Source organism: Pantoea cypripedii (genome assembly GCF_011395035.1).
In the GTDB taxonomy this organism is placed as follows: domain Bacteria; phylum Pseudomonadota; class Gammaproteobacteria; order Enterobacterales; family Enterobacteriaceae; genus Pantoea; species Pantoea cypripedii_A.
Window position 1 is genome coordinate 1,173,216 of record NZ_CP024770.1, and the last position, 57,671, is coordinate 1,230,886.

Below are 57,671 nucleotides of genomic sequence, written 5' to 3' on the forward strand. Positions count from 1 at the left end.
CATGTTTTTTATCCATGTTTTTTATCCGCCCAGTCCAGACCAACATGAGCAGCAAACTGATCTTTCGCAGTCATCACCAACTCCTTTTATCGGGGATTGGTATGCATTCCACGCTCTTCGAAAGAAATATAGTCAGCAGTTTTTCTGCATGCCCTGAGTATTCGTTAGCGAACGTGGAGCACTTACTGGCTCGAAAGCAAAGCGGCAATCATCAAATCACATGATTCTGGCACAATATTCGTAACCAATAAGCGCATACCCTGAATCACTTAAAAGTGTAACTCTCAGGGTGTGAATGACTATATCTGGCACTTAACTGCCTCACTGACGGCCCATTAGAGGGCCGTCATGAGTGAAATATAGACTTTCATACCCTGAAAATTACGCTATCAGGTGATCCAGGGTATGCGCTTGCTGGTTACGAGTATTGAGTTTTTCGGCAGCGCTCTACCATTGCATGGTTCGAATTACCGGAACACTTAAATTTCAAGTGCAGCAAGGATTGCGGCTTCCATTTTCTCCGGGGTGGTGATCGGCGCAAAACGCTTGAGCGGTTTGCCGTCGCGGCCGATCAGGAACTTAGTGAAGTTCCACTTGATCCGCCCACCCAGCACGCCCGGCAATTCGTTTTTCAGATAACGAAACACCGGGTGCGCTGCGGTTCCGTTGACCTCGATTTTCTCAAACATCGGGAAGCTCACACCGTAGTTAATGTGACAGGTCTGGGCGATTTCGTCGGCACCGCCGGGTTCCTGTTTCCCGAACTGGTTGCAGGGGAAACCAAGTACCACCAAACCCTGAGCGGCGTATTTCCTGTAAAGCGCTTCAAGGCCGCCGTATTGTGGCGTGAAACCACAATGGCTGGCGGTATTGACGACCAGAACCACCTTACCAGCGTAGTCGACCATAGAAATAAGCTGGCCGCTCAGACTGGTGGCTGTAAGTTGATGAAAGGTGGTCATATCGAAATCCTCAAAGCAGAACCTGTTCGTAAAGTATTTACGCGCTTACATCAGGTTGTTTTACTGCAAGTAGTACAGAAGACGCTTTAATCAGGGCAATAACTCTTTTGCCCTCGTTGAGATCCATCTCCACCATACTTTCGTTTGTAATAACGGCTGTCAAATTCGTACCTTCATCTGTCAGAAGGTGAATGGTTGCGTTTACTGCGCCTTTTTCAAGCGAAGTAATCTTGCCAGGAAATTGATTACGCGCTGAAAACAACATTCCGTTATCCTCGGAAGCAAGGATAATCCAGGGTGCTTTGATAAGTGCTACGACCTCTTTGCCTTGCTCCAGCCCAAGCCTGATTCTGCTGTTACTGGTCACCACCGAGACCAGTGTTCCGCCATTATTAAGGGAAATTTCAATTTCATCATTCACGGAGCCGTGATGAACCGCAGAAACTTTGCCGTGCAATTGATTACGTGCAGAAACCGACATGTCATTCTCCTGGTTGTGGGAAGGTGAGGATTGTCAGAAGTGTAGATGAAAACCGGACCAACTATATCGTCTCAGACGTCCGCTTCTGGCCCTGAGACATCCGACAACCTCTCTATGACTTCACTGGGCGGCATTAATGTCGCCCTCAGGGAGATTATTTTTTCGACAAGCTGAGGATCGTGCGGATGTTCTGTGCCGTGGTGGCAATGATATCAATGGCACCGGTACGCAGCGCACCGAGAATCGCCATCGCTTTGGTGTTCTCTGAGGCCACAGCAATCACGCAGGGGATCTTGCGCAATTCATCAATGCTCAGTCCAATCACGCGATCGTTCATGACGGTATCGACATGCTCCCCGTGTGCATTGAAGAAATCATACCCGGCGATGTCTCCGGTCACGCCCTGATTCACACTGGCGTCGATAATTTCGTGCGGAGTGAACCAGCCCAGTTTCACCATATAGCTGTTTTCATTCATATCACCGATGCCCACCAGGGCGATATCGGCTTTGCGTGCGCGATCCAGCGTTTCTTTAATGGTACCGTTCTGCATAAACGCGTCTTTTAACGCACGGTTTTCCACATAGGCCGGGGCATACAGGGATTCACTGGTGCCACCAAACTTCTTCGCCAGGCGACGGCTGATATGGTCAGCATTGATGGCATCACCGGGGCGGTGCGTTCCGCCGATACCGCAGATAAAGTGGCAATTACGCATCGGCACCTGACCGGGATGATCGGCGACCGCCGCTACGTTGCTTCCCTGGCCGACTGCGACCACGGTGTTGTCTTTCAGCGATTGTGCCAGATGAGCGGAAACCAGTGCTGCAACCTGGCGGCGTTGTTCTTCTGCATCCTGGAGATCCAGCGCAATCAGCGCCCGCTGCAACTGCGGAAAACGCTCCAGCAGTTGTTGCTCCAGGCGGGTACTGAACACCGGATGGTAGCGTACGTTAATCTCGACAATGCCTTCTTCGCGTGCCCGTTTCAGAAGACGACCGACTTTAATGCGGGAAATACCAAACTTACGCGCAATCTCTTCCTGGGTAATTTCATCCTGATAATAGGCAACGGCAATTTCCGTCAGCAGCTCGGCATCCTGAGATAGCGTGTTTTTATTCATTGGTTAACCTGCCTGGCAGCGAGATGTCTGGGTGAGTCGATATGCAATAGGGAGGAGTTATATCACTGATACGGCTCGCTTTGCCAGACAGCGGCATCGCAAGCCGTAATCATCATCACGGTTAACGGCGGATTGCGTCAATTTTCAGCATGCGGGCGATAACGATATCCAGTTCTTTCTGGTCAAAGATTTGTTTCCAGTCTGGTTTCACGATTTTCTCACGACCATATTCCATGGCGATCATGCAGGCATCGGAGAAGGGGTTGGTGGCACGGAACGCCACCGCCAGTGCGATCTGAATATGACCATACAGCATCGCTTTCGCCGCTTCTTCTGGGACGCCGCTGTGTTTGACTGTTTCGTCCAGCGCTTCTTTCATAAAGGCACCGACCATACAGGCGACGGTTTCCACCAGCGTTGGTTCCAGATAGGCCAGCTGGGTCACGGTAACCCAGTGGACCTGCTCAACCGGGCCGTACATCACGCTGATGACTTTACTCAGCTCGGCTTTCTGCTCATCGCTGCCGGTTTCATAGGACGCAGCAACGTGCTGAACGGCGGCCACGCCACCAAAGGCATCGGCATGTTCTTCTTTGGTATAACGCGCCAGAAACACCGAAGGGTGGCAGGGGTGCGCCACGGCATATTCGATGCCCTCACGCTGAGCAATCAGGTTGGCATAGGCTGCGGCCGGATCGAGGGTCAGCAGCACAGCGCCTTTCTTCATCTGCGGCACCACGCCTTCAGACACTTTACCCAGTACGATATCCGGCACCGCCAGAATCACCACGTCACTCAGCGGCACCACCGAGGCTGCATCCGACAGCTCACGACCCTGGGCAGTGACCTGTTCCTGGGCTTTTGGCGAATTCTCGCAATAAAACACCTGATAATCGCTTTTCTGGAAATTGGCAGAAATGCGCATGCCCATTTTGCCGCCTGCGCCAATCACGGTGATAGTTTTCAGTGTATTGCTCATGGTTATTACTCCTGATCTTGTTTACTACGTAAGAATTCCACAGTGCGGCGCGTCCATTCGGCTTCGCGCTCGCAGGTCAGGCTGGCGTCGTCCTGCCACGGCAGCCAGTGTTCAACGATCTGATTGATACCCTTTTCCGCCGGGCGCACGCTGGCGATCATCCGGTCATAATCGAGCAAACCTTCCCCCATCGGACAACCGGCAAAGGTAAACCCGACCCAGCCATCACTGCGGGTAAAAGCAAAATCCTTGATATGCAGATTGCCGACGCGGGCGGCGGTATTGGCAATCACCTGCTCAGGGAGTTCCAGCCCGGCTACGCAGTTGGCGGGATCGAGGCACACCCCCAGCCACGGTGAGAGGAATTTGTTGATCACCGACATCATGGCGGCGCTGTTGACCTGCTCATAAGTCTCCAGACACAGCCGCACCTGCTGGTGGGCAAAGTCAGGCAGCACTGCGGCGATCAACTCAGCGGCTTCTTCCAGCGAGGGGCGATGATCGGCGGTGTAGAACATGGAGCGCACCACACGGGCATCGAGGATCGCGGCCATGTGCAGATAACGACGCAGATGGGCGGTGCCCAGCCCACGGGTGCCGAGTTCCAGGGTAATACCCAGCGCATCGGCCTGCTGGCGCAGCGCCTGCAACTGTTCGTCTGACCAGCTTTCAATCGACGGGTAATCGCAAATCTGAAATACGGAAACATCCAGTTCCGCAGTCTGCTCAAGCATCTGGCTGAGCGTCAGCGGGTGCGGGACTTTGGCTGACATGCGCCAGAAAAACGCATAGGTACTGAGTCCGATACGGCTCATTAACGGATCTCCTGTAAAAGCACACTGGCTTCATCAACAATCTGCGCCAGCGCATTCGGGTCATGGGCGAAGCGTCCGAGGAACAGCCCATCGACGCTGCCACCCAGACGCTGGATCAGCCCCGGCCCGGCGCTGCCGCCGTAAATCACCTGTAAGGTCATACCAGGTGGGGTGGGTAACTGACGCAGGCCATCACACACCGCCCGGATGTAGTCATCCGGCGCGGGCTGCGGTGCACCAATTGCCCACTGTGGTTCATAAGCAAACAACAGGCTGCCGCGCAGGCCCTGTTGTTCCGCTTCTGTCAGCGCTTCCGCCAGCTGCTGCGCGCAGAGTGCAATGGCTTGATCGGGGCGACCCTCGTGTTCTTCACCAATGCACAACACCGGCGTCAGGCCATGACGTAACGACATCGCTACCTTGGCGGCGATCTGGGTTTTATCTTCATGAAAATGGCGGCGACGTTCGGCGTGACCAATTTCTGCCAGCGAGCAGTGCAGCTCTTGCAACATGCTGGCACTCACTTCGCCGGTCCAGGCGCCATTCTCCGCCTGACAGACGTCCTGACCACCGAAGCGCACGGGCGTATCGGCAAAGATCTCCGCGACTGCCGGGATAGCCGGGTAAGCGGGTAACACAAATAACACGATATCACCGTTCCGGATTGCCGGATGACGCTGCGCCAGACCGGCGACATCACGACACCATGCCAGCGTCTGCTGATAGCCAAAGTACATTTTCAGGCTGACACCGAGCCAGACTTTCGGTTGTGGCATGCTTCAGGCTCCCTGCTCGGTCGTCGTGGCGGGCTCTTTCAGCAGACCGCCCACGATATTGACCACCATCGCCAGCGAAACGGCTCCGGCATCCGGGGTACCCAGGCTCTTTTCCGCCAGCGGGCGCGCACGGCCCATTTTAGGTAACAGTTGCGCGGTGGCCTGTGCGGCCTGGTCGGCAACCTGCGCCGCCTCCAGCCAGGCATCAGTCAGTGGCTTGCCTTTGGCGACCGCAGCACTCAGGCTGTCGCTGAACGGCACCAGGACATCCACCATGGTTTTGTCGCCCGGACGAGCTTTGCCAAAATGCATAATGCCTTCTTTGGCGTGCAACACCCCGTTGGCTACACGCTGTGCATCGGGTGCCTGCTGATCGCCAAGCGCAGTACCGAGCGCCGTCAACGCCACGCCCCACAAGGCCCCGGAGGTTCCACCGGCTTTATCTGCCCAGGCATCCGCAGCACGACACAACAGGCTGCCAGCACCGGCACCGCGTGCCGCGACGTCACGGGCTTTTGCCACCGCACCGAGCGAGCCACGCTCCATCCCGATACCGTGATCGCCATCGCCCGCAACGGCATCAATATCGCCCAGCTGCTGCGCATTGCGTTGCAGCATGGCGGCGACCGCCTCCAGCATGTGCAGCACACGCTGCGCACTTTCCTGTGATTCCGCACTTGCCTGGGGCAGGGGTTCTTCCGCGCTTTCCTGACATTCGGTGGCGCTGAGTGGCTCGGCGGCGATCACGCTGCCTTTGCGGTAGGCGGGGGTATTGGCCGGTGCGCGCCAGAAGGTTTCCAGCTCATCATCCAGCCACATCAGGGTGAGGGAAGCACCGGCCATATTGAAGCTGGTGACAAACTCGCCGACATCCGGCTCCACCACCTGCAATTGTGCTTCTGCCAGCAGTTGCGCGACGCGGCGATACACCACAAACAGTTCTTCATATTTTACCGAGCCGAGACCATTGAGGATCACCGCGACACGTTGTCCGGCCGGGCTTCCGATGTCTGGCGGCAGTTCACCCAGCAACCGATCGACAAAGATTTCCGCCAGCACATCAGCACGCGGAACATCGTCTTCTTTGATGCCAGGTTCGCCGTGGATCCCCATACCCAGCGCCATGCGCCCTTTTTCCACTTCAAACAGCGGATGCGTGGCTCCCGGCAGGCTACAGCCGGAAAACGCCACGCCAAATGATCGGGTACGTTCGTTAGCGTGTTGCGCCAGTTTCAGCACCGCCGCAAGGTCATAGCCCGCTTCAGCTGCCGCGCAGGCTGCTTTAAACACCGTGAGATCACCGGCCACACCGCGACGCTTCTCGCGTTCGCTGACGCTGGCACTGGAAATATCATCGGTCACCGCCAGCAACTCGCAGGCAATGCCTTCAGCACGCAGACGTTCACAGGCCTGACCGAAATGCAGTACATCCCCGGCATAGTTACCGAACATCAGCAACACGCCAGCGCCATTGTGGGCGGCACGGGCCACGTTATAGATTTGCTGCGCAGAAGGGGAGGCGAACAGATTTCCCATCGCGGCACCGTGTGCCAGGCCCTGCCCAACCAGACCGGCGAAGGCCGGATAATGTCCGGAGCCGCCTCCTACCACGACGGCTACGGTATCCGGCTGGCTGCGTGTGCTGCGCACCACACCGCCAGGCACCTGACGAACTTTGTCGGCGTTAGCAGCGACAAATCCTTCAATCAGTTCAGCGGCAAAGGCTGAAGGTTGGTTAAACAGGTACGTCATTATTATTGCTCCTGTGCGAGAGAAGTTGGCTGATGCAGGGGTTGCGAGCGGCGGCGGTTAAGCAGCAGCATCAAAACGGCGGACAGCAGCATGAATCCACCCACCACAAACATTGGCAGGGCATAGCTGTTGGTGGCGTCATGCAACGCGCCGGTGATATAGCCCGCTGAGAAGCCTGCGACATTGCCCAGGGTGTTGATCAGAGCGATGGCTGCCGCAGCAGAGGCACCAGTCAGGAACTGCGTTGGCAGCGTCCAGAAATTGGGCAAGGCAGCAAAGATTGAGCTGGCTGTGATGGCTATCACCAGAATGGTGGCCAGTGGTGAATCCATATACAGCGCCATCGGAACGCTGATCCCACCCGCAAGCGCCGGGATCGCGATGTGCCAGGTTTTGCAGCCACGTCGGGAGGCATCTTTCGACCAGAAGAACATCACCACAGCGGCGATCAGATAAGGCACGCCAGTGATCAACCCTTTCTGCATCACGTTAAAGGTGGTGCCAAACTGCTGCTGGAAGCCCGAGATGATGGTGGGCAGGAAGAACGCCAGCGCGTACAGACCATAAATAAAACCGAAGTAAATCAGGCACAGCATCCAGACGCGGCCATTGCCCATCACCGAACGCACGCTGTGATGCGCCTGGTGTTGTTTCGTCTGATGCTCTTTTTCCAGTTCGCGGGTGAGCCAGTTTTTTTCTTCTTCGTTCAACCAGTTGGCCTGGCGCGGGGCATCCACCAGCCAGAACAGGGCAGCGATACCGATCAGAATGGCCGGGATCGACACGCCCATAAACATCACGCGCCAGCCTTCCAGGCCGAACAGACCGTGCTGCTCAATCAGCCCGGCGGCCAGCGGTGCGCCAAAGACCACGGTGAGAGGTTGTGCCAGATAAAACAGCGACAGGATTTTGCTGCGATGGCGGGCGGGTACCCACATGCTGAGATACAGAATCGCCCCCGGGAAGAAGCCCGCTTCGGCAATTCCCAACAGCAGGCGCAGGGTATAGAGGCCTTGCACGCTACTCACCCAGGTGAACAGCAACGACACGATCCCCCAGCTGATCATAATACGTGCCAGCCAGCGACGCGCGCCGAAACGATGCAGCGCCAGGTTGCTCGGCACTTCCAGCACGATGTAGCCGATAAAGAACACCCCGGAAGCGAGACCAAATTGCAGGGCGGTGATGCCCAGATCCTGGGTCATACCATTGGGGCCGGCAAAGGAGATGGCGGTGCGATCGAGGAAGTTAATAAAGAACATCAGGGCAACGAAGGGAACCAGTCGCCAGGATATTTTGCGGATAGCGGATTGCTCCACCGCCGCCAGATTCTGCTGACTCATAACGCACCTCCATGACGTGCGTGGTTGATCTTGATAAGCGGTGTTGGCCAGACGCAAACGGCGTGGTGGCTGCAAGTGAACGGCGAAATACAGGGCTGATTACACATGTTCGAGTCCTTCAGGGGTCTTCTTGTGCTTTGGTATCTGTAGCGAACAAATGAACATTACACGTATAAATGAGCGCCTCTCAAGCGCCATTTCCGAAAAATGTGAGGCGGCTCATATGTTAGGGAATTGATCAATATTTCGGAATTCAGGCCTTACTCCGGCTGGATTTGCGGCTTTAAGGGCTTTGCTATCAGCGGCGGTTAAAAAATCCCGCTAAAAACAAAAGAACTAATATTGAACATATGAACGTTGTTGTGGCAGGCTGTATGAGAATAGTGGATCGCCTGTGTAGATCGCAGGCCTGAGCGCATAACCTGCTGGAGAAGATGTATGAAAACCATTGCCATTGGTGCCGATGATGCGGCTATCGATCTGAAAAACCTGATTAAACGCTATCTGGAAGAGAAGCAATACGATGTGCAGGATTACAGCAATGACGCGCAGAACGATCGTCCGATGTACCCGGATGTGGCGTTTGCGCTGGCTACGGCTATCCAGCAGGGTGAGCATGACCGTGGCATTCTGCTGTGCGGGACCGGTATTGGCGTGGCGATAGTGGCGAATAAGGTTGCAGGCGTGCGTGCGGCGCAATGCCATGACACTTTCTCCGCAGAGCGTGCGCGTAAAAGTAATAATGCGCAGATTATGACGATGGGATCGCGTGTCATTGGACCGGAGCTGGCAAAGAATATCGTCAACGCCTGGCTGGCATCAGAGTTTGAAGGGGGCGGCTCGACGGCGAAAGTCGAAAAGATCGGTTATTACGAACAGGTCTGTCAGGCGAAGTAACTTAATGGAGCATCGTGATGATGCTCCATTATTATTCAGTTAACGACAGCGCCGTTATCAGAAGTCGTAGAATAACGTAATCCAGGTTGCGTCTGCTTCATTATCTGAAGTGCTGGCAATGGTGCGTTCTACATACAGGGATAAGCCGTGGCCGAAGTTATTGCCCACACCTAAATACGTGTGGTTAGCGTGATACTCTTCATCACCTTTGAGGCGCAGTGAGTCAGCGGCAATATAAGGCTGCACCGATTTGAACCACGGCGCATCGATATTGAAGGTATAACCGACGAAACTTTCCAGACCGTATCCGCTACCGGCGAAATAATGGTCGACGGTTGAATAACGCGTGCTCGGCACAAAGTCTTTGTAGTAACTTGCGGTTCCCACAATATACCAGTTGCCTGGCTGCCACGTCAGCGCAGTACCAGACAGCTGCTGATGATATTTCTTCTCGTTATAATCATTATCACGCATGGTGGCATTCGTGATGCTGTAAGCTGCACTCAGGGTCAGCGATTTAGTCAGATTATAATCGAAGCCTAAACCCTGGCCGCTATTACGACGATAGAAAAGGCCGTCCCCGGCATTCAGGTTATCTTCGGGCAACAGGTAATTGGCATAAACCGTCAGATCACCAAAAGTATTTTTATACTTGATGCTATTCCTGGCTCGGTTTGCGCCGTCGTAGTTGCCGTTGATACCAATACCGGTACCACCCGCGTGACCATCGTTGTCCCAGACGTCACTTTTCATACCCACAACTTCGTAATAAATGCCGTACTGATGGCCGTAAGTCAGGGTACCGTAACGGTCATCTTTGATACCCGCGTACAGTTTCCTCTGCGTATCACGCTGTTTACCTTCAGGATAATGGCTATCCCATCCGGCAGCTTTGGCCAGATCGACACCCAATTCATACATGGCAATGACCGATGTATGCTGGCTGAGTGCGTAATCGCCACTAAAGCGGAAACGGGTGCCACCGTCATGACCATTCTTATAATAGCCCGGCTCCGGACCATTATTAAAAATGAATTCAGGGCGAATACTGCCGCCAAATTGCAGACTCAGCGGCGCTAACAGCGCATTGCTGTCCTTGTTCTTTTCAAGGATGGTTATTTCAGCGTGCGCTGAATTGGCTACGGCCAGCAGCGTGGCTGTGGTGAGACATAGTGATGTGGTGAGTTTTTTCATAGTATCCATTTTTTATTATGATAACGCTTAGAAAAAGCGGGCTGAAATTTTTACCATGATTGAAATGTATTGAATATATAAAATTCTTATATCACTTAGCATTGATAAGAATAGCTCTCAGTAACAGGACTAATCTGAAGAGAATATATGCGGAAAATGATGAGCTATCGAACTTTATCAGGATGAATTATAGTCAGTGCGGTTATTTATTAATCTAAATTACCAATTTATGCGGAAAGAAGCTTTAGGCTCGATATCATAAGACTTCCTGAGTCTGGCTGTCATCTTTCTATGTTATGCGGGTAATTTTCTGAATAAAATCTGGTCAAAGATTGGTTGATAGAATGTTAACTAAATAGAATGAAGATTGTTTGAATTTTACTTAAGCCAAATAAAGAAAGTATCACAATGGACAGGCATCTCATAACGTCATCAATCATCATCGGGAGTCATTGAGATAACCCGTACCCGGTAAATAAAAATCATTAAAAACAATAATTAATAGTACCTGTCGCCATTTCATGTGAATTTAGATATTGATAAATCTCAATATGGCGATTAGCATGCTTCCACACCAGATACATGAATGCACTTGAGCAGCGGATGAGCACCCCGGTATGTCATTCGATCTGCTCTGATTTTTATCACCCATTAATATTCAATAATATAGATATATAGGTATCATGATGGATAACAACGATCTGTTCACCGCCACCAATCTGGGTCCGTACACCCTGAAAAACCGCATTGTATTGCCGCCGCTTACCCGTTCACGCAGTTCGCAGCCGGGTAATGTCCCCAATGAGTTAATGGCGGAATACTACAGCCAGCGCAGCAGTGCGGGTTTTATGGTCACTGAAGGTACGCAGATAGAGCCGCGTGGGCAAGGGTATGCGTGGACTCCGGGAATCCACAGTGCAGAGCAGGTTGCAGGCTGGCGCAACGTCACCCGCGCGGTTCATGAACGTGGCGGCATCATTTTTGCCCAGCTGTGGCATGTTGGTCGGGTTTCGCATACGTCATTGCAGCCGGGGGAAGCCGCGCCCGTGGCTCCCTCCGCCATTCCTGCGGGTGATAACGTTAAAGTCTTTATCGAGACAGGTCCGGGGACTGGCACGCTGGCACCGGCTTCTGTACCTCGCGCGCTGGAAACCAGCGAAGTGAAGGACATTGTGAAGATGTACGCCAAAGCTGCGCAGAATGCGTTGGATGCCGGTTTTGACGGTGTCGAGATTCATTGTGCTAACGGTTATCTGGTGAATCAGTTTATGTCCATCCACAGTAATCAGCGTGAAGACGAATATGGCGGCTCGCTGCAAAATCGTCTGCGTTTCCTGCGTGAAGTGGTGCAGGCTGTCGCTGATGTCGCCGGAAAAGACCGCGTCGGTGTGCGCTTTTCACCGCTGTTTAACGACACCAAAGAAGAGCGTGTCTATCTGGGGCTGGTCGAGGACAACCCGCACGAAACCTATACAGAAGCGGTTAAAATCCTGCAGGAAATTGGCATCGCTTATCTTTCCCTTGCAGAAGCCGACTGGGATAACGCACCGGAGTTGCCAGTCGCGTTTTACCAGCAAGTTCGCAATATCTTTGGTGGCACCATCATGTATGCGGGTCGTTATACCAAAGAGCGCGCTGAGCGCATCCTCAACGCTGGCTGGGGCGATATCTTTGGCTTTGGTCGCCCCTTCATTGCCAACCCTGATTTACCGGCGCGTTTCGCCAATGGCTGGCCGCTGAATGCTGTCGATGCTGCCAGCATGTACGGTGGTACGGCGAAGGGTTATACCGATTATCCGCAGTACGAGTGATCTGCTGCTGATTCTGCCCCGCCATACTCCGGATGGCGGGGTTTTCAGGCGAACTGAAAGACTGATTAGATGCAGCATAAAGGCTCGCTAAATGGATTATTTTCAGGATAAAAAATAAATTAAATGAAAAATGGCGATTATCCATGCCAGTGAGTAGTGGCGTACCAGGTCAATTATTATCCTTCCCAACCTAAGGGGGTGGTGATAATGTGTACAGCACCGGATTTAACTAAAGGGAATTTTCTTCATGATGAATGGATTAACTGTACGGGACGAACCGGGGCACTATTATTCTTTCAGGTCGCCACTTCCCCACGGTGAGTTCTTTGAAATTCGCCCGCGATTTATGCCTGATGGTGCAAAGCCCATCGTTGATGACGAAACAGGTATGTGCATTGGCTACTCGGTATCGCAGGCTCCGGGGTTGTGGCAGGTTTACGACTCCGATGGGCATTTTGTTGCACTCGAAGAATCTCCGCTTGAATCACCACTCCTGGATCCAACAGACTTAATACTTCTGGCAGCGGGCGCATTCAGAATCTTTCTTGCCGGACGGGCAGTTCTCCAGAGCGGAGCCAGGAAAGGCATAACTGTAAATCTGAGCCATTCAATATTAGGACTTCTGCGTGGCAGGCTAAAAATCGGATTGTCACCCCGTTCTCTGAAAATGACAGACACAGTTGCCAGGCATATGAAAGATCCGTCCAGGTTCGTACCCATACAAATACAGGAGAAAGCCATCCGCTATGGTCGTCGGATGACTGACCCTATGAATGAACCGGGACTCTTTCGTTATGAAACAAAAATGTACAGGCTCGTAGAAGACAAACAGAATAAAGGTTCCTTCTTTCACAAGCCCTACAGGCTTGAGGTTTTGGTCAGAGAAAAAGACTGGACTATCATGCATTTCCAGTACATGCCTTAAGGTTGGAAAGATGATTGAAATACAGAGCGGCACACGAATATTTAACTTGTCACCCTACCAGCGTATACCCGAACCAGAAGCCCCTTCCTATGATCGGATAATGGTTTGGGTAGAGTTTTCTGTACCTGTTCTCACTACAGCATTTGAAGCTGAGTTTGCTGCTGGTCAGCTGACGCAGTTCAGAAGCGATTTACTCAGCCTGCACCAATCGCTCAAAACACAAACAAAACATACTGATGTAGTTTTCAGCGATCTTTTTAATCAGATATCAATTAAGTTACATCAGTCTTCAGTAGGTAACGCAGTTGGTGTTGATCTGGTCTTAAGACCTGAAGGCCATGCTGATAGCGTCACACTGTCAGATTTCTTCGGTCTTGATGAAAGCTATTTTCCAGCAATAATATCTGGCCTTAATGAGATGATTAACTGGCCTGTATAACAGCGTTGTTTCAAGATTAAGCATGATGGATTGTAATGCCGGCATGTATTCCAGTGCGCCGTAAATTTCCTGATGGATACTGGCGTGACTTAGGTGGAAAATCCTACCAGTTCAAAGGGGTAATCCTTCTGGTAGTAGGACAAAGATAAGGTAGTCATCGCCATTGAAGAGGCTTAATTATGTTTTATCCCATTGCGATCGAGACTGGCGACGACAAACACGCATATGGCGTGACAGTGCCCGATTTACCGGGTTGCTTTTCCGCAGGCGATACACTGGATGAAGCGATAGCGAATGCGAAAGAAGCGATAACCGGGCATATCGAATTATTGGTTGAGTTGGGGAAGGACATCCCCTCCGTGTCAACGGTTGGGGCACTTGCTGGTGATCCTGATTATGCGGGCTATACATGGGCCGTGGTTGACGTCGATGTCACCCGTTTACTGGGTGGCTCTGAGAAAATCAATGTTACCTTGCCCAAATCACTGATTGACCGGATTGATCGTTGTGTTGCTACGCACCCGGAGTTTAAAAGTCGTTCGGGCTTTCTGGCTCAGGCGGCGTTGGAGCGTATCACCTCGTCACGCTAATGATAAAAATGTTCCCCTCAAAGAAGGGAGCATTTTACGGTATGTGGGACCTTTTCTGCTTCAAGGCAGGGAGGGTGCATCCCTCATCGGGATATTGTAATATCGTGATATATCGACGTGTTAAGAGAATGAGTGCCGGGTAATGTCTGAAATCAAATTAAATGATGTGCTAAAAGCGCTGAGCAATCCGGTGCGGATGGAAATCCTGCAGTGGCTTAAAGAACCCAAAAAGCATTTTGATCAGCCTTATGCGGATGCCGATGAGGTTGGCGTGTGTGTCAGCATCATCCAGGAGAAAGTGGGATTGTCGCAGTCCACGGTGTCACTCTATCTTGCAGCCCTGCAACGTGCACAGCTGGTCACCTCCCGCCGCATCGGCCCATGGACCTATTACAAACGTGATGAAGAGAAGATCGCCGAGTTTTTCCGTTTACTGGAAAAGCAGGTCTGACCGCGTGATTTGACGTATCTCTCATAACCTCCACCTTTTTTCTTCAGGAAGTTTTTCTAACTTGCTCCTGCCGACAACAGGATTTGTTCTTTCATCCAGCTATGGCTGGCGGTATTTACTCTGGATGGACTGAAGTACAACTTCAGGGTATAGCCGGGGATGCTGAAGGGCGGCGGAAATATCTTCATTTTTGTCGTATCGAACAATTTCTCCACGCCACGACGCGGCAGGGTAATTGCCAAATCGGTACTGTAAACGATAAAAGGGGCAGACATCACACTGGGCAGTTCGGCGACGATTTTCCGGCTGACACCCTGTTGCTGAAGGTAGCTGTCAATGGTGCGCTGCGGCTCATTCCAGGGTTTCACCACCACATGGCCCAGCGCCAGGTAGTGCTGCGCTTCCAGGGTGTTGCCCACCAGAGGATTTTCCTGGCGCACTGCCACCACATAGTCATCCCGGAACAGCTCCAGCGCCTCCAGGCCCTGACGGGGTAGCATATCCTCCTCCTCAAACCCGACAGCAAAATCCGCTTTGCCGGTAAGAAGATCGTCCACGGCGTCATATTGTTTTGAATACAGAATACGAACCCTCATTGCCGGGGCAGATTGCTGCAGACGGGCGATCAGCGACGGAAACAGCACTGCCGCGGTGTAATCCGTGGCGGCAAATGTGAACTGCCGGGAGCTGGAGGCAGGGGCAAATACTTCGTGACCACTCAGGCCGGAAGTGAGCTGGCCGAGTGCACTGCTGATAACTGCTGCAACTTCTTCTGCCCGTGAGGTGGGTTGCATCCGGCTACCCTGACGCAGAAACAGGTCGTCGCTGAAGGATACCCTGAGCCGGGCGAGGGCATGGCTCAGAGCCGATGGGCTGATGGCAAGCTCATTAGCGGCTGAGACCACGCTGCGATGACGGTAAATGGCATCGAAAACAGGTAGCAGGTTAAGGTCGAGATTGCGAAGTAAGTGATGCACAGCGTTCATCTCCAGGCTGCAAACAATGCAGTACGTTCATTATTTTTCCGCTGTAGAATAGCCGCCGAATTGTTTCTGTTCAAACCCGGAGGAGTTATGTCACGGTGGGAATTCCGCCAGGCCACGCTGGCCGACCTTGACCGTTGCCACGAAATCGAAGTTGCTGCGTATCCCGCAGATGAAGCTGCCACACGCGAAAAGATTGCCATCCGTATCCGTGATTACCCGGAGGGGTTTCGCTGTCTGGTCGCAGATGGCTCCCTGATCGGGTTTATCAATTGCGGTTGTGCCTGGGAGGTTGCAATGTCAGCAGAGGAGTTCAAACAGCTGATTGGCCACGATCCACTGGCCCCGAACGTGGTCATCATGTCAGTGGTGATTCATCCTGATTATCAGGGACAAGGCTGGTCGTCAGTGATGATGAAGGAGTTTGTTTCTCTGATGACTGCGATGGGGAAAAAAACCATCCACCTGATGTGCAAGCAGGGTTATCTCGGTCTGTATGAAAAAGCCGGATATCGCTTTACCCGCCTGTCTGCATCTAGGCATGGCGGAGAGGAATGGTACGAGATGATGATGGACCTCTGATCATCAGAGCCACCGCGAGGCAACAAGCCTCGCGGTGGCAAACAGGGTCTTAATGCTTATCCGGCGCTTTCACCCCCAGCCAGTCCATCATCCCTTGTGCTGCATGGCGGCCTTCCGCCATTGCCGTTACCACCAGATCGGCACCGCGCACCGCATCACCCCCGGCGAAGATTTGCGGATTGGTGGTCTGATAACGATAGGTGCTGTTCACGCTGGCGGCGATACGTCCCCGACCATCCAGACGCACGTTCTGGCCTGCCAGCCACGGCATGGCATGCGGATTGAAACCAAACGCCATAATCACGATGTCGGCAGGCATCACAAACTCGCTACCTTCAATTGGCACCGGCCGGCGGCGTCCTGTCGCATCCGGCTCACCGGGTTGTGTGCGCAGCAGACGAATGCCACAAACCTTGCCGCTGTCGTCCAGTTCCAGCTGTACGGGTTGCACGTTAAATTCAAACGCAGCGCCCTCATCATGGGCGTTTTTTACCTCTTTCCGTGAGCCAGGCATATTGGCCTCATCTCGGCGATAGGCGCAGGTGACTTTGCTGGCACCAAAGCGCAGAGCCGTGCGCACGCAGTCCATCGCGGTATCGCCACCTCCCAGCACCACGACATTCAGACCTGCGGTATTGATAAACGGCTGCTCTGCGCTTTCCGGCAGCCCCATCAGCTGTCGGGTATTGGCGATCAGAAAGGGCAGCGCATCACAGACTCCGGGCGCATCCTCGTTGGGCAGATCCGCCTTCATCGAACGATACGTACCGACACCGATAAACACCGCATCATAGTCATTCAGCAATGTCTCTAGCGTGACATCTTTGCCAATCTCGCAGTTCAGCGCAAAACGCACGCCCATCGCACTGAAGATCTCGCGACGCCGTGCCAGCAGCGATTTATCCAGCTTGAAGGAAGGGATGCCAAAGGTCAGTAAGCCGCCGATTTCCGGGTGGCGATCATAAACCGTTGCGCCGACGCCATGGCGTGCCAGCACATCGGCGCAGGCCAGCCCGGCAGGTCCGGCACCGATAATCGCAACACGCTTATCCACCGGTTGCACCGCGCTGAGATCGGGCCGCCAGCCCTGCGCCAGCGCCTGGTCTGAAATATAACGTTCGATATTGCCAATGGTCACGGAGCCGTATTCGTCGCGCACCGTGCAGGCACCTTCACATAGCCGATCCTGCGGGCAAACGCGGCCGGTGATCTCCGGCAGGCAGTTAGTCTGATGGGAAAGCTCTACGGCGGCGGCAATATTGCCTTCCTGCACCCGCGCTACCCATTGCGGAATGTGGTTATGCAGCGGGCAGGTCCATTCACAGATGCTGTGTTCACCGCAGGTCAGGCAGCGTTGCGCTTCGCGCAGCGCCTGGTCGGCACGAAAGGGCTGATAGATTTCGTCAAAACCCGTTTTGCGTGCGGCCAGCGGCAGTTTATCCGGTTCGCCACGCGGTGGGGTTTTGCGCATTTGCCGCACTTTATGATCGTCAGGCACCGGCGTTGCTGCTGCAACTTTATGCCACGGCTGCGCTTCCTGGCAGGCAGTGCGCAGGCGACGCGCTTTCACCAGCTCTGCCAGTGTCGCATCATTCACCAGGCGCAGCGCATCTGCCGGACAATTCTGGGCACAAGCCGGGCCTGCCGGACGATCAAGACAGAGATCGCATTTGTGGGCGCTGGCTTTCACCTGTCCCTGACCCTGCGGTGTCACCAGCACTTGCATGGTGCCGAAGGGACAGGCAATGGCACAGGATTTACAGCCAATGCACCTTTGCTGATCAACCTGAACCGAATCACCGATACGGCTGATGGCCCCCGTCGGGCAACTGCGGGCACAAGGTGCATCTTCACAGTGATGGCAGGTGATGGCACTGCGCTGCTGCTGATGTTTAATCACCGTAATGCGCGGATGAAACTGCTCAGGGCTTAACACATGCTGCTCATCGTTATGCGCCATGACGCAGGCGACCTCGCAGGCATGGCATCCTATGCATTGCTGGCTGTTCGCCACCATAAACCGGTTCATGACAACCTCCTTTTTAACGCCAAAGTCCTTTCTGTTTGTATGGTTATCAAATTTACCGGGTGTTGGTCACTCAGACAATGTTCATTTGCCCAAACTTACCGCAGCGATGTACGGGGACTCTCAACCCCGCCAGCGTGACTGACGGATCACGTTGCAGAAGTTCATCGGCGTAAATTGCGCATCTTTATCCTTTAATACATCCGCCTTAACATTGCCGAAGGTGGTTGCGGGCTTGTGTTTGATGCCATCGTAGAAGGCCTGGATAATCTCTTCCTTAAAATCAGCTGTGCGGGGATGCTGCGTGACCACGGCTTCCCGGTCGGAATCGCTGAAATTTTCATAGCCTATTCCCAGCACATCCATCTCTACACCTGCGGTAACAAGGGCGATTTCTGGTGCCATAAACTCGGGGATCCCCGGCGTGGTGTGCAGGGCGATGGCGGTCCACACTTTGTCGATATCTTCCTGTTTCACGCCGTAACTGTGCATAAATTCACGCGCTGCATTGGCTCCATCAACTTCAAAGCGCTTATCGCAGCTGCAATGTTCATGCGTCAGCCCGATGTCGTGGAACATACACCCCACATACAGCAATTCATGATCGACTTTGATGTCCCGTTGCCTGCCCGCCAGTGCTGCCCAGTAATACACCCGGCTGGAGTGGTTAAACAGCAGGTCCGATTCTGTGTCACGAATAAAGGCGGTGGTATCACGGGCCATTTGCGTATCGGGGATGCGGATCCCCTGAAGAGTGAAGCTCATGTTATTTCTCCGGTTGAATGTCTGTCGCTCATTCTAAAAGAGAAAGGGAATGTCTATAATGGTATTAATTGGGCAATATCGGACATACAGACATAAACCGTCATGAGGAAAGAGGATGCTGCATCACGTCGTAATCCTGGCAGTGCCTGGCGTGCAATTGCTCGATGTTGCCGGGCCGCTGGATGTTTTTGCGGAAGCCAATCGTATCCTGCGCCGTCAGGTGTATATAACCAGCGTCATGTCGCTGGCCGGGGGGAGTGTGCAGTCTTCTTCCGGCGTCAGGATTGCAACGGATAGCGCGCTGGCAACGTTTGCAGCGCCAGCAGGATTAACCTTTCTGGTGGCAGGTGCCCCCGATATTCACCATCAGGTATTGGATGAGGGACAGATAGCCGACATCACCCAGCTGTGTCGTCAGAGTCACCGTTTTGGCTCGGTTTGCACCGGTGCGCTGATGCTGGCGCAAACCGGGTTGCTGGATGCTCGGCAAGTCACCACGCACTGGTCGGTGGCGAAAGAGCTGGCACTGCGTTATCCCGCGACCCGGGTTGATGCCGATGCCCTCTATATCGCCGACGGCCCGGTGCGCACGGCGGCCGGGGTGACATCGGGCATGGATCTGGCGCTGCGTTTTGTTGAGGAGGATGTCGGGCGGGAAACGGCCCAGGATGTGGCGGCCAACCTGGTGATGTTTTTTCGTCGACCGGCAGGTCAGGGCCATTTTATCCGTAAACAGCAGACTTCACTCGGCGGACGTTCTGCGTTACAGGATTTACAGCGCTGGGCGTTGACCCATCTTGATGAAGTCAAAAATGCGGCGCATCTGGCGCAGCACCTCAATCTGAGTCCCCGCCATGTGAATCGCCTGTTTAATCAGGAGATGGGCCAGGGAACGGCAGAATGGCTGGAGGGAGCGAGGATTGCCCGCGCCCAGCAACTTCTCTGTACTGAGGTAGCGATGAAATCCATCGCTTCCTTGTGTGGCTACAGCAGCAGTGATGTGATGCGCAGAGCCTTTATCAAGGTGACCGGGCTGACACCCACGGTTTATCGGAAGATCTACGGTGCGAAAAAATAAGGTCAGGCCCCTCTGCGGCCCCGCAACATCATCATCACCAGATAGATCCCGCCAGCCAGGGACGCAATCGCCCCGGTGGCAATTTCCTTTGGAAACAGCATCCATCGACCAATCCAGTCAGCGGCCAGCATCAGCAACGCGCCAAAAGAGGCGGATGTGAGGAGAAAGGGCAGCGGTTTATCAGCACCCTGCATTCTGGCCATATGCGGCGCAACCAGACCGATAAACGATAAAGGCCCGACGATCATTGTCGCCATGGCCGTGGCTGACGCGCTGAGCAGCCATAACACCAGGCGGGCAAAGCGAATGTTGATGCCCAGCCCGTTAGCAACCTGAGCGCCCAACGGCAATATCACCAGCCAGCGTTGAATCAGCGGGAGGATGGCAACCAGCGCGATAGCCGAGAGGAGCACAATTTCAGCCTGATGCGGTCTGACGCTATAAGTGGAACCGATCAACAGACTAAACAACTGCATGACGCGCAGGTCACCACTCGCCATCACCACGGTAGATACCGCTTGCAGGATCAGCGTCAGTGATACGCCTGCCAGCAGCAGCGTCTCCGGGGCATAGTGGGAGCGGCGGCCGAGCAGCAGCAACAGCAGCAACACTGCGCCGCAACCCAGGGCACAGCCCATCACGATATTGCCCGTATTCGCTGGCGAGAGAAAAAGGGTGGCAGTGATCCCCAGCGCGCCACCGGCGGTGATCCCCAGCAGGTCCGGGCTGGCCATGGTGTTTCCTGACAGGTTCTGGATGATGCCACCGGCAATTGCCAGCAATACGCCGACGGAAATGGCGGCAGTAAGCTGTATCAGGCGCAGCGACACCCGTGGGGCGGAATGCCAGGGAAATTCAATTTGCCAGCCATGTAACCCCTTCCCCAGCACCAGGAAGACCAGGCTCAGCACCAGCAGGCACACCAGATTAAACGTCAGCAGCGCCCAGGGGGACTTTTTCTGCTCTGCGGGCACCGTCATGGCGGTGAGCGCACGGGTTTCGCGCGGCATCACAGACGTTTTAGCGCGTGACAGATAACCGAGTATCACAGGCGCGCCAAGCAAAGTCGTGACCGCACCCACCGGGATCATCAGCCCCCACAGCCCGGACAGGCGACGTGCCAGCTCATCGGCCAGACACAGCAGGACCATGCCAAGTACGGATGCCCACAACAGGCGATCGCGTAATCGACGGGCACCGGCAAGACGCGCCAGATGCGGTGCGCCGAGACCGACAAAACCGATGATGCCGACAGAGCTGACAATCAGCGCAGTGATCAGCAACACCGCACCCATTGTCGCCGTCAGCAGCCATGGGACAGAAATGCCGAGGTTCTTTGCCTGGACGTCTCCGGTGCCATAGATGCCCATTGGCCGGGCAAACAACAGGCAAAACCCAATACAGGGTAACAAGTGCAGGAACAGTTGCGTGGTACTGCGCCAGTCATACTGTGCCAGAGAGCCGCCGCCCCATAGCGCCATAAAACTTAATTGCCGGAAGTACAGAATCGCCAGTATGACCCCGATCGCGCTGCAACACAGGTTCAGTATCATTCCCGCCAGAATCAGGGAGACCCCCGAGGTACGCTGACGCAAAGCAATCAGCATGACTAAACACAACGCCAGCCCGCCTCCGGCAAAAGCAACCCATTCTCTTCCGGCGATGAAGAGGACCGGGAAGAACACCGTCACCAGCGACAGAACCAGATAAGCACCCGAGGCGATGCCCAGTGTCATGGGTTCCGCGAGCGGATTACGCAACATCTGCTGGCTTACCACGCCGGAAAAAGCCAGCCCGGCCCCGCAGATACCGGCCATCGCCAGGCGCGGCAGATCGTTATAAAGAAAAATAAGCCCCCCGATGCTCTCGGGCTGGGGGGTAACAAGGGCGGCGTACCATAACGATAACGGCAGATAGTGGGACACTCGGTGCCAGAAAAGCACAGCGGCCAGCGCGCAGACCATAAAAATGATGAAAATAGCGACAGGGCGTTTCATGAATTTACCCAGGAGCAGGGTGGCCCGGCAGGGTTACTGGTGGCCGAGGTAATGGCGCAGGCCAGCGCGTCAGTGAACGCGATCGCCGAAACAACACCGCCATTGGCCGGTGCGGGTGGAATGAACCGGTGGTGGCCGGGCTGCTGAAAAGGTAGCGCCTGCCATACCGGGTTGTGCTGCAACATCAGCCTGACGGTGATGGGTATAGGTGAAAAGGTGATCAGCAAAGCTTCAGGCTCCGCGTAAAGCGCATCATAGCCGGTGGTGGCGAAACCAGAGACGGAAGTGGGGGCATGGCAGGCGTTTGTCACCCCAAGCCTCGCAAGCAAATCACCGTACAGACTTCCGGCCCCTGCCAGGCGGACGAAGGCTTCATCAATAAACTGCACAATGAACACTTTTCGCTGTGCCGCCCCCGGCAGCATCGCGAGGCGTTCGCGCGCGGTGGCGAACAGATGCTGCGCCCTGAAAATCAACGTCTGTGCAATTGCCGCCCGGTTGAAAAAATGGCCCAGCGTCATTAATGCCGCACAGGCCTGATCAAAGGAATATCGTCCATAGGAATCGGCTTCACCCACGGTAAGAATGGGCGCGATGCGCTGCAACAGCGGGGCAATGACGGCATGAGCAGGTGTGATAATGATCAGATCCGGACGTAACAACGTCAGCAGCTCCAGATTGGGTTGATATATCAACCCAACGTCTGCCACCGCAGCAGGTAAGGTCACGGCGGGAAAAGTCTGGCGGAATCCATCGGGATTGGCCACCGCAACAGGGGTAATCCCTAACAGCAACATGGATTCTGTCAGCATCCAGTCGAGAACGACAATTCGCTGCCCGCTGGGTGGCCTGGCCGCGGCAGCACTTCCCTGTGCCAGGGTGAATTGCAGCCCGAGCAAGGCGGACAGCCGCAGAAAATCACGTCGGCTGACTGATGCGCATCCGGAACTTACCATTGGTATTTGATACCCACCAGCACCATGCGGCCCGCACCCCAGTAGCAATAAGACTGACCAATACAGCTGGCAATATAGTGCCGGTCAAACAGATTGCTGGCGTTGAGTGACGCCATCCATCCTTCCATTGAAGGACTGAGCTGACCCAAATCATAACGCAGTGCGGTGTCCACTAAGGTTGCAGAGGAGGTTTTGAAGGTGTTGTTAGTATCTCCGTAAGAACCCCCGATATAACGTACACCCGCCCCGAACTGCCAGCCCGCCAGTGCTCCGGAATATTCGGTGTAATCCGCCCACAGCGAGCCGGTATTATGCGGAATTCCCACCGGGGCTTTACCCTGTGCGGTGTTGCTTTTGGTATTGGTAATGTCGGTGTAGGTATAACTGCCTATCAACTGTAAGTGGTCGGTCAGGCTGGCGTGTGCCTCGGCTTCTACTCCCCGGGATCTGACTTCACCGGTCAATACGCTAAAACCTGAGTGTGCGGGATCGGTGGTCTGGACATCGGTTTTATTTATCTGGAACAGAGAAAGCGTGATGAAGCTGTTGCTGTGTTTCGGCTGGAACTTGATGCCAGCTTCATATTGTTCACCTTTCGACGGCGTAAACGCCTTGCCTTCATAGTCCGTGCCCAGCTGAGGCTGGAAGGACTGTGAGTAGCTGACGTAAGGGGCGATACCATTAGCAAACTGATAAACCGCGCCGGTACGCCAGGTAAACGCACGGGCCGACTGATATTGCGTCTCCTGCGTTTTAAAGGAATGCGTACTGTTGTTGGTCCAGTCTTCCCTCATGCCTAATAAAAATGACCAGTTACCGACATCAATCTGGTCCTGTCCGTAAGCGCCGAGCTGTTCCAGCGTCGCCTCTGTGGAGGTGGCGTACATGAAATTGGGGGTGGGGATCGTCTGCCCGTATTGCGGGTTACTGATGCTGAGCGACGGTGCGGCTGCACTGTAAAACCAGTGACTGAAGCGGATGTGCTGATAATCTACGCCAAACGTTGCCTTGTGAGACACTGCACCGGTGGTGAATGTCGCCAGTGCCTGATTATCGAGCGTATGTGCGTCAACATCGCCATAGTTGAGATAAGCGGTGCGATTCAGGGTTTTCCCATCAGCATTAAATCCGTCATTCCCGACATACTGTAATTTCTGGCTGTTGCGCAGGAAACGATAGCTTTGTTTCACTGACCAGACATCATTAAATCGGTGCGTTAACTCTTCGCCAATCGCGCCTTGCGTCTTGCGGAAGCTATCGAAGCTGGGATCGCCAGGGTTCAGGTGGCGTGGCACCTTGATGTTTCCGTTAATGGGGACAGAATTATAATATCCGGCGTCCGGGTCGGTCTGATAATTCCCGTACAGCGTGAAATGCGTGTCGTCGTTGATTTGCCAGGCGAGGCTGGGGGCGATGGAAAAGCGGCGTTCCTTAACAAAATCAGTCTGGCTGCTGGTATTAAAACCGTCCGCTGCGATGCGGTAGAGCACAGTCTGGTCATTATTCAGCGCGCCACCCACATCAACAAAGCCCTGAGCACGGCCATAACTGCCCGTTTGTACGCCGGCCTCATTCAGCTGATTTTTCTGCGGCAACTTGCTGACCATATTCACCACGCCGCCCGGCGATCCCTGGCCATAAAGGACGGAAGCGGGACCGTGTAATACTTCGATACGCTCAAACATATAGGGATCGAAGCTGGTCACGTTATAGCCGAAGCCACCGGACGGGCCGGGGGTATACAGGCCATTCCACAGTTCGTCGATTAAAAAACCTCTGGCATAGAGATATTCCAGGGAATCCGTATTTGCCCCGCGCTGTTCCGACGCGATACCGGAGGTATAACGCAGCGCCTGGGCAACACTCTGGACATTCTGAATCGACATCTGATCGCGTGTGACGACGGAGATGGCCTGGGGTGTTTTAATCAATGGCGTGTCAGTTTTCGTTCCGGCCGTGCTTTGATGAGCAACATAACCGTATACCGGTCCGTTACCGGTTTCTTTATAGTCCTGTGCAGTGACCTCCATGACGTTTTGATCCGCCTTGGGGGTTTGTTGCGGCGTAGCCTGAGCCACCACCGGAAGTAATAAAGTGATTAACAGTGGATATTTCCCTGATGCAGGTGAAATGACGCAGGTAGCCCCATAAATTTCCGAAGATTTCATTTCATCAATTCCGATTCAAATGAAGATGTCGTTATGTTTTTTGCGCATGCAAACAAGAATGAAAATCATTTTTATTTTCATATTGAATCATATCAGATGGGCTGCTAGGGTGTATTGCCAATAAGTTTTGCAAAACAGACATGTTTTGGCGGAATTTGCCGTCAATAAGCGGAGATAGTGTGGAAGAGACATGGCATTACTTTTCGCAGGGACAATATCAGCAGCAGTCTCGTCCGGTGATCGCCAATACCTATGAATACCGGAATGGAGATCGGCAGGCGTGGCATTCTCACGAGCAATTACAGTTTATTTTCACCACCCGTGGCGTACTCAGCGTGATCACCAGCCAGGGTTCCTGGACGCTGGGACCGAATCGCGGATTATTATTGTTACCCCGCACCGGTCATGAACTGTATGCATCCGGTGAAGCCCTGATGCACAGTATTTATATTGAACCCGATGTGTGGCGTCATGAAAGAAAAGAATGCTGTGTTTTGCTGGTTTCTTCCCTGCTGCGTGAACTGGTGCTGGAAATGGTGAAAGAGCGCCGACAGGAAACGTATATTCTCTCCGAAATGATTGTGCCGTTGTTACTCAGGGGTTTACACGAAGCACAGGAACTGCAGCAGGGTTGTTTGCCTCTGCCCGAAGATCGACGACTCCAGAAAATCTGCAAGGCGCTGATGCTGGCACCGTCAAATAATGAGTCGCTGGAAATATGGGGTGATCGCATCGGCACCAGCGACAGAACGCTGAGTCGGCTGTTTATCAAACAGACCGGTTATACCTTTGGCCAATGGCGGCAACAGTTACGGCTGGTGGAATCCATGACCCGGCTGGCGCAGGGGATGGCGGTTGCCACTATAGCGACGGAACTCGGCTATCGAAGTTCCAGCTCTTTCATCACCATGTTCAGAAAGGCGATGGGAGAAACACCGCAAAATTATTTCAAAAAGGGATGATCAGGGAAAATACGGGCGAGGAGATCCTCGCCCGGTAACAATCAGAACTGGTAAACCATGCCGACTGCCACAACATCACTGGTGCTGATGCCAGCAGATTGAGAGAACTCACTGCTATCCATCAGGTTGATCTGGTAGTCGACATACGCATTCATGTTTTTATTGAAGTTGTAGGTCGCACCGATATCAACAAATTTCACCAGATCCTGGTTGCCATAGGTATTGCCATCAGCGGAGGCACCCAGATGTTTGGCGCGAGTCTGGTTATAACCAATGAACGGCACTAAGCCAAAGTCAAAGGTATAGCCAGCATAGGCTTCAAACAGATCGGATTGGTTCGCGTAACCATAGGCGCTGTCGTCTGAAGACGCAGAACCAAAGCGAGAAGCGTTATAAGCGCGTGCATACATCACGGCCAGATAAACATTATTGGCATCGTATTTAATCGCCGCAGTATAGGCTTCGGCTTTTGAACCATGGCCCATGATGCCGCTTGTCAGGCTATTCTGCTCATTGGTACGGTCGCCGCTCATAAATGCGCCAGCAACGCTGAAGCCTGCACCGATGTCATAGGCCGCTGACATACCGAAGGTATCGCCGTTCTGGCGCAGCACATCACGCACACCCGGCTCACCGCCGCCATCATTTTTGCCCTGATACTGCAGAGCAAAATGCAGGCCATCAACCAGGCCAAAGAAATTATCGTTACGGTAAGTCGCCAGACCATTACCACGATGGAACAGGAACTGGTCAGAGTTATAGGTCAGGCCATCAAACTCAGGCTGCATATCGGTATAACTGAAGGCGTCATACATGATGCCGGAATTACGACCGTAATCGAACGAGCCATAGTTACCGTATTTAAGACCGGCATAACCAATACGGGTATACATCTGATTAGACTGGTTTTCCGTCTGATTCAGATTCCATTGTGCCTGCCATTGGCCGTAGCCGGTGAGCTGGTCGTTAATCTGCGTTTCGCCACGGAACCCGAAACGCATATAGGACTGGTCACCATTTACGCTTTTATCATTACTGATATAGTTCTCACCAACCACCATGCCGTTGATGTCTAATTTGTTACCATCTTTGTTATATACTTCAGCAGAATGTGCTGCGCTTGCAACAATAAACCCTGCGATAGCTAAAGAAAGCTTTCTAATAGGCGTTTTCATTTTATTCCTCGTATAAACCACTGCTTGTTTTTGTATGAGCGCGGGAAAAGTTCCCCGGCGATAAATTTTCTAACATTGAAAGCATTTTTAGTAAATCTGCTAATACAAATAAGGCACAATCGGGTAAATGATAAAATTAATACTGAGAAATGCCTAAAAGAGCACAATTTCATAAATAGCCAGCCTGTTAACTTATGGTATTTGATAACGCAGGCTTACAAAACGCTATTCAAAACTTTACAAAAGTTAAATATAGAAAAAACTTATGAACTGGATCGTAACCGGTGTTGAAGCCGGAACTGGAAAAGAGGTTGCCAGGCAGTTGCTCCGTAAAGGGCATCATGTTACGGCTATTGTCAAAAATTATTTAAATGTTACAGACTTAACCTCTTTATACCCTGATAGTTTCACTGCTGAGGAAATGAGCAGCTACGAAAATTCGAATATAATCAGTTGCCTAAAGGTTGTTTTCGGACGCGAATCTGAAGTGGATGGGGTGATATTATGTGATGCTCATAATTTGATTCAGGCCACCGAAGAGATGACTTCTCTGGATGTTAATTATGCACTTATTTCAGGAATCAATGAGCCAATCCTGTTGGTTCGTGCATTAATCCCATTTTTCAGAAAACGAAAAAAGGGACAAATCATTTTGATTTCAGCACCAAATGATAAAAAAGTGCCGGGTGGTGTTGCGATTAGTTATGCGATCAAAAAAGGATTAAGGGCATTTGTTGAGTCAATAACGGATGAAATTTCCGCTTATGGTATCAGGACTCAGGTTATTAACGTCAGATCTGATGATGAATTATCCAGTTTTGAACTTATTCGTCCGACGAATACAATACCTTTGAGTGACAATTGCAAGCCGGACGCCCTTATGAGTAAAACATTGGCTGATGATGATGCACATAGATTACTCACTCAGAAAATTAGCGATGGAATTAAAAAGAAATATATGGCTGAAAGATGTTCATTGCGCTGATGCTGTGCCGGTAATGGAATAAAATAAAGTCTATTCCCCGTCAGTCGTTGGTTAACCCTCCACTCCGTCAGATATCTCACTTTCCTTGCTTGTTGTATCCATCCTAACCCATCGCTCACCCTGGGGATAAAAAAAACCAGCCGGTAAAAACCGGCTGGTTTGATGACGTTAGCGGGTGAGAGACTGGCTAGTGGGCGATGTTTTCTTCTTCATCATCGTCCTCATCATGTGCCTTACCACCAAAGCGGTTACGTACCACGACAAAGAACACCGGTACGAAGTAAATCGCCAGCAGCGTTGCCGCCACCATGCCACCGATCACCCCGGTACCGACGGCGTTCTGCGCGCCGGAACCGGCACCGGAACTGAGCGCCAGTGGCAGGACACCGAGGATAAACGCCAGCGATGTCATCAGGATCGGACGCAGACGCATACGGGCGGCCTCAAGGGTGGCTTCCACCACGCCTTTACCTTCTATCTCGATCTGGTCTTTGGCGAATTCCACAATCAGGATGGCGTTCTTCGCTGACAGGCCAATGGTCGTCAGCAGGCCAACCACAAAGTAGACGTCGTTATTCAGGCCACGCAGCATGGTGGCAACCAGCGCACCAAATACGCCGAGCGGCACCACCAGCATCACCGAGAACGGGATCGACCAGCTTTCATACAGTGCAGCCAGACACAGGAACACCACGATCAGCGAGATAGCATACAGGGCTGGTGCCTGCTGGCCGCTCATCCGTTCCTGGTACGACATCCCGGTCCAGTCATAGCCAATGCCGGGTGGCAGTTGCTTCGCCAGCTGTTCCATCAGCGCCATCGCTTCACCGGAGCTTTTACCCGGTGACGGCTGGCCGAGAATTTCCAGCGACGACAGGCCGTTGTAGCGTTCCAGACGCGGTGAACCGAACACCCATTCCGCGCTGGCGAAGCTGGCGAAAGGCACCATTTTGCCGTTGCTGGCGCGGACGTACCAGTTGTTGAGATCATTCGGCATCATGCGGTAAGGCGCGTCACTCATCACGTAAACGCGCTTCACCCTGCCCTGGTCAATGAAGTCATTGACATAGCTGCCGCCCCAGGCGCTGCTCAGGGTGGTGTTGATGTCGGTGAGATCCACGCCCAGTGCCGTGGCCTTTTCCTGATCGATATTGACCTTATACTGCGGGCTGTCTTCCATGCCGTTCGGACGCACCGCCGTCAGAACGTCGGGATGCTGACGTGCCAGTTCCAGCAGCGTATTACGCGCGGCTGTCAGCTGCTCATGGCCGAGGCCGCCCTGATCGATCAGCTCAAAGTCGAAGCCGGTGGCGTTACCCAGCGCAATGATCGGCGGCAGGTTAAAGGCCACCACGTTACCGTCCATGATTTTACTGAACGATTTCATCGCACGGCTGACGATGCCATCGACCGAGTTCGCGTTACCGTCACGTTCTGACCAGTCTTTCAGGCCGACAAAGGTGATGCCCACGTTCTGGCCGCGTCCGGCAAAGCCGAAGCCGTTGATCGACAGCACGTTCTCAACGTTCTTTTTCTCATTGGTCAGATAGTAATTGCTCACCTGGTCCAGCACCGCCTGGGTGCGTTCCTGGGTTGCGCCAGCCGGCAGAATCGCCTGGGTGGCCAGCACGCCCTGGTCTTCCGACGGCAGGAACGAGGTGGGCAGACGCATAAACAGCACCGCCATACCCGCCACCAGCACGCCGTAAATCAGCAGATAGCGACCGCTGCGATTCAGCATGCGTGCGACGGAATGGGTGTAGTGATGGGCGCTCTGATCGAACTTGCGGTTAAACCAGCCGAACAGGCCACGATGCTGGCCGTGGGTGCCCGGTTTAACCGGTTTAAGGATGGTGACACACAAGGCTGGCGTCAGGATCAGCGCCACCAGCACCGACAACGCCATTGCCGACACGATGGTAATGGAGAACTGACGATAAATTACGCCGGTACTGCCACCGAAGAAGGCCATCGGCACAAACACCGCCGACAGCACCAGTGCGATACCGACCAGCGCCCCCTGGATCTGTCCCATCGATTTTCGCGTAGCGGCTTTGGGTTTCAGCCCTTCTTCGGCCATCACACGTTCGACGTTCTCCACCACCACGATGGCATCATCCACCAATAGCCCTATCGCCAGCACCATGCCGAACATGGTCAGGGTGTTGATCGAGTAACCAAAGGCGCTAAGGATGCCAAAGGTGCCGAGCAGCACCACCGGTACCGCGATGGTTGGGATCAGCGTGGCGCGGAAGCTCTGCAGGAACATGTACATCACCAGGAACACCAGCACGATGGCTTCAAACAGCGTTTTCACCACCTCGTGAATCGAGATGCTGATAAACGGTGTGGTGTCATAGGGATAAACCACCTTCAGGCCCGGCGGGAAAAAAGGCTTCAGATCATTGATTCTGGCGCGGATGGCATTGGCAGTATCCAGCGCGTTAGCGCCCGCAGCCAGCTGAATGCCGAGTGCGGAAGCCGGTTTGCCGTTAATTTTCACCACAAAGTTGTAGTTCTCACCACCACGCTGGATGCGCGCCACGTCATGCAGGCGTACCTGCGAACCATCGCTGTTCACCTTGAGCAGAATGTTGCCGAACTGTTCCGGTGAGGTGAGGCGCGTCTGAGCAATGATCGAGGCGTTAAGCTGCTGCCCCTTCACCGGTGGTGCACCGCCGATCTGGCCAGCGGCGATCTGCGCATTCTGGGATCGGATCATGCTCATCACATCGACCGGCGTCAGCTGGTAGTTATCCAGCTTGTTGGGGTCGAGCCAGATGCGCATCGCGTACTGGGAACCGAACAGGGTGGTGTCGCCGACACCGTTGATACGGCTGAGGGGGTCCTGCAGATGGGAGGCCACATAGTCCGCGATATCTTCCATGCTCATGCGGCCGGATTCATCGACGAAGCCCGGCACCAGGAAGAACACGCTGGAGGATTTACGCACCGAGATGCCCTGCTGCTGAACTTCCTGTGGCAGACGCGGGGTGGCGAGCTGCAGCTTGTTTTGCACCTGCACCTGGGCGATATCCGGGTCCGTGCCGTTCTCAAACGACAGCGTCAGCTGAAGCGTGCCGGAGGAGTCGCTGTTGGAAGACATGTACATCAGGCCGTCCAGGCCGCTCATGTTCTGTTCGATCACCTGCGCCACGGTATTCTGCAGCGTGGTCGCGTCAGCGCCGGGATAGGTGGCGCGGATCTGCACCGAGGTGGGGGCGACATCAGGGTACTGCGCCACCGGTAGTTTGAGGATCGAAATCCCCCCGGCCAGCATGACGATAATCGCCAGCACCCAGGCAAAAATGGGCCGGTCAATAAAGAATCTGGACATCAGTCAGCGGTTCCTGTGGACGAAGAGGAGGAAGCGTTTGCAGTAACAGGTTTAACGGTCATGCCTGGCTGAGCACGCTGGATACCGGACACAATCACGCGCTCCCCGGCCTGCAGGCCGCCATTCACACGCCATTTATCGCCTTCGGCCTGCGAGACGCTGATGGTGCGGACTTCCACTTTGTTATCACTGCCGACCACCAGCGTGGTGGCGTCACCGCGCGGAGTACGCGTAACGGCCTGCTGCGGGATCAGCAATGCCTGCGGATCGGTGCCTTCATCCAGACGTGCGCGGACGAACATGCCGGGCAACAGGGCATGATCCGGGTTAGGCACAATGGCGCGCAGGGTGATAGAGCCGGTGGTCTGATCGACCGTGACATCAGAAAATGCCAGCGTACCGGTGCGGGGGTAGACGGCACCGTTGCCGAGGATCACGCTGACGACCGCTTTGCCCGCGTTCTGACGCAGTTTGCCGGAGGCCAGTTCCTGTTGCAGACGCAGGAAATCCTCGCTCGACTGCGTCACGTCGACGTACATCGGATCAAGCTGCTGAACCGTTGCCAGTGCATCGGTTTGTGCATTCTGCACCAGCGCACCTTCGGTTACTGACGAGCGCCCGATACGTCCGCTGATCGGCGAGGTGATGGTGCTCCACGCCAGATTGATGCGGGCGGTTTCCTGTGCGGCACTGGCGGCTTCCACCGCCGCGCGCGTCTGGGCAGCGGTCGCTTCAGCCTGATCATAATCCTGACGGCTGATGTAATGGGTTCCGCTCAGTGAGCGGTAGCGGTTGAGCGTGACCTGAGCGATACGTGCATTGGCTTCGGCCTGCGATACCGCGGCTTTGGCATTATCAAAGCTGGCACGAAACGGGGCGGGATCGATTTGATACAGCGTCTGGCCCGCCACCACATCGCTGCCTTCGGTAAAGGCGCGCTTTAAAATGATGCCCGACACCTGCGGACGGACTTCAGCCACGCGGAAGGCGGACGTTCTCCCCGGTAATTCAGTCGACACCGCTAAAGACTGGGTATGGAGTGTGAGGACCTGGACTTCTGGCGCTTCCTGCGCCTGAGCGTTTTTCCCTGAGGAGTTATCACATCCTGTTAAACTTAAAATGGTGAAAGCGCATAGCAAAGCCAGAGGCTTAAGTGCCACGTTATTGGGCATTGTTATAGTCTCCCGGAAACCGGCAATGACGTTGAATTAAACCTGGAAATTAAAATTATGTGTTTTCATGCGGCGATACGTCGCAGGGGGCACATTATATTTCCGGGCGAAAGAGCGGGTGAAAGACTGCTGAGAGTCGTAACCATACTTAACGGAAATTTCGATGACGGCTTCATTGCTATCAATAAGATCATGTGCGGCAAGCTCCAGTTTCTTGTCACGAATATAATTCCCAAGGCTGATATTCATGATGCGATGGAACATGCGCTGAAGATGCCACTTTGAATAACCAGAACGTTGTGCAACATCCTCAATTTTGAGTGGGCTGCGAATGTTTTCATCTATCCATGTTAACAACTCACAGATAATGGTTTCATGTCGGTCCATTCTTACACCTGTACAATCGAATAATGATGAGAGATGAAGAAAGACGAAATAAAAACAAGCATTTATACAGCGGAACACACAAAACTATGCGCAGAAACGGTAAGGACTTCTGGAAGTGGGCTTGCCAATGTCTATTTCGTCTTCGCGGGGTTATTTATAAATCTCAGCCACGCCATACAATTTGTTGACTCCACCTGCTGAAATAACTTTCATCGCGGTTGCCCCTTTGGCCTGGGCCTTGTCGGACAACATGTTGGTTAATCCATCCAGCGAATAAGCACCTTCGGCAGAAACCACACCAAATTTCTGTTTGCCGGAAATATCGCTGGAAATTTCAGCAGCGAGAGCGCTGGTGACGGTAAATAAGCTCGCAAGAGCAATGACAGAGACCGTTAAAATCTTCATTGGAACCTCGATTCAAATCCGTTAATAAAGGGAAAGCCTGACGACAAGGTAATAGTATCATTGCGAGATACATTTAATTAGAGGGGATTACCGATAAGCGTTATGAGTCTTACTCATTAATTTTGACCCGAATCGTTAACAATTCGCAAAGGTACCGTTTACTATTTGACCGGCATCACACAAATTGCGTGTAATCGGATAAGACATGTGAGTATTTCACATATATCTTAATCCAGGTGAACAGGAAAGGGGTACCACCGGGAAAAGTATTGCGGGGAGGCGACAGAACACTTCCCCGGTATGATCGCGACTACGCTTTCAGCGAGGCAATATCGATGACGAAACGATATTTCACATCGCTTTTCAGCATGCGCTTCCATGCATCATTGATGTCCTGCATGTTGATCATTTCAACATCGGAAGTGATGCCATGCTCACCGCAGAAATCCATCATTTCCTGGGTTTCAGCAATGCCACCGATCACGGAACCCGCGACAGATTTACGGCCCAGCACCAGCGGCGCGCTGTTCAGCACCGGGTCCAGATCACCGAGATAACCGACCAGCACCAGCGTACCGTTCAGCGCCAGGGTCGGGATATACGGCTTCAGGTCATGGACGTAGGGAACGGTGTCGATAATCAGATCGAACTGGTTATAGACCGCTTTCATCTGTGCTTCGTCGGTGGAAATGACGATATGTTCGGCGCCGAGGCGACGGGCGTCGTCCGATTTATTCGGCGAGCGACTGAACAAGGTGACATCCGCGCCGAGCGCTTTAGCCAGCTTCAGCGCCATATGGCCGAGACCGCCAAGACCCACAACCGCAACTTTGCTGCCCTGACCGACATTCCAGTGACGCAGCGGAGACCAGGTGGTGATACCGGCACACAACAGCGGGGCGGCGCTTTTTAAGTCGAGGCCATCTGGCACTTTGACCACGAATTTCTCGGTGACGACGATTTTGTCAGAGTAGCCGCCATAGGTCGGCATCTGGTCATGGCGATCAACGTCGTTGTAGGTGAGGGTGTTACCCTCTTCGCAATACTGCTCCAGACCCTGCTCACACGCGCTGCAATGCTGACAGGAATCCACCATGCAACCGACGCCCACATGATCGCCAACGCTGAATTTGGTAACGGCTTTGCCAACGTGAGTGACACGGCCAATAATTTCGTGTCCCGGTACCATCGGATACTGTGCACCGCCCCAGTCGTTGTAGGCGTTGTGGATATCGGAGTGGCATACACCGCTGTAAAGGATCTCGATCACCACATCATTGTCACGCGGATCGCGACGCACGAAATGATGCGGGACTAAATCTTCTTTGGCGGCAAAGGCTGCATAGCCTTTTACATTTAAGGTCATTCTGAGTCTCCTGGGATAAAACCCTGCGGTAAAGAACCATAAGGTAAATAGCAGATTAAGCCAGATAAAATCACCTATATGGGGATGAATAGCCTTATGAACAGCGCTCATCACTAATGACGCAAAATGCTAATCCGCAATTAATTATTTTCTGCACTGTCTTTTATTATGATTTTCCTCTGGAATTCTGTATTCGGATGCTATTTATGAATGCTGACAGAATAAATAAACTATTAAATATCAGAGCTAATGAATGGAAAGTACTGGCCTGGGCGATGTTGTATGTTTTCTCGCTTTTCCTGGCGTATTATCTGTTACGCCCGGTTCGTGATGAATTGGGGGTGGCAGGAGGCGTTAATAATCTTCCCTGGCTGTTCAGCGGCACCCTGGTTGCCATGTTAATACTTACGCCAGTATTTTCATTTTTAGTTAAAAGATTTTCCCGCATCACGGTCATTAAATTGAGTTATCATTTTTTTGCCGCGCATCTGGTGGTGTTTTTTATCCTGCTATTGCCAGCGTTCAGTGAATACCGTATCTGGACGGGCAGAGTTTTCTTTATCTGGGTATCGGTGTTTAACCTGTTTGTCGTCTCAATTTTCTGGTCGCTGATTGTTGATATTTTCAACCCGGAGCAGGGATTAAGATTATTTGGCATCCTGTCCGCCGGGGCGACTTTGGGGGCGATGGTCGGGTCGCTGGTGACGCTGATGTTAGTGGAAATCATCGATCAGCGTGGTTTGGTTCTGCTGGCATTTCTGATGCTGGAGCTAAGCCTGCTGTCAGCGCATCATGCTGTCAGGCACGCTGAAAGTATTAAAGAAGAAAACGGCGAAATTCAGCGTGCTGAACGTCCGCTGGGTGGTTCTGTGTTTGCGGGCATCACCCACACCCTGCGTTCACCTTATCTGTCAGGGATTGCTGTTTTTATGATTCTTTACAGCCTGACGTCAACCTTCCTTTATCTTGAACAAGCCAGAATAGCCGCCAGTGCTTTCTCAGATCGCGCCGCCCGCACTCAGTTTTTTGCCACCATCGATCTGTGGGTCAATATATTTACCCTTATCGCTCAGCTGCTGTTAACCTCAAGAACCCTGAAAAGATTAGGTATCTCGCTTACCCTGGCCATTTTACCGCTGGTGACGCTGGCTGGTTTTTCATTATTACTGGCGTTTCCCTCGCTGATTATTTTTGTTGTTTTCCAGGTGGTGCGCAGAATCAGCAACTTTTCATTCGCCCGTCCCAGCAGAGAAATTCTCTTTACCCGGGTGAATAAAGAGGAACGCTACAAGTCGAAAAACTTTATCGATACGGTGGTCTATCGACTGGGTGACCAACTGGGAAGCTGGAGTTATGCCGGGTTATTAAATTTTTCAGGCAGTGCCGGTTTGCTGGCTTATATCGCTATCCCCCTTTCACTCATCTGGCTGGCCCTCTCGTTGTGGCTGGGCAGCAAATCTCCTTTCATTCCCCTCAAATCAGGAGGTGACTAATGTCTTTTTCCAGACGTCAACTTATCAAATTAGCCGCAATTTCCGGAGCCATGGGATTAGCCGGCGGCACCCTGCAAATCGCCCGGGCTGAAGGCTCCGGCACGGGACAGGTACTGAAAATGGGTGTCATCGGTGCCGGTTGGCTGGGAGGCACGGTGGCGAAATTGTGGGTCAAAGCCGGGCACCAGGTGATGTTTTCCACCCGCCACCTTGATGAACTGCGCCGTGAGATCGCCCCGCTGGGTCCGAATGCCCGTGCCGGTACGCCAGCGGAGGCGGCAGCATTCGGTGACATCCTGCTGTTTGCCGTGCCCTGGGATGCACTGCCGCAACTGGGTCAGCAGCTTGCGCCATTGATGAAAGGGAAGATTGTGATTGATGCCTGCAATCCGTCTGGCGGGAAAAATAGCGAGGATGGGGTCGCGGAGAGCAGCCAGAAATTATTACCCGGCACGCGCTATGTCCGCGCTTTCAGCGCCGTCGATGCCACGGCAATTGAGGCGTCTGCCAGCGCCAGTCAGAGCAATAAACTGGGGGTGCCCATCGCCAGTGATGATGCAGCAGCATTAACCATCGTAGCGAAGCTGGTGGAAGATGTTGGTTCTGTCCCGGTGATCACCGGCAATCTGGCGTCGGCGAGAAGCTTCCAGCGCGGTGGGCCGGGTTTCCGCGCCAACACCAACGCCGCGGCGTTACGTCACATTCTCGGCTTACCCGCATCCAGCTAATCACGGGGTTATCGCGCAGCAGGTTACCTGACGCGCGATAACTCATTATCAGTTCGGTTTTAACTCACCGTATTTTACCGATGCGGTGACCCCGCCATCGATTAACACATCGCTGCCGCTCATATAAGCGCCGTTTGGGCCAAACATAAATTCGGCCAGCGCGCCGATTTCGTCCGGTGTACCGCCGCGTCCTGCCGGGGATTTCTCTAACATATTACGGTAGTAATCGCCACGTTCCGGGCTATTCAGCTCGTCGTAAGCCAGCGGGGTAAAAATGATGCCAGCGCTAATGCAATTAATGCGCGCACCCCGTTTCCCCCATTTCACGGCTTCGGACATCACCCGCAACGCATTGCCGCGTTTCGCGATCTGATAGGCATACAGGCTGTCATCAATCGCTTTAATCCAGGGAAGTTCCAGTAATTCTTCAGGAGGAAGCGTGGCCAGTTGATCGGCGGTGGCCTGTGAAATCGCGTCACAATCGAGGCGATGGCTGGACTGCGATCCCAGCACCACGCACGAACCCCCTGGCGCAATCACGTTGCCAAACTCTTCAAATACCACGGCGCTGCCGTACAAATCGACATGCAGCAGATCCTGCGCTTTCGCCTGTGATGGCGATAATCCCGCCGTCAATATCACACCTTTGACCTCACCCAACGCCGTTGATGCCGCGACTAATTGCTGGATTGACTCTCGCGACCGGACATCGACCTGGGTGGACTCCACCGCAAATCCCGCTCTTTTTAAGATGTCTTCAACAGCTTTGGCATTATCCAGATGGATATCCGCCAGCAGAATTTTTTTACCCACGCTGACACGGCGCGCGATAGCCTGGGCGATGGAACCACTGCCGATAACGACAATAACTTCAGCCATAACTTACCTCATATTGAATGTGCAATGCTGATGGGGGTTGCTGCATTTTTCAGCGCTTCGCTGATCACATGACGGCCAACGAAACCCGATGTACCCATGATAAGAACCAGATTCATGAAGGTTCTTCTCTTATTTATTAAGAGTCATGTGATTAACCTGGGTTAAACATTAGCTCTTAAATATGGAGTGGAGTTAATTAAAGACCAGGCGTCAATTACTAATAAATAATATTGATTATTGTGGGTGAGGTTAATATAGCGGTTTATGAGCAGGATGACTTTACGTGCAATCAGCAAGACTCTATGAGTCTTACTCATGAATGCGAGGGCGACATTCATGAGTGGCTGGTTGCGTTAATTGAGAAAACGTTATTTTTTCTCTGCCCGTCCCATCACGGTTAATACCAAAAGTAATGACAACGCAATCAATACCGCTCCGGCGGTAAATGCGTTTCCGGTCTGATGTATTAGTAAGGGAACCTCAGCCAGATTCTCTCCACCCGTCTCCGCAGCGGCCACTAACACGCTCAGACCCAATGCCCCACCGATTTGATGAGCAACATTCACGATACCGGACGCCGCACCCGCATCTTTTGGGGCGACGTTATTAATACCCGACGTTGTCAGCGGTCCCATTGCGCCGCCAATACCGATACCAAGGAAGAGGGTGGGTAGTAACAGGCCGCTGATAAAGGTCGAGGACGCATCCAGGCGGCTGAGCATTAACATGCCTGTCAGGGCGAAGAGTAAACTCACAATTAATATGCGACGGCTCCCCAGGCGTTGCACCAGTTTTGGTACATTCAGTGCGACAACAAAATTGGTCATCATGGCGGGTAAGAAAGCCAGTCCGGCTTGGATAGGGGAGTAATGCAAAACGCCCTGCATAAATTGCGTGCTGTAGAAAAAAAAGCCCATCGCGGCCCCAATATAAAGCAGGCGTGCGGCATACGCACCCGAACGCTCAGCACTGTTGAACAGGTGCAGTGGCATTATCGGCTCATGCATTTTTCGCTCAATCAGGATGAACAAAAGAAGTAATAAGCCGCCAACCAGAAAAGAAAGCTGCGTGACTAAAGAACCCCACCCCAGGGTGCCGGAACAGACGGTGCCATACACCATGCCCGTCATACCCAGAGACGATAAGATGGCGCCGGGGATATCAGGCTTGCCACTTTGTTTATCGGTTTCATCGATATAGCGTGAGGCGGCAATAATCAGGACGATGCCAATCGGGACATTAACCATAAACCCGGCTCTCCACGATACCAGTTCGGCTAAGACTCCCCCGATAACCAGCCCCACGCTGGCGGATAACCCACCGGCCGCTGCATAGAGTGAAATGGCGCGGGTGCGGGCCGGACCGGCTGGAAAAGTGATTTGCAGAATGGCTAAAGTTGATGGCGCAAGTATTGCCGCGCCAACCCCCTGGACTGCGCGAGCGATAACCAGAAATTCAGCATCAGGTGCCAGGCTAATCGCCAGAGAAGCCAGAGTAAAAATGCTTAGCCCGATATTCAGCATTTTTTTGCGGCCAAAGAGATCGCCAGCTTTTGCGCTGAGCAACAGCAAACCGCCAAAGGTCAGGGCATAAGCGCTGGAAACCCAGGACAGACCTGCAAGACTGAATGAAAGCTCCTGATGGATTTTGGGTAGTCCGGTTATTACTACGGAGTTATCTATGACTATCATCATATAACTGATGAGGATGAGGCTTAAAATTATCGTGGGGTGCTTTTCATGATGGCGAACAGGCGTTTGCTGAGCGGGCATTATTAATTCTCGTTTCCGAATCTCTTGGGGATTGAGAAAATTATACGGATTTACCCCGCAGAAATTAGTCCGATAATTATGCATTCCCTTATAACCTGGATTCATAAATGGCATTGTGGCTTTTTATTAATCATTGCCCATGAACGCTTATGAATCGCCTTCATAACCCCTATGAATCCATTCACCCAATGAAGATGTCATCATAGCTTTATCTACACTCCAGTGATTTAAAAACATGTTTAAAGATGATTTGGCCGATCTCAGTGTGTTTGCTTTGATTGCCGATGAACAAAATTTCTCCAAAGCGGCGATCAAACTGGGTCTGTCGCAATCAGCATTAAGTTACACCCTCAACAGATTAGAAGGGCGTTTAGGGGTTAAACTGCTCAACCGGACCACCCGAAGCGTCTCACCGACACAGGCAGGGGAAAAGCTGCTTGGTACCTTAAGACCGGCATTAAATGCGATTGCCGATGAACTGATTTCGCTGGATCAGCTACGTGAACGACCTTCAGGGTTAATCAGAATCACGGCACCCAAATACCCGACGGAAAAGTATGTGCTGCCCGTGGTGAGCGCTATGCTGCAAAACCACCCTGAAGTTTCGTTTGAAATTGATATCAATGCCTCCCTGAAAAACATCATTGATGAGCGGTTCGATGCGGGGATTGCCTTACGCGAGCAGGTTGAAAAGGATATGGTGGCGATTCCGTTAGGCGGTGCGCTGCGCATGGCCATTGTGGCGACGCCTGATTACTTTATTGACAAGAAAATACCCCGTGAGCCAGGCGAATTAAACGATCACCGGTGCCTGGCCTATCGCCGCGACTCAACCGGACGCATTTATGGTTGGGAGTTTGAAAAGCAGGATACTAAATATAAACACCGGATTGACGGGAATTTCACCGTTAACGATATCGACATTATGCTTAAGGCGGTGGGATCAGGAAAGTGGATCTGTTGCCTTCCTGAGCATTATGTTCTCGAAGCAATTAAGGCAGGAAAGTATGTTCAGGTTCTTGAAGACTGGTGCCCATATTTTTCGGGTTATACGCTCTACTATTCCGGACGAAAAGAATTAACTCTCGGGTTCAGACTGTTTATTGACATGATGAAAGAAGCCTGCCAGAGCTAAGCGACTATTTTGATAAAGGTCCCTGTGTTGATTTCAGCACAGGAGTCTTATGAGGTTAAGGGCAATACTAATCATTGCCTTCATTATTGAGTTTTTTCATCGTTCTTATGAACTGCTCTGTAAAATAACAAACATGATATTTTTATTGGGTTGTGTTCTTTTTCGTATTTGCATCTGTCTGGATGTTAACTCTGACTCATCGCTCACGTTATTACTTCCCTGTCACATCCGTGATCAGCGCGGAAAGAGCGTTGCATCAGAAAAACAGGCGATCAGGTGGTCGTAAACGATGCGGGTCCGGGGAGGAACCGGGCCTGATTGTGTCCGATAGATCACCAGCTCCATCGGCGTGGGGGCGGCCTCCGCTAACACCTCAACTAAGCTGCCGCTCAACAAATGAGTCTCTGCCAGATAGCGCGGCATTTGCGTAAAGACCTTACCAGCAAGCGCCATTTCCAGCTCCGTTTCCGGGTCGTCACTGATAAAAACCGGGGCAGCGGGGACGAAGATTTCACCTTCGCGAAATATCCACGGCCAGGGTTTGCCACTTTTACGGTCCATCAGCAGGGACAATGGGCATCGCTCAAGGTCGTGTACTGCAACAATGTCAGGATAGCGACGGACGAGCGAGGGGCTGCAGACGGTGACTAATGGCACCGGGCTGACAACTTTCGCGATAAAGTTTTGATGCCTGACCCGACCCACGCGGATGCCAACATCAATTTGTGACGCAATGGCATCTGTCAGCTCATCTTCAAGGTGCAGCGACAGCGTCAGGTGTGGATGTGTGGTCATCAGTTCATCCAGAAAGCGGGTCAGGTATAACCGGCCAATTGCCAGTGGCGCGGTGATCACCACCCGACCCGCTATCTCATTGACGGCCCCGGCGCTGCGTTTAGTGAAAACCCGTTCGAATTCATTGAGGGCTTTAGTGGCGTCCTGGCAGACTTCTGCACCAAAGGTTGTCAGATGCAGCTGACGGGTGCTGCGGTGAAACAGCGGTTCGCCAAGGAGATATTCCAGTTCCTGGATGGCGCGCGTCACTTTTTGCGGTGAGATCCCCAGCCGACTGGCGGCCTCACGGAAAGATTGCGCATCAGAGGCGGCCACGAAAATCCTGATCATCTCTGCGCGGTTCTGCATCGAAATTATTCCATTATTGTGAATTCTTAAATCCTAACTCTTCCATATATTGAGATAAAGCGTTGTTGCATGATCGGTGGCGTCGAATGAACTCCACAACAGGAAAACATCATGAAAGCAGGTATCGAAGGTAAAGTCGCGGTGATTACAGGTGCCAGCAGTGGCCTGGGTGAAGCAACAGCACGTCATCTGGCAGCACTGGGCGCAAAAGTGGTACTCGGTGCGCGTCGCATGGACAAAATGACCACCATCGTTGAAGAAATTCGTACAAGTGGTGGAGAGGCCAGCGCGCTGGCAACCGATGTGACCCGCCGTGCCGATCTTGATGCCCTGGTCGCGCATGCGGTGGCAGTTTTTGGTCGCGTTGACGTGATGATCAACAATGCGGGACTGATGGCGATTTCCCCCATCAGCGAGCTGCGTGTTGACGAGTGGGACAGCATGATTGATATCAATATCAAGGGTGTGCTGTACGGCGTGGCTGCTGCTCTGCCTTTATTCCAGGCGCAGAAGTCCGGTCATTTCATCAACATCTCCTCGGTTGCTGGTATCAAAGTTTTCAGCCCGGGAGGTTCAGTGTATAGCGGGACCAAATATGCCGTCCGGGCGATTTCAGATGGCCTGCGTCATGAAGTGGGTGGAGATATCCGCACCACCACGATTGAACCGGGTGCGGTGGACTCGGAACTGAAATACGGGACATCCCATCAGTCCAGCTCAGAAGCGGTGCTGAATTTTTATCAGCAGGCGATCCCGGCCGCGTCGGTTGCACGCGCCATTGCCTATGCGATTGAACAACCGGCGGATGTGGATATTAACGAAATCGTCCTGCGCCCGACGTCACAGGATTTCTAATCGGACAGGTTGGGTAAATTTAATGGGGCTGATAACAGCCCCATTTTGTTATCGGTGAACGGGTCTTAGCGACCCACCCGGGACTGCAAATGCGCCGGATAACGTTCTCCGACAATTCTCACCGTTTCCAGCGCCTGGGTAATTTTCTCCATTTCAGCAGGCAGGAGAGAAACATCAACAGCAGCGAGGTTCTCTTCCAGCCGATGCAGTTTGGTGGTGCCGGGAATCGGCACAATCCAGGGTTTTTGCGCCAGCAGCCATGCCAGGGCAATTTGCGCCGGGGTGACAGATTTTTCGGCTGCCAACGCCGTCAGCAACGTCACCAGTTGCTCATTCGCGGCAATCGCTTCTGCGGCGAAACGCGGTACTTTGCTGCGGAAATCGTTTTCGCCAAAGGTCGCTCCTGCCTTGATGGTTCCGGTCAGGAATCCTTTGCCGAGAGGGCTAAAGGGCACAAAGCCAATCCCCAGTTCTTCAAGCACCGGGATGATTTCCTGCTCCGGCTCACGCCACCACATGGAATACTCGCTCTGCAATGCCGCTACCGGTTGTACCGCATGCGCACGGCGAATCGTGGCCGCTCCTGCTTCGGAAAGACCAAAGTGTTTGACCTTACCTTCCTGAATCAGATCTTTTACCGTACCGGCCACATCCTCAATGGGCACCGCCGGATCGACGCGGTGCTGATAAAGCAGGTCGATAACGTCGGTTTGCAGGCGGCGTAATGATCCTTCCACCGCTGCCCGAATATGTTCAGGCCGGCTGTTCAGGATCTGCTGCTTATTGTCGTCGCCAAAGGTGAAACCAAATTTGGTGGCGATCACCACCTGATCACGGAAAGGTTTTAACGCTTCGCCGACCACTTCCTCATTGAGGTATGGGCCGTACACCTCGGCGGTATCAAAAAAGGTCACGCCGCGTTCAACCGCTGAGCGGATAAGTTCAATAGCCTGTCGCGTATCGGTTGCCGGGCCGTAGCCGTGGCTGAGTCCCATACACCCCAGGCCCAGAGCGGAAACTTCGAGGCCAGAATGACCAAGCATACGTTTTTGCATCAGGTGACTCCTCGTGACGATGGGTTAAACGTCAAGTTTGCGTTTTGTCAGCCATTCCACCATCGCCGGGTCGCGATGAGAGAAGAAGGCACTGGTTGCAGTATCCAGCGCGGTGATTTGCAGCATTTCCTGGTCAGTGAGGGCAAAATCGAGGACGCTGATGTTTTCTGCCATGCGTGACTTGCGCACGGTTTTTGCCAGCGAAACCACGCCCCGCTGAAAAATCCAGCGCAGCACCACCTGACCTACGCTCTTGCCGTACTTTTCACCGATGACGGTCAGCAGCGGATGCTGGAACAGACCATTACGACCTTCGGCAAAGGGGGCCCAGGCTTCGGGTTCAATACCCCGGCTTTTCATCCAGGGAACGGCATGTAACTGCTGATGGAATGGATTAACTTCAATCTGATTAACCGCGGGAACGACGTTATTGAATGCCATCAGGTCGGCCAGCCGGTCTGGCTGAAAGTTGCTGACACCGATCGCGCGGATTTTACCGGCCTGCTGCAATTCCTCCATGGCGCGCCACGCGCCGTGAACGTCGCCATAGGGTTGGTGGATTAAATAAAGGTCGACATAGTCCAGCTGGAGCCGGTTAAGGGAGCGCTCAAACTGGGCTTTCGCTCCTTCGTAGCTGGCATCCCCCAACCATAACTTGGTGGTGATGAACAGGTCAGCACGCGGCATGCCGCTCTGCCGGATGGCATTACCTACCTGGGTCTCATTCTGGTACGAGGCGGCGGTATCGATCAGGCGGTAGCCGGTTTCAATCGCATCGATAACAGAACGTTCGCATTCTGCCGCATCGGTCATCTGGAATACGCCAAAGCCCAGCAGGGGCATGTCGATTCCGTTATTCAGTTTTACTGCCTGCATGATGTTTTCCTTCGCGTTGATTGAGGAAAAGCATAACGCGGAATGATTTATTCAATTAGGCATAAAATCCGCTAGGGTTAATGAATATGGTTCATAAATAACAAAGACAAAATTTTTTTCACCTTGCGGGAATAAACCTTCCGCCCATGCGTCTTATGCGCTCATTGTAAGCAGGGTGAGCAAAAAAATGATTCCAACTCCACTTTCTACCGGCCAGAAAATGCGGCGGCTGTTGCTGATTGGCCTGGTTCCACTGGTCTTAATCGTGTTGTTTCTGTGGGCGGGTGGCTGGCTGACGCCTGAACGCCTGACGTCCGACAAACTGGTCGCGGTGCTGCAAAAAGCGGGTGGCGACCATCCAGGCTATCGGCGCAATCATGCGAAAGGGATCTGCGTGATCGGTAATTTTGTCTCCAGCGGCAATGCCAGCACCTTATCGCGTGCGGCGATCTTTGCGCCTGGAGAATCACAGGTAACCGGACGTTTTGCTATCGCCGGAGGCAATCCAGCCGCGCCGGATTATGCGGTGCCGGTACGCAGTATGGCGTTAGCGTTTCAGCTGGCGGATGGCGAGCAATGGCGCACGGGCATGAATGCCATGCCGCTGTTTCCGGTCGCGACGCCGGAAGGCTTTTATGCGCTGCAAACCGCAACCTTGCCGGATCCGGCCACCGGCAAGCCTGATCCGCAAAAAGTGGCGGCGTTCGTCAGTCAGCATCCTGAGTTTAAGGCGTTTGCCGCCTGGGCAAAAAGCTATACCCCGTCTTCCAGCTGGGCCAGCGATCGCTTCAACAGCCTGAATGCGTTCCGATTTGTTGATAAAGCGGGTAACGCACATCTGGTGCGCTGGAGCATGATGCCGCATACCGAATATCAGCCAATCAGCGCGGCGGATAAAGCAGACAAAAATTTCCTCCAGCAGGACATTGAAAAACGTCTGGGGCAGGGTCCGCTGAAATGGGATCTGGTGATCACCGTGGCACAGCCGGGTGATGATGGCAGCAATGCGACCAAAGTCTGGCCTGCCGATCGTCAAACCATCAACGCCGGTACGTTAGTGTTAACACGCGCCGTTCCTCAGCAGCAGGGGCCGTGTAATGACATCAATTACGATCCGCTCATTCTTCCTGATGGCATCGCAGCATCAGACGATCCTTTACTCAATGCGCGTTCAGCAGCCTATGCCAAATCCTATAATCTGCGCACGCGTGAACAGTCTCAACAGGCGGGAACGCACTTATGAAACAGGTCAGCTCTTTTCACCCTGCGCTGCGCATTATTCACTGGTTAATGGCGGCGGCAATTATGGCAATGTTGTTTATTGGTGTGGCGATGGTGGCAACGGTGTCTTCACTGCATAGCCTGCTGGTGGAGATACATAAACCGCTGGGAGTGATGATCCTGGTGCTGGTGTTTGTGCGCCTGTGGTTGCGCTTTTATACTGGTACGCCTGCGTTGCCGTCCTCGATCCCTGGCTGGCAGCGAGGCATGGCGCATCTGTCGCACTGGGCGTTGTATGCGATGATGCTGATTCAGCCATTGATTGGCTGGGCGATGCTGTCAGCGGCGGGATACCCGGTTTCTTTAGGCGGCAGCGTGGTTCTGCCGCCGATCCTGCCGGTGGATAATGACTGGTATGCCATACTTCGTCCTCTCCATACCGTGGTGGCGCTGGTGCTGTTTCTTACGGTGATGCTGCACCTGGCTGCGGCGTTATTCCATGCATTGGTGCTGCGCGATGGGGTGTTTGAAAGTATGTCAGGCACCCGCAGACGCTAAAGGATCCCCATGTCACAGCTCACTGATGATGAAATCCGGCAGGTAATGCCGCATCTGGAACGATTTGCGTTGTGGCTGACCCGCAATCCGCACAGTGCTGAGGATTTAGTACAAAACTGTCTGGCGAAAGCGTTAACCCGCGAGCGGCAGAGCGAAGGGGAACAAAGCCTGCGCGCCTGGCTGTTTTCCATCCTTTACCGGCAATTTATCGATGGTGAACGGCGGCGCAAACGTTATATGAAGCTGCTGACTTTTTTTACCGGTGAGGAGATGTTTGCGCAATCCAGTGAGGCGATGGCCATTGCTGACGATACGCTGGCGGTGTTTGCCGCGTTGCCCACCGATTATCGCGTCGTATTATTGCTGGTGAGCGTCGAGGGCCTGAGCTATAAAGAGGCGGCCGAAACACTGGATATCCCGCTGGGGACCGTGATGTCGCGGCTCTCAAGGGGGCGTAAGCTGCTGCATGAGCAATTAGAAGGTAAGGCGACGCCGTTACCGCTGAGGAGACTGAAATGACTTTGCCACCGGATGAAAACGATCTCCATGCCTGGATGGATGGCGAGGCGGATGAAGCAACGGCAGAGAAAGTGGAACGTTATCTGCAGGCGAATCCAGAGGCAGCCGCGCAGGTTGCTGGCTGGCGTGCTGACGCGCAGCAATTACGCCAGGCAATGAGTCGGCAGACCTGGGCTTTTGAACGGCCCAATCCGCAACATCTGCGGCGTCGGATGCGACAGCAGCGCTTACGCCAGCTGTCGATGGCTTTTATGCTGGTGGTGGCGGTGAGTATCGGCGGCTTCGCTGGCTGGCAGCTGAAAGACGCGCAGGTCACGGTTGCGCCTCAACCGATGGAAGACGCGGTGCAGGCTTATAAGATCTTCGATAATCAGACGCAAACGCCGATGGATGTGGTGGCAAGCCAGCATGCGGAGCTGACCAGCTGGGTGGCGCGCTATTTTATTAACGGAAATCCACCGCCCAACCTTGAACAGTTTGGTTTTAAATTGGTGGGCGCACGTCTGATGGCGACGGCGCAAGGGCCAGCCGCACTGATTATGTATCAGGATCCGCAAGGGACAAGGGTGGGCTGGTATATCCGGCCAGTCGAGCCGGTTAAATTGCCGCACGGACAGCGCCAGGCCGAAGACGTGCTGGCGCAATACTGGAGCGACCAGCACTACAACTACGCGCTGGTCACGCCGGCTAATTCATCTGGCGTGGACGGGCTGCGTAAAGCGGTATCGCTGGCGACCAGTTAGGGGAACGCGGTGGCGCGATAAATCGCGCCGCTTCGAAAACGTGTCGATGCTTACTTCACTCCTCCAGCGGGCTGGCTTGCACAAACATCACAAAGAATTGCCGAAACAGGCTATGGGCGATATCAGATGTGGCATTAACCCCGGCCAGCTGGTGGTAAAAAGACGGGGAAGACGCCGGTTTGTCTGATTCCGTCTCGCGTTTATGTGCAGTATGAACGTGTGGGCGCGCGCGTTTTTTAGCATAATCTAACATCATGCCAAGAAAACTGAGCAGCCAATCCGCATTGCGAAAGGTAAATTCAGTCATGTATCCAATATTAGAAAACGCTGACTCAACAATAGGCGTGAACAGCTGATATTTTTCCGCCTTGTTCTCTCTGCTTTTGTTATTGCTGGCAGTCGGTTTTTTCGACATATATCTGTTGCGGAAATGATATATTTTTTCTCTCATTACCGGGTCGTAGGTAAAATCATAAAAATGGTTTAAAAAAGCACCGAGAAACTCCTCATCGCTTAACAGGTAATCTTTGAAATTATTCACATCGGACATCAGTTTTTTTGCCAGCACGCTCATTCCATGGATGGTGAGTTTTTTAAGTGGATGACCTGCATCAAGATAAACTTCCGCACCGACATATCCCTCTCCTTCATCACTCATGGCGCTGTGTCCTGTCTCATGAATGAAGACATTGGCTACTTCTTTGGCTGGCATTTCTTTTATGGCATGCCACATCAAATAGATATGTTGAAAATCATCCCTGCTTGATGTGTAACCGACGACGTTAGTTCCCATTAACATCTTCTCTGACGCCAGTTTGGCACATTTTGCCGGTATCCGCCCATCACTCAGAAAACGATCTTCTACGATATGTATTTTATTGAGTGATAGCCTATTTGCAGCCTCCAATACCTTGATGAAATTTTTGCGAAATAAGGCGACATGACTGCTGTTAATATTTAATTTAGAAAAAAACATTCTCATAAATTTCAACATCCCATCAGGGTTTTCAACCGGGTCAATCATGGCGAGTGCCAGTCTGGCACTGTAATGCGTTTCATGTATTGCATCCTTAATGCCTTTGACCTCCTGGGGGTATTTTCTAAGCAATTGTTCTTCGTCAATCGTCTTGAGAATAAAGGATGTAGACCCGAGAACAGCTTTTTTCATCCTGGTTAAAACAGTCTGGAGTACTGACTGGTTGTCAATAATAATGTGCTCAAGGTTTTTCAGAGCCTGATAATATTTATGATACTTAATCTGGAAATCATTATAACGCGATGCAATTCTTGTTCTTTCAGCAATAACATGTTCCATATCCACGACAAAATCATCAATGTCTTTATTTCCTCTTAGATAATGGAGGATTTTATAATGACCAAACAGCTCCTTTAATGTTGAGAAGACGCCATCTGTTAGCGGTTTTCGCCATGTACCTAACTCCTGCACCAGACGTTTCGCGGTACCGTCGCCGAATTGTTCGAAGGTGGGGTGCAGTCGTGACGCAATCTGTCGAAACAGAGACTTTATATGGATCTTTTTTAACAGAAAGGGTGGCGGGATTGCAGGGAGAAGGCGCGCGACTTCTTCTATAGCCGCGATACGTGCTGGAGAAGCATAAGGCGTTACGGTTTGATAGCCGCTGGAAGACGGTGTCAGAGCATCGAAGTACAGCGGCTGTGGTGAAACGGTATCACGGCTTTGGCGTGCCAGCGGGGTGGCCGGTTGCCAGTGACGCCATTGACCTACATGATTCGGCTGCACATAGACAGTGCTGCCTGTGGCGTTCCTGAATTCAACAATCACCTGCGGATGTGGCCCGGTTTTCACCCAGCTTTGCTGATAGTGCCAGCCCGCGGGGAAGCTGTTGGGATCCAGATGGTTATAGACGATATCCCGTTCGGGGTTGTCTGCTTCGGTTTGATTAAACCTGATTGGCACCTGAGAGACGGGCGATAAACTGGCGATGAGAGCGGGCAGTCGTTGCTCGTTGAATGCCTGGCGAAATTCGGCAACCGGAATGCTCAGTCCTGCGGGTGGCAAGGTGTCGGGTTGTGGCCATAAATGCTGGCTTGGCGCGTCCAGCAGATAATACTTTTGCCCGGCGGGTGTGGTGACGTTGCAATGCAACTGATCGGTGAATTCATCCCAGCTGACACCGGTGAGATTGTATCCGCGGGGCAGATCGTTAAGCGGCAGGGAACGCTGGAACAGTTCCCTGCTGAAGGTATTCTGAAACGCAGTGGTGGAACAAAGTTTTGCGCCCACAAGGTTGTCATCCACCAGGCTTTCTTCAGCCTGCGTCATATTGACGGGGGCCACGGTGGGGTGCGCCGGATGGTCTATGACACTGTTCACCAGCCAATGATAGACAGAGTTCAGGGCGTAATTTCCCATCTTTCCCAGCTCACTGGCGGCTTCCTCCTCAGGAATTAAGCTTAAGGCGCAACCCACAAACTTAAGCGCAATGTTTTTGTTCGATTCTCCCAGCACAGTGGATTTGAGTGCGCTATAGCAGCTGGTGACTGGATTTAAGCCATACAATATTTCCAGCAGATTGGGTGGCTGTAAGGTGGGCGCTGTGGCTGGAGAGGCGGGTAAGGTGAGGTTAGGGAACTGATGTTCACTGATCTGCTGCGCCAGTACGGCAGCGCAATGCGACCAGTCCACGTCAGGATCATCCACCTTCATCTTTACTTCGGCATCAATCAGGAAACGGATATGGGCGAGATTGGGCAATGCCGCCGGGGAGAGCCGGGTCAGCATGTCTACTTTGCCTGCGCCATTGAGCATAGACTGCGTTCCTTCGCGGGTGCTGAATTCATCACTGGCGTCGAAGCTGCCCAACTGCCCCGGTTTATTCATCGGCGTTATCGGCGTTATAAAGATGGCACGTGAAGCCAGATCGTGGCTGGCGTAAACATAGCAACCGACGCAGGAAACGTCGGTTTTATCTCCTGAGGTTTGTTCCAGACGCACCGGAAAAACCCGTACGCTACCCGGCGTCAGTAATTGTTCCTGATAAAAGTGCTGATCGTCAGCGGACAGATCTTCCAGTACCATCTGATACCATGCGTGCATGGTGTCACGTATCCCGTTGTAGGTCTGGATGATGGCAGAAGCATTGCCCGCAGGATAGTTGAGCAAGCCCCTGAGTTTGCTGGCATACAAATGGTAATGGATAAGTTGCTGCTGCTGGAGCTGCATAGCGGTCAAATAATGGTGCATCCCGTCTTTGGGGTTAAAGAACAGCTTATCTGTCGCGGCAAATTCAGCCAGCAATGCGGGCTCTGAACGACGGTACATCAGCTGTGAGCCAAATCTCTCCAGTTCCTCCCCGCTGGCCTGATTGAGGATTTGTTCATCCTGAATTTCATACGCGGCGACTGCTCGCTGATATCCGGCGCGTGACAGGCAATGTTCGCTGGCGAGATCGAGGTGATTGCACAATTTAAGCATCGGATATTCCTGCCGCATCATGGTCAGCGCCAGAAAATCCAGCTTTGCCACCAGGCTATCCTGTCCCTGTCGATCCCTGACAACCGCTTCAACCGCTTTACGCACATGGCTGCTAAATACCTGCTCCATTTCCAGCAACACGGCGGCGAGGTCGCGATACGTCGTGGTCGCGGGTTTAATTCGCTGGCTGAATTGTTGCAGGCTGATAAGCAGCGGGCGACCTGTGGCGTCCAGGCTATGGTCCAGGGCCAGCAAAAAACGACGAGCCAGTGCAGCGGTGCCTCTGGTTGAGCGAACAAAGGCAGCGATCGATTCCGGGTGTTGTTTAAACGCCGCAACGTCGGGCAGACGGGTGATAAAATTTGTCGCCTGGGTGGGATCGATACGCAGTCGGTGGTGTTGACTATCCCATGACACGATGCGGTCGCAGGCTGTCAGAAAGGTCTTTTTATCAAACAGGTTGTCAGGGTCTGCATCCACAAAGTCTTCCAGTAGTTTGCCAAACTGCTGTGTTGACAGCGACTCAATACGCTGGCTGAGCTGGCTCATCATATCCCGCAAGCTGTTGGTCTGGAGTGGCGCAGGGGCAACCATGCAGGCTGGTGCGTTGGGGTCGGTATCAAGCCAACCGGGCCAGCTGACCGGTTTGACTGTGGTGGTTGAGGAGGGGTCTGCTTCGAATTCAAGCTGGTGGACAAACCCGGCGCCGAAGCCACGCTTATCGACTTGCCACCAGTCAGGACGGTATAAGGCGGTGGTCTCTTCAGCCTGCACGCTCGATATAATCCAGCCGCCTTTAGACGGTGCCGTGTTGATAACCGGTGTGACTACTGAGGTGATGGCTGCTTTTTGTGGCGCGGGGGCTGGCCAGGGGCGCATCTGCCTTTGGTACTGGTGTAACGCGACGGGACTTTGTCTCAGGGGGATGTGGCAACCGTGAACGATCACCGCGGCCTCACTGGTCACCATGCGCGTGCCTTCCTGTACCATCCTGAGATCGTTGTCAGCAACGAAATGCTCGAAAGTCACTACTCCCCGGCCCTGCAACGGGGCCGTGTCATTGACAGGGGCGGCGGGGAAGTCTCCGGCACAGGTGGGAAAGTGCTGATCGGGTCTCAGAAATTCAGCGCTGGTATGGGGCGCAAACCGCAGGGGAAGGCCGTCATGTTGATGATTGAGCACCGAGTTAGCGGTTAACTTAAGCCAGAAGACAATCGGTTCAGGTGGTTCCCCAGGTTGTGGTTGCACACCGGGTGACCCAAATGAGGAGATCAGCCGGGAAGGCCACTCCTGCAAATGGGTGATGAGGTGGGCGAACGTAATGGGTTTCGGATGGTAAGCGCTATCGCGGCCACTTCCCAGTAATTTGCCGGAAGCGTACTGATCACCTGCCTGCAACAGGGGTTTGATGCCCTGAACCGGCGCGAGTCTGACGGCATTGATAAAGTGGATGATCAGCGCCGGAAGGGGGTAAAGCGTGGCAACGGATCGCATGATAAATTGCTTTCCCGCACCGGGGGTGGCTTCAATTAACGGCTTATCCGATACCAGAAAAATTTCCCGCATCAGCAGATGATGAAGATGGGGGTAACGGGAAGGGAGTTGTGCAAAGATTGCCGCATCGGTGATAAAGGGAAAAATCACCTGCAACCGTGCCAGCAGCTGTACATCGTTTAATAACGCCTGCATCGGCAGGATTGCCGAACCATCACGCAACTCCTGGCGCTTTTCGGCGAGAAACGCCAGCAAATCCTCCGACATACGTTGCCAGCTTAACGGGGAGATGTTGTCTGGTCGGGCAACGGTTTGTCGCTGAAAGTCGCTCAGGCGGGTGCGAATATGAGCCAGCAGCGCATCATAGCTATCGAATGTTGTGGCATCGGGTAGCTCCGCACTCAGATGATGATATTCCGTCAATACTCCATCCCGGGGGATAACAGGTAGCTGGGGCCACAGGGATTTCATAAAGACATACGCATTCTGAATCAGCCGCAGTGGCCATGTATTTTTATGACTGTCAGTTGATGGCGTGTAGTTGTTGAGAATGCTGGAAGTACTATGCGGGGTGGGTCCAATAGGCATCGCTTTCCTCCTCCATAAGCTGAAGCTAGCCTGGATGACCTGGCGATGATGTGCTCTGATAAATTTATGAGAACTGCCCGACCATGCTTCAACGGTGGCAAAAATAATCGTCTGATTTCAGAGAAATGTTCATGTCATGCAAGGTGATGAAATGAAACTCAGAGGTTGTTGATTTTTTACCAGGGGGAGGGGAGCGTTAATTCGCTGGCAGCTACCCGTCTTAACAACCGGTAACTGCCAGCTCGGTTCTGCCTGAATAATCTTAATTAATGTTAATCAGCGCCATATCCTGTGATCCCTGATACAGGTCAGTTGCCAGCGTGGTTTTATCGCTATCTACCTGGAAGCGTGTCACCGACTGTTGCAGGTTCACCACCTGTTGTTGCAGCGAACTGGCCGCTGTCGCAACTTCGGCAACCAGCGAGGCATTCTGCTGTGTCACACCGTCCATCTGCTGGATGGCGATATTAATCTGCGAGATACCGCGGGTTTGTTCGCCGGAGGCCAGCATCACTTCATCCATGATATCGACCACTTTCTTCACATCGAGCATGACTTCATTCATGGTCACCCCGGCCTCTTTCACCAGGCCGGAACCCTGCTCGATATTGCCGAGCGAGTCATTGATCATGGTGCCGATCTCCTTCGCTGCGGTGGCGCTACGCTGGGCAAGGACGCGAACTTCCGACGCGACCACGGCGAATCCACGTCCGGCTTCACCGGCGCGCGCGGCTTCAACCGCGGCATTCAGTGCCAGCAGGTTGGTCTGGAACGCAATACCGTCGATAACCCCGACAATGTCACCAATTTTGGCCGAGCTTTTCTCAATCGAACTCATGGTGGCCACCACCTCAGACACCACATTTGCGCCACGGGAAGCTGAATCCGAGGCTTTCTGTGACAGCGAATTGGCCTTGCGCGTGTTGTCTTCGTTGTTTTTCACCGTCGCCATAATCTGCTCCATGCTGGAGGCTGTTTCATCCAGTGAGGCGGCCTGCTGTTCGGTACGGCTGGAGAGATCGATGTTCCCGGCGGCGATTTCTTCCACTCCGGAGCCGATAGCATCCGTGCCGCTGCGCACCATCAGTACCATGTTTTCCAGTCCATCACGCATACGCTGCACGGCAGCAAACAGTTGCGCTATCTCATTTTTGCCCGAGATATCAATGCGCGCGCGCAGATCCCCTTCTGCAATACGGTCAAACACGGTGATCACATGATTGAGAGGTTTGACGATAAGATTGGTCATCACCGACCAGGCCAGTCCAGCCAGCACCAGCGCACAGGCGATGGCAAAGTACAGGGTAAACTCCATGCGTTTTACCCGGTTGCTGGAGTCATCGTAAGCCACATCAATGCTTTTCAGTTTAAAGGCGACCAATGCTTTAGAGGCTTTATCGAATGCGCCATACAATGCTGTCGATTTCCCGGCACGCTGGCGATACTCGTCCAGTTTGCCTGCTTCCAGTGCCGCAAAAGCCGGATCAATAAACTCTTTCATTAGCGCGTCACGAGTGGTGGCCATTTCAGCCGCAATCGGGCGCTCCTCGGCGGATTGCGGGTACTTCAGGTAGTCCTGCCACTTCGCGCTGGCAGTATCGATTTTGCCTTTGGCACGTTCCAGCGCGACTTTGGCTTTGTCAGTATCGCCGCTCCCCATCAGGGATTCATATAACCGTAAATCCAGCCGCCCGCGTAATAGCAGTTCTGAACTTTCATTCAGTGCGACCAGACCCGGTAATACCTCGGTATCCACGGTGGCGAAGGATTTATTCCCTGACTGTACGGCAACTAATCCTAAAATACCGACGAACAATAATAAGGCAGTCAGTGAAAAAACCATCATGCTGAGTGCAGTGCGGATCTTTATTCTACGAAACATAGAGTATTCCCTGCTAACGATTGAATGATGAATGCTGTGGCAAATAAATCCATTATTAAAAAAACAGGAAGCAACCTGCGTTGTTTCCTGTCAGAGAGCTGACTCAGTGCTTATCCTGGGTTTTGGGCGCGTGAGCTAAGAACGTCTTAAGTTTTTGATGATAAAATTTTGCCTGCATCATGGTGCCATGCCCACTGGTTTCGGCACTGGCCGGAATAAGGAGCAATTCAGCGTTTTTAATCCGATGCAATTCACCCTTAAGAATACCGGTCTCAACCGGGTTACGCTCATCGTCCGCTGAGTTGATAATCAGCATCGGTGCTTTGATGCGCTTCAGACCCGGCAACGCATTGTAATCCGCCGATGAATTCCAGATATAAATGAAGTCGTTAGCATCCGCCGTGACAGGTGCAGCGAGGCGTTCATCGACCAGCTTATCTGCCAGCGCGCGCGTAGGGGCTTTGTGCTGATAAGCCAGGGTGCCGCCGGTAGTGGCAATGCTGAACATAATGTTGGCGGTCCTCAGCGCAGGAGGTTGCTGGTGGTAATTGCCTTCTGCCCATGCGGGATCGTTTTTGATGGATTCAATTAATATACGGCGCAGCATCCAGTTACGTCCGGACAATTCATTAGGCTGTGAGGCCATCGGGACCAGTGCATCCATCATTGCCGGGTATTTTTCACCCCAAATCCAGGTCTGCATACCCCCCATTGAATAACCCATCACCAGGCGTAAATGAGAAATACCCAGACCTTCTTTCACCAGGCGATATTGCGCCGTCACCATATCGTCATAATCGTAGTGCGGAAATGTCATCCGCAGGCCATCGGAGGGTTTGGATGATTTGCCGGAGCCGATCCCTTCCGGGATGATAATAAAATATTTTCTGATATCCAGTGCCTGTCCTGGGCCAAATAATTTCCCGGCAAAGCCCGGAGCCAGTAACGCGTTAACAGGTTGGTTAGTACCGTGAAGTAATAATACCGCTGGTTTATTGCGATCGCCCAAAGTGAAATAATGAATACGCAGATCTTTCAGTTTTTCGCCGCTGTTGAAGGTAAATTCTTTAGCGACCCAATCCGCTTCTTGTGGTGTCGGTAATGCGCTGGCTGCCTGAGTTAATGGTGATAAAGTTAACAGAATGGCACCCGCCACGCCTGATATCATGCGATTAAACATTGAAGTAACTCTTAAGTTATTTTTTGTCCCCTGGAAGTCTGATATTAATTTTAATAAAGAAAAATCCCAATGAACATCAACAGCATCGGGGAAAAAAAAGACAATTCTCTTCTTTTTTGAGTTTTAACAAGACGATTTTTATCTGGTTTTTCTTATGCTAATACAACCGGGTATTTCTTCTGCGGTTTTTTTTCAGCTGTTTAGTTCAGCGTTGTTCACGCAAAACTGTTTCAGTTCCATATACCGGGATTGTGCAGCTAAAGCGTGGCATTGTTTGTTGAGAATTGACCAAATACGGCAGAAGGTTAATCTGCCGATATGAATAGCCCTTTAACACAAATTTTCGGATGACCATCCTCAAACTGAGGTGGTCTTTTTTTGTCTCAGGCGCAGGGGCTTTGGTTGATAGCGGTTTACCCAATTACTGATAGTCTGACCTTCCTTGTCCGCTTCGCTAAACACAATGACAGTCGCTCTGCGACCATGTGATTCAATTGCATGGAGTAAGTCTGCTGTTGGAGAAAAAACCAGGTAGATGGCATCAAGCAGGATATGTTCTTTCCGGAGTGTCTGTGTGGAGAATAATCCAACCTTGACTCCTGAGACCAGAATCTGCTTTTTGCTATGCAGTATCCGGAAGGTTGGTTCATCAAACGCTTTGGTTAAATATTCTTCGCAGGATGCCTTCACAGGAACGCAAACCCGTAAATTCCGGCCTGACTGGCTGGCCTGTTCAAGTGCAACCTGAACAATGTTTTTATAGTAAGGTTCCAGCTTGTCTTTTGATTTAACAAAGCAATATCGGTCTTTTAACGGCATTTAATTTCTTTGATCTCCAATCGGTAATGAAATGATTTATTGCTGTGATAAATGAGAGAGAATAGATATCAACTAAAGTATGGCACAAATTACTCATTACGCCGCCGGGATTAGAAAAAGAGAACAAAAAACTCCACGATTTGTCACATTTACATTTCTTCGCCACAGCAGACGTTGGATGAATGAAACCCTGTTCTTCTTCTGAAAGGACAAATCCTGGCGTGTTGAATGTCGATGTGTTGTCGTTTTTGTGATCTAAATTGCAGTACCATAAATATAAATTGTACTACAATCTCAGCATCAGACGATGAAGCGAGTTGCTTATGCTATTGATTGTACACAAATTCCAGTTTACCAACCCGGAAGCTTAGTGAGATCAACAGGTAACCATG

General features: G+C 52.6%; 48 protein-coding genes. 18 read left to right on the top strand and 30 right to left on the bottom strand.

Annotated elements, in window-relative coordinates; translation table 11 throughout:
* Nucleotides 1-479: 479 nt before the first annotated feature.
* The 8 genes from CUN67_RS28810 to CUN67_RS28845 form a co-directional block, all read right to left on the bottom strand.
* Complete coding sequence (locus tag CUN67_RS28810; protein WP_208718958.1) at nucleotides 480-962, bottom strand: glutathione peroxidase; 483 nt, start codon at nucleotides 960-962, stop codon at nucleotides 480-482.
* A gap of 37 nt (nucleotides 963-999) precedes the next feature.
* Complete coding sequence (locus CUN67_RS28815; RefSeq protein WP_208718960.1) at nucleotides 1,000-1,443, bottom strand: TOBE domain-containing protein; 444 nt, start codon at nucleotides 1,441-1,443, stop codon at nucleotides 1,000-1,002.
* A 154-nt stretch (nucleotides 1,444-1,597) separates the two neighbouring features.
* Nucleotides 1,598-2,566: a sugar-binding transcriptional regulator gene (locus tag CUN67_RS28820; protein ID WP_208718962.1), complete on the bottom strand. Its 969-nt coding sequence runs from the start codon at nucleotides 2,564-2,566 to the stop codon at nucleotides 1,598-1,600.
* A 121-nt stretch (nucleotides 2,567-2,687) separates the two neighbouring features.
* Entirely contained in the window at nucleotides 2,688-3,545 is an 858-nt protein-coding gene (locus CUN67_RS28825) for a phosphogluconate dehydrogenase C-terminal domain-containing protein (RefSeq protein WP_208718964.1), read from the bottom strand.
* Nucleotides 3,546-3,550: 5 nt separating this feature from the next.
* Entirely contained in the window at nucleotides 3,551-4,360 is an 810-nt protein-coding gene (locus CUN67_RS28830; protein WP_208718965.1) for a sugar phosphate isomerase/epimerase family protein, read from the bottom strand.
* On the bottom strand, nucleotides 4,360-5,136 hold the full coding sequence (locus CUN67_RS28835) for a triose-phosphate isomerase family protein (RefSeq protein ID WP_208718967.1): 777 nt from the start codon (nucleotides 5,134-5,136) through the stop codon (nucleotides 4,360-4,362). Before CUN67_RS28835 ends, CUN67_RS28830 begins: the two co-directional genes overlap by 1 nt.
* A 3-nt stretch (nucleotides 5,137-5,139) precedes the next feature.
* Nucleotides 5,140-6,888, bottom strand: a complete 1,749-nt coding sequence (locus tag CUN67_RS28840; protein ID WP_208718969.1) for a dihydroxyacetone kinase family protein — start codon at nucleotides 6,886-6,888, stop codon at nucleotides 5,140-5,142.
* Between the two features lie 2 nt (nucleotides 6,889-6,890).
* Entirely contained in the window at nucleotides 6,891-8,231 is a 1,341-nt protein-coding gene (locus tag CUN67_RS28845) for an MFS transporter (protein WP_208718971.1), read from the bottom strand.
* Nucleotides 8,232-8,669: 438 nt separating this feature from the next.
* Between CUN67_RS28845 and rpiB the strand changes: the two genes are divergently transcribed.
* Nucleotides 8,670-9,128, top strand: coding sequence for a ribose 5-phosphate isomerase B (gene rpiB / locus CUN67_RS28850; protein WP_021186464.1), 459 nt, complete (start codon nucleotides 8,670-8,672; stop codon nucleotides 9,126-9,128).
* Nucleotides 9,129-9,185: 57 nt separating this feature from the next.
* Here rpiB and CUN67_RS28855 read toward each other — a convergent pair whose 3' ends face one another.
* Nucleotides 9,186-10,322 carry a porin gene (locus CUN67_RS28855; protein ID WP_208718973.1) on the bottom strand — a complete coding sequence of 379 codons (1,137 nt, stop codon included), beginning with the start codon at nucleotides 10,320-10,322 and terminating at the stop codon, nucleotides 9,186-9,188.
* 686 nt (nucleotides 10,323-11,008) lie between these two features.
* Here CUN67_RS28855 and CUN67_RS28860 point away from each other — a divergent pair.
* From CUN67_RS28860 to CUN67_RS28880, 5 genes are all read left to right on the top strand, one after another.
* Complete coding sequence (locus tag CUN67_RS28860) at nucleotides 11,009-12,133, top strand: alkene reductase (RefSeq protein ID WP_208719600.1); 1,125 nt, start codon at nucleotides 11,009-11,011, stop codon at nucleotides 12,131-12,133.
* A gap of 247 nt (nucleotides 12,134-12,380) precedes the next feature.
* Nucleotides 12,381-13,058: a hypothetical protein gene (locus tag CUN67_RS28865; protein WP_254711452.1), complete on the top strand. Its 678-nt coding sequence runs from the start codon at nucleotides 12,381-12,383 to the stop codon at nucleotides 13,056-13,058.
* A gap of 10 nt (nucleotides 13,059-13,068) precedes the next feature.
* On the top strand, nucleotides 13,069-13,497 hold the full coding sequence (locus CUN67_RS28870; protein WP_208718975.1) for a WapI family immunity protein: 429 nt from the start codon (nucleotides 13,069-13,071) through the stop codon (nucleotides 13,495-13,497).
* Nucleotides 13,498-13,676: 179 nt separating this feature from the next.
* On the top strand, nucleotides 13,677-14,087 hold the full coding sequence (locus tag CUN67_RS28875) for a type II toxin-antitoxin system HicB family antitoxin (protein WP_208718977.1): 411 nt from the start codon (nucleotides 13,677-13,679) through the stop codon (nucleotides 14,085-14,087).
* Nucleotides 14,088-14,229: 142 nt separating this feature from the next.
* On the top strand, nucleotides 14,230-14,538 hold the full coding sequence (locus CUN67_RS28880; protein WP_084879675.1) for an ArsR/SmtB family transcription factor: 309 nt from the start codon (nucleotides 14,230-14,232) through the stop codon (nucleotides 14,536-14,538).
* Between the two features lie 56 nt (nucleotides 14,539-14,594).
* On the opposite strand, the gene CUN67_RS28885 is transcribed toward CUN67_RS28880, so the two are convergent.
* Nucleotides 14,595-15,524 carry a LysR family transcriptional regulator gene (locus CUN67_RS28885; RefSeq protein WP_208718979.1) on the bottom strand — a complete coding sequence of 310 codons (930 nt, stop codon included), beginning with the start codon at nucleotides 15,522-15,524 and terminating at the stop codon, nucleotides 14,595-14,597.
* 87 nt (nucleotides 15,525-15,611) lie between these two features.
* On the opposite strand from CUN67_RS28885, the gene CUN67_RS28890 reads away from it, so the two are divergent.
* Complete coding sequence (locus CUN67_RS28890) at nucleotides 15,612-16,103, top strand: GNAT family N-acetyltransferase (RefSeq protein ID WP_208718981.1); 492 nt, start codon at nucleotides 15,612-15,614, stop codon at nucleotides 16,101-16,103.
* A gap of 49 nt (nucleotides 16,104-16,152) precedes the next feature.
* Here CUN67_RS28890 and aegA read toward each other — a convergent pair whose 3' ends face one another.
* Nucleotides 16,153-18,132 carry a formate-dependent uric acid utilization protein AegA gene (gene aegA / locus CUN67_RS28895; RefSeq protein ID WP_208718983.1) on the bottom strand — a complete coding sequence of 660 codons (1,980 nt, stop codon included), beginning with the start codon at nucleotides 18,130-18,132 and terminating at the stop codon, nucleotides 16,153-16,155.
* A gap of 120 nt (nucleotides 18,133-18,252) precedes the next feature.
* On the bottom strand, nucleotides 18,253-18,894 hold the full coding sequence (locus tag CUN67_RS28900; RefSeq protein WP_208718985.1) for an HD domain-containing protein: 642 nt from the start codon (nucleotides 18,892-18,894) through the stop codon (nucleotides 18,253-18,255).
* Between the two features lie 115 nt (nucleotides 18,895-19,009).
* Here CUN67_RS28900 and CUN67_RS28905 point away from each other — a divergent pair, with 115 nt between their 5' ends.
* The gene (locus CUN67_RS28905; RefSeq protein ID WP_208718987.1) at nucleotides 19,010-19,972 is read left to right on the top strand and encodes a GlxA family transcriptional regulator; all 963 of its coding nucleotides are present in this window, start codon (nucleotides 19,010-19,012) and stop codon (nucleotides 19,970-19,972) included.
* Between the two features lie 2 nt (nucleotides 19,973-19,974).
* Here the strand turns inward: CUN67_RS28905 and fhuB are convergent, their stop codons facing one another.
* From fhuB to CUN67_RS28920, 3 genes are read right to left on the bottom strand one after another with little or no spacing between them, the layout of a single operon-like run.
* Entirely contained in the window at nucleotides 19,975-21,969 is a 1,995-nt protein-coding gene (fhuB, locus tag CUN67_RS28910; protein WP_208718989.1) for a Fe(3+)-hydroxamate ABC transporter permease FhuB, read from the bottom strand.
* The gene (locus tag CUN67_RS28915) at nucleotides 21,966-22,925 is read right to left on the bottom strand and encodes an ABC transporter substrate-binding protein (protein WP_208718991.1); all 960 of its coding nucleotides are present in this window, start codon (nucleotides 22,923-22,925) and stop codon (nucleotides 21,966-21,968) included. The genes fhuB and CUN67_RS28915 overlap by 4 nt, the downstream gene beginning before the upstream one ends.
* Nucleotides 22,919-25,093 (bottom strand): TonB-dependent siderophore receptor, encoded by a 2,175-nt coding sequence (locus CUN67_RS28920; RefSeq protein WP_208718994.1) that lies wholly within the window; start codon nucleotides 25,091-25,093, stop codon nucleotides 22,919-22,921. Before CUN67_RS28920 ends, CUN67_RS28915 begins: the two co-directional genes overlap by 7 nt.
* 179 nt (nucleotides 25,094-25,272) lie before the next feature.
* Between CUN67_RS28920 and CUN67_RS28925 the strand changes: the two genes are divergently transcribed.
* Nucleotides 25,273-26,055 (top strand): AraC family transcriptional regulator, encoded by a 783-nt coding sequence (locus CUN67_RS28925; RefSeq protein ID WP_208718996.1) that lies wholly within the window; start codon nucleotides 25,273-25,275, stop codon nucleotides 26,053-26,055.
* Nucleotides 26,056-26,096: 41 nt separating this feature from the next.
* Here the strand turns inward: CUN67_RS28925 and CUN67_RS28930 are convergent, their stop codons facing one another.
* Nucleotides 26,097-27,230 carry a porin gene (locus CUN67_RS28930; RefSeq protein WP_208718998.1) on the bottom strand — a complete coding sequence of 378 codons (1,134 nt, stop codon included), beginning with the start codon at nucleotides 27,228-27,230 and terminating at the stop codon, nucleotides 26,097-26,099.
* 265 nt (nucleotides 27,231-27,495) lie between these two features.
* Between CUN67_RS28930 and CUN67_RS28935 the strand changes: the two genes are divergently transcribed.
* Nucleotides 27,496-28,215 carry an SDR family NAD(P)-dependent oxidoreductase gene (locus tag CUN67_RS28935; RefSeq protein ID WP_208719000.1) on the top strand — a complete coding sequence of 240 codons (720 nt, stop codon included), beginning with the start codon at nucleotides 27,496-27,498 and terminating at the stop codon, nucleotides 28,213-28,215.
* A 187-nt stretch (nucleotides 28,216-28,402) separates the two neighbouring features.
* On the opposite strand, the gene CUN67_RS28940 is transcribed toward CUN67_RS28935, so the two are convergent.
* The 5 genes from CUN67_RS28940 to CUN67_RS28960 all read right to left on the bottom strand — a co-directional run bounded on the left by CUN67_RS28940 (nucleotide 28,403) and on the right by CUN67_RS28960 (nucleotide 34,882).
* Nucleotides 28,403-31,552, bottom strand: coding sequence for an efflux RND transporter permease subunit (locus tag CUN67_RS28940; RefSeq protein WP_208719002.1), 3,150 nt, complete (start codon nucleotides 31,550-31,552; stop codon nucleotides 28,403-28,405).
* Nucleotides 31,552-32,724, bottom strand: coding sequence for an efflux RND transporter periplasmic adaptor subunit (locus tag CUN67_RS28945; protein ID WP_208719004.1), 1,173 nt, complete (start codon nucleotides 32,722-32,724; stop codon nucleotides 31,552-31,554). Before CUN67_RS28945 ends, CUN67_RS28940 begins: the two co-directional genes overlap by 1 nt.
* Before the next feature lie 36 nt (nucleotides 32,725-32,760).
* Nucleotides 32,761-33,111, bottom strand: coding sequence for a helix-turn-helix domain-containing protein (locus CUN67_RS28950; protein ID WP_208719006.1), 351 nt, complete (start codon nucleotides 33,109-33,111; stop codon nucleotides 32,761-32,763).
* A gap of 150 nt (nucleotides 33,112-33,261) precedes the next feature.
* Complete coding sequence (locus CUN67_RS28955) at nucleotides 33,262-33,516, bottom strand: YdgH/BhsA/McbA-like domain containing protein (RefSeq protein WP_208719008.1); 255 nt, start codon at nucleotides 33,514-33,516, stop codon at nucleotides 33,262-33,264.
* A gap of 310 nt (nucleotides 33,517-33,826) precedes the next feature.
* Nucleotides 33,827-34,882: an NAD(P)-dependent alcohol dehydrogenase gene (locus CUN67_RS28960; RefSeq protein WP_208719010.1), complete on the bottom strand. Its 1,056-nt coding sequence runs from the start codon at nucleotides 34,880-34,882 to the stop codon at nucleotides 33,827-33,829.
* A 206-nt stretch (nucleotides 34,883-35,088) separates the two neighbouring features.
* On the opposite strand from CUN67_RS28960, the gene CUN67_RS28965 reads away from it, so the two are divergent.
* Nucleotides 35,089-36,375: an NTP/NDP exchange transporter gene (locus tag CUN67_RS28965; RefSeq protein WP_208719011.1), complete on the top strand. Its 1,287-nt coding sequence runs from the start codon at nucleotides 35,089-35,091 to the stop codon at nucleotides 36,373-36,375.
* The gene (locus CUN67_RS28970; RefSeq protein WP_208719013.1) at nucleotides 36,375-37,103 is read left to right on the top strand and encodes an NADPH-dependent F420 reductase; all 729 of its coding nucleotides are present in this window, start codon (nucleotides 36,375-36,377) and stop codon (nucleotides 37,101-37,103) included. Before CUN67_RS28965 ends, CUN67_RS28970 begins: the two co-directional genes overlap by 1 nt.
* 48 nt (nucleotides 37,104-37,151) lie before the next feature.
* Here the strand turns inward: CUN67_RS28970 and CUN67_RS28975 are convergent, their stop codons facing one another.
* A complete protein-coding gene (locus tag CUN67_RS28975; RefSeq protein ID WP_208719015.1) occupies nucleotides 37,152-37,982 on the bottom strand; it encodes an SDR family oxidoreductase in 831 nt (276 codons plus the stop codon).
* A gap of 368 nt (nucleotides 37,983-38,350) precedes the next feature.
* Nucleotides 38,351-39,868 (bottom strand): MFS transporter, encoded by a 1,518-nt coding sequence (locus CUN67_RS28980; RefSeq protein ID WP_254711453.1) that lies wholly within the window; start codon nucleotides 39,866-39,868, stop codon nucleotides 38,351-38,353.
* Nucleotides 39,869-39,989: 121 nt separating this feature from the next.
* Between CUN67_RS28980 and CUN67_RS28985 the strand changes: the two genes are divergently transcribed.
* Nucleotides 39,990-40,889 carry a LysR family transcriptional regulator gene (locus CUN67_RS28985; RefSeq protein ID WP_208719017.1) on the top strand — a complete coding sequence of 300 codons (900 nt, stop codon included), beginning with the start codon at nucleotides 39,990-39,992 and terminating at the stop codon, nucleotides 40,887-40,889.
* A gap of 234 nt (nucleotides 40,890-41,123) precedes the next feature.
* Here CUN67_RS28985 and CUN67_RS28990 read toward each other — a convergent pair whose 3' ends face one another.
* On the bottom strand, nucleotides 41,124-42,032 hold the full coding sequence (locus CUN67_RS28990) for a LysR family transcriptional regulator (protein ID WP_208719019.1): 909 nt from the start codon (nucleotides 42,030-42,032) through the stop codon (nucleotides 41,124-41,126).
* Between the two features lie 111 nt (nucleotides 42,033-42,143).
* Between CUN67_RS28990 and CUN67_RS28995 the strand changes: the two genes are divergently transcribed.
* Entirely contained in the window at nucleotides 42,144-42,887 is a 744-nt protein-coding gene (locus CUN67_RS28995) for an SDR family oxidoreductase (RefSeq protein ID WP_208719021.1), read from the top strand.
* A 65-nt stretch (nucleotides 42,888-42,952) separates the two neighbouring features.
* Here the strand turns inward: CUN67_RS28995 and CUN67_RS29000 are convergent, their stop codons facing one another.
* Nucleotides 42,953-43,942, bottom strand: coding sequence for an aldo/keto reductase (locus CUN67_RS29000; protein ID WP_208719023.1), 990 nt, complete (start codon nucleotides 43,940-43,942; stop codon nucleotides 42,953-42,955).
* 24 nt (nucleotides 43,943-43,966) lie between these two features.
* Nucleotides 43,967-44,818, bottom strand: coding sequence for an aldo/keto reductase (locus tag CUN67_RS29005; RefSeq protein WP_208719025.1), 852 nt, complete (start codon nucleotides 44,816-44,818; stop codon nucleotides 43,967-43,969).
* A 187-nt stretch (nucleotides 44,819-45,005) separates the two neighbouring features.
* Here CUN67_RS29005 and CUN67_RS29010 point away from each other — a divergent pair, with 187 nt between their 5' ends.
* Genes CUN67_RS29010 through CUN67_RS29025 form a run of 4 tightly spaced genes read left to right on the top strand, consistent with a single transcriptional unit; the run spans nucleotide 45,006 to nucleotide 47,859 of the window.
* Complete coding sequence (locus CUN67_RS29010) at nucleotides 45,006-46,061, top strand: catalase family peroxidase (RefSeq protein WP_208719027.1); 1,056 nt, start codon at nucleotides 45,006-45,008, stop codon at nucleotides 46,059-46,061.
* Nucleotides 46,058-46,597, top strand: a complete 540-nt coding sequence (locus CUN67_RS29015) for a cytochrome b (RefSeq protein WP_208719028.1) — start codon at nucleotides 46,058-46,060, stop codon at nucleotides 46,595-46,597. Before CUN67_RS29010 ends, CUN67_RS29015 begins: the two co-directional genes overlap by 4 nt.
* Before the next feature lie 9 nt (nucleotides 46,598-46,606).
* On the top strand, nucleotides 46,607-47,116 hold the full coding sequence (locus CUN67_RS29020; RefSeq protein WP_208719030.1) for an RNA polymerase sigma factor: 510 nt from the start codon (nucleotides 46,607-46,609) through the stop codon (nucleotides 47,114-47,116).
* Nucleotides 47,113-47,859, top strand: a complete 747-nt coding sequence (locus tag CUN67_RS29025) for an anti-sigma factor family protein (RefSeq protein WP_208719032.1) — start codon at nucleotides 47,113-47,115, stop codon at nucleotides 47,857-47,859. The genes CUN67_RS29020 and CUN67_RS29025 overlap by 4 nt, the downstream gene beginning before the upstream one ends.
* Before the next feature lie 55 nt (nucleotides 47,860-47,914).
* Here the strand turns inward: CUN67_RS29025 and CUN67_RS29030 are convergent, their stop codons facing one another.
* From CUN67_RS29030 to CUN67_RS29045, 4 genes are all read right to left on the bottom strand, one after another.
* Nucleotides 47,915-53,398, bottom strand: a complete 5,484-nt coding sequence (locus CUN67_RS29030; RefSeq protein ID WP_208719034.1) for a hypothetical protein — start codon at nucleotides 53,396-53,398, stop codon at nucleotides 47,915-47,917.
* A 262-nt stretch (nucleotides 53,399-53,660) separates the two neighbouring features.
* The gene (locus CUN67_RS29035; protein ID WP_208719036.1) at nucleotides 53,661-55,280 is read right to left on the bottom strand and encodes a methyl-accepting chemotaxis protein; all 1,620 of its coding nucleotides are present in this window, start codon (nucleotides 55,278-55,280) and stop codon (nucleotides 53,661-53,663) included.
* Between the two features lie 103 nt (nucleotides 55,281-55,383).
* Complete coding sequence (locus CUN67_RS29040; RefSeq protein WP_208719037.1) at nucleotides 55,384-56,460, bottom strand: alpha/beta fold hydrolase; 1,077 nt, start codon at nucleotides 56,458-56,460, stop codon at nucleotides 55,384-55,386.
* Nucleotides 56,461-56,817: 357 nt separating this feature from the next.
* Nucleotides 56,818-57,279, bottom strand: a complete 462-nt coding sequence (locus CUN67_RS29045) for a hypothetical protein (RefSeq protein WP_208719039.1) — start codon at nucleotides 57,277-57,279, stop codon at nucleotides 56,818-56,820.
* Nucleotides 57,280-57,671: the final 392 nt, after the last annotated feature.

What these genes read in the sequence shown, in the direction of transcription:
- CUN67_RS29005 (WP_208719025.1), bottom strand. Translation starts at nt 44,818, where the DNA reads ATGCAGGCAGTAAAACTGAATAACGGAATCGACATGCCCCTGCTGGGC.
- CUN67_RS28955 (WP_208719008.1), bottom strand. Translation starts at nt 33,516, where the DNA reads ATGAAGATTTTAACGGTCTCTGTCATTGCTCTTGCGAGCTTATTTACC.
- CUN67_RS28985 (WP_208719017.1), top strand. Translation starts at nt 39,990, where the DNA reads ATGTTTAAAGATGATTTGGCCGATCTCAGTGTGTTTGCTTTGATTGCC.
- CUN67_RS29045 (WP_208719039.1), bottom strand. Translation starts at nt 57,279, where the DNA reads ATGCCGTTAAAAGACCGATATTGCTTTGTTAAATCAAAAGACAAGCTG.
- CUN67_RS28995 (WP_208719021.1), top strand. Translation starts at nt 42,144, where the DNA reads ATGAAAGCAGGTATCGAAGGTAAAGTCGCGGTGATTACAGGTGCCAGC.
- CUN67_RS28990 (WP_208719019.1), bottom strand. Translation starts at nt 42,032, where the DNA reads ATGCAGAACCGCGCAGAGATGATCAGGATTTTCGTGGCCGCCTCTGAT.
- rpiB (WP_021186464.1), top strand. Translation starts at nt 8,670, where the DNA reads ATGAAAACCATTGCCATTGGTGCCGATGATGCGGCTATCGATCTGAAA.
- CUN67_RS28875 (WP_208718977.1), top strand. Translation starts at nt 13,677, where the DNA reads ATGTTTTATCCCATTGCGATCGAGACTGGCGACGACAAACACGCATAT.
- CUN67_RS28970 (WP_208719013.1), top strand. Translation starts at nt 36,375, where the DNA reads ATGTCTTTTTCCAGACGTCAACTTATCAAATTAGCCGCAATTTCCGGA.
- CUN67_RS28905 (WP_208718987.1), top strand. Translation starts at nt 19,010, where the DNA reads ATGCTGCATCACGTCGTAATCCTGGCAGTGCCTGGCGTGCAATTGCTC.
- CUN67_RS28950 (WP_208719006.1), bottom strand. Translation starts at nt 33,111, where the DNA reads ATGGACCGACATGAAACCATTATCTGTGAGTTGTTAACATGGATAGAT.
- CUN67_RS29010 (WP_208719027.1), top strand. Translation starts at nt 45,006, where the DNA reads ATGATTCCAACTCCACTTTCTACCGGCCAGAAAATGCGGCGGCTGTTG.
- CUN67_RS28870 (WP_208718975.1), top strand. Translation starts at nt 13,069, where the DNA reads ATGATTGAAATACAGAGCGGCACACGAATATTTAACTTGTCACCCTAC.
- CUN67_RS28890 (WP_208718981.1), top strand. Translation starts at nt 15,612, where the DNA reads ATGTCACGGTGGGAATTCCGCCAGGCCACGCTGGCCGACCTTGACCGT.
- CUN67_RS29025 (WP_208719032.1), top strand. Translation starts at nt 47,113, where the DNA reads ATGACTTTGCCACCGGATGAAAACGATCTCCATGCCTGGATGGATGGC.
- CUN67_RS28930 (WP_208718998.1), bottom strand. Translation starts at nt 27,230, where the DNA reads ATGAAAACGCCTATTAGAAAGCTTTCTTTAGCTATCGCAGGGTTTATT.
- CUN67_RS28845 (WP_208718971.1), bottom strand. Translation starts at nt 8,231, where the DNA reads ATGAGTCAGCAGAATCTGGCGGCGGTGGAGCAATCCGCTATCCGCAAA.
- CUN67_RS28860 (WP_208719600.1), top strand. Translation starts at nt 11,009, where the DNA reads ATGGATAACAACGATCTGTTCACCGCCACCAATCTGGGTCCGTACACC.
- CUN67_RS28885 (WP_208718979.1), bottom strand. Translation starts at nt 15,524, where the DNA reads ATGAACGCTGTGCATCACTTACTTCGCAATCTCGACCTTAACCTGCTA.
- aegA (WP_208718983.1), bottom strand. Translation starts at nt 18,132, where the DNA reads ATGAACCGGTTTATGGTGGCGAACAGCCAGCAATGCATAGGATGCCAT.
- CUN67_RS28965 (WP_208719011.1), top strand. Translation starts at nt 35,089, where the DNA reads ATGAATGCTGACAGAATAAATAAACTATTAAATATCAGAGCTAATGAA.
- CUN67_RS28900 (WP_208718985.1), bottom strand. Translation starts at nt 18,894, where the DNA reads ATGAGCTTCACTCTTCAGGGGATCCGCATCCCCGATACGCAAATGGCC.
- CUN67_RS28820 (WP_208718962.1), bottom strand. Translation starts at nt 2,566, where the DNA reads ATGAATAAAAACACGCTATCTCAGGATGCCGAGCTGCTGACGGAAATT.
- CUN67_RS28945 (WP_208719004.1), bottom strand. Translation starts at nt 32,724, where the DNA reads ATGCCCAATAACGTGGCACTTAAGCCTCTGGCTTTGCTATGCGCTTTC.
- CUN67_RS28815 (WP_208718960.1), bottom strand. Translation starts at nt 1,443, where the DNA reads ATGTCGGTTTCTGCACGTAATCAATTGCACGGCAAAGTTTCTGCGGTT.
- CUN67_RS28865 (WP_254711452.1), top strand. Translation starts at nt 12,381, where the DNA reads ATGATGAATGGATTAACTGTACGGGACGAACCGGGGCACTATTATTCT.
- CUN67_RS28880 (WP_084879675.1), top strand. Translation starts at nt 14,230, where the DNA reads ATGTCTGAAATCAAATTAAATGATGTGCTAAAAGCGCTGAGCAATCCG.
- CUN67_RS29040 (WP_208719037.1), bottom strand. Translation starts at nt 56,460, where the DNA reads ATGTTTAATCGCATGATATCAGGCGTGGCGGGTGCCATTCTGTTAACT.
- CUN67_RS28920 (WP_208718994.1), bottom strand. Translation starts at nt 25,093, where the DNA reads ATGAAATCTTCGGAAATTTATGGGGCTACCTGCGTCATTTCACCTGCA.
- CUN67_RS28940 (WP_208719002.1), bottom strand. Translation starts at nt 31,552, where the DNA reads ATGTCCAGATTCTTTATTGACCGGCCCATTTTTGCCTGGGTGCTGGCG.
- CUN67_RS28935 (WP_208719000.1), top strand. Translation starts at nt 27,496, where the DNA reads ATGAACTGGATCGTAACCGGTGTTGAAGCCGGAACTGGAAAAGAGGTT.
- CUN67_RS29000 (WP_208719023.1), bottom strand. Translation starts at nt 43,942, where the DNA reads ATGCAAAAACGTATGCTTGGTCATTCTGGCCTCGAAGTTTCCGCTCTG.
- CUN67_RS29030 (WP_208719034.1), bottom strand. Translation starts at nt 53,398, where the DNA reads ATGCCTATTGGACCCACCCCGCATAGTACTTCCAGCATTCTCAACAAC.
- CUN67_RS29015 (WP_208719028.1), top strand. Translation starts at nt 46,058, where the DNA reads ATGAAACAGGTCAGCTCTTTTCACCCTGCGCTGCGCATTATTCACTGG.
- CUN67_RS28960 (WP_208719010.1), bottom strand. Translation starts at nt 34,882, where the DNA reads ATGACCTTAAATGTAAAAGGCTATGCAGCCTTTGCCGCCAAAGAAGAT.
- CUN67_RS28830 (WP_208718965.1), bottom strand. Translation starts at nt 4,360, where the DNA reads ATGAGCCGTATCGGACTCAGTACCTATGCGTTTTTCTGGCGCATGTCA.
- CUN67_RS28825 (WP_208718964.1), bottom strand. Translation starts at nt 3,545, where the DNA reads ATGAGCAATACACTGAAAACTATCACCGTGATTGGCGCAGGCGGCAAA.
- CUN67_RS28980 (WP_254711453.1), bottom strand. Translation starts at nt 39,868, where the DNA reads ATGCCATTTATGAATCCAGGTTATAAGGGAATGCATAATTATCGGACT.
- CUN67_RS29035 (WP_208719036.1), bottom strand. Translation starts at nt 55,280, where the DNA reads ATGTTTCGTAGAATAAAGATCCGCACTGCACTCAGCATGATGGTTTTT.
- CUN67_RS29020 (WP_208719030.1), top strand. Translation starts at nt 46,607, where the DNA reads ATGTCACAGCTCACTGATGATGAAATCCGGCAGGTAATGCCGCATCTG.
- CUN67_RS28840 (WP_208718969.1), bottom strand. Translation starts at nt 6,888, where the DNA reads ATGACGTACCTGTTTAACCAACCTTCAGCCTTTGCCGCTGAACTGATT.
- CUN67_RS28855 (WP_208718973.1), bottom strand. Translation starts at nt 10,322, where the DNA reads ATGAAAAAACTCACCACATCACTATGTCTCACCACAGCCACGCTGCTG.
- fhuB (WP_208718989.1), bottom strand. Translation starts at nt 21,969, where the DNA reads ATGAAACGCCCTGTCGCTATTTTCATCATTTTTATGGTCTGCGCGCTG.
- CUN67_RS28835 (WP_208718967.1), bottom strand. Translation starts at nt 5,136, where the DNA reads ATGCCACAACCGAAAGTCTGGCTCGGTGTCAGCCTGAAAATGTACTTT.
- CUN67_RS28975 (WP_208719015.1), bottom strand. Translation starts at nt 37,982, where the DNA reads ATGGCTGAAGTTATTGTCGTTATCGGCAGTGGTTCCATCGCCCAGGCT.
- CUN67_RS28915 (WP_208718991.1), bottom strand. Translation starts at nt 22,925, where the DNA reads ATGGTAAGTTCCGGATGCGCATCAGTCAGCCGACGTGATTTTCTGCGG.
- CUN67_RS28810 (WP_208718958.1), bottom strand. Translation starts at nt 962, where the DNA reads ATGACCACCTTTCATCAACTTACAGCCACCAGTCTGAGCGGCCAGCTT.